This window comes from Rhizobium anhuiense bv. trifolii, from assembly GCF_024346605.1.
Taxonomy (GTDB): domain Bacteria; phylum Pseudomonadota; class Alphaproteobacteria; order Rhizobiales; family Rhizobiaceae; genus Rhizobium; species Rhizobium anhuiense.
The window spans coordinates 2,166,759-2,223,045 of the sequence record NZ_CP098803.1; the positions used below are offsets into that span (position 1 = coordinate 2,166,759).

The window sequence follows — 56,287 nt, forward strand, 5'->3', positions numbered from 1 at the left end:
GACAATCGACATGATCGCCCAGGTATTTGATTTCAAATCACCGAGATCTGCTTCTTCCATTTGAAGAGGATCTCCGTGTCTTCCGTGAACGCCTGCTGGCGCTCTTTCTGCGCAGATCGCCTTTGACCGGTGCGGTAATATCCTTGCAAGCTGCGTGCCAGTTTGTCGCTTTTTGTGTAATGTATTGATTTATTTACATTTCTCGAAATCGGCCGTTTGCTTGTTTTTCGAGCTGTCGACAGTTGTGCTAATCTTTTGTGCGCTTGCCATGTGGGGCGCAGATCCTTGCTGGCGTTTTGGGCAGGCGGGCGTGGATCAGATTTCGTCGCCGGTAACGAAGGGCAGGGCGCTTTTGACGGCAAAGCCTGCGACATAATCAGGCAGCCTCGCCGGGTCGAAGACATGGCCGTCCATGAAACGGTCGCCCTCGTCGCCGCCTTCGATGCGGATATCGGCATCATCGGGTGCGTTGCCGTCGCCGAGCGCTGTCCGATAGAGATCCGGGCGGTAGGCGGACGCGGCAGCCCTTGCCATGTTGAGGCTGGCCTCGGCCTGCCCCCAGCGGATCATCTGGCTGTATATCCACAGCGCCTGGCTTGGCCGAGGATAATTGGCGAATCCGGAATGGAACATGAAATAATCGGCGATGATGCGCCGGTTGCCCTTTGCGTCGAGGCTGAATTCGCCGGCGAGCACGCGGCGGATGATCTCGACGGGGGCAGCGATATAGCGGGGGTCGGCAAGAGCGGCCGCCAGCGCATCGTGATTGTCCGGCTGGTCGCACCAGCGGGCTGCCGCATCGAGCGCCACGATCAGCCTGGAAACGGTTTCCGGATGGGTTTCCGCCCAATCCGGCCGCATGCCGATCACCTTTTCCGGGGCGGACGGCCAGATATCCTGCTTGGCGGCGACGATGCGGCCGACGCCGCGCTCCGAAGCGACCATATTCCACGGCGCGCCGACGCAGAAACCGTCGATCGCACCGGCGGCCAGCGCATCCGAAGTCATCGGCGGCGGCACCACGACGAGCTTGACGTCCTTATCGGGATCGATGCCGCCGGCGGCCAGCCAGTAGCGGAATTCGTAATTATGCGAGGAGAAGGGATAGGTGACCCCGAAGGTCGGCAGCGGTTCGCCGCGCACCTTCATCGCCGCCAGTGTTTTTGCCAGGGCGCGGGCATTGTCGAGCGCGCCTGCCGTTTCCGGCAGTCCCGCGTCATTGCGCATCCTGTCGAAGAGCCGCGTCGACAGGGTGATCGCATTGCCGCCGCGCCCCAGCGAAAACGGTGTGATCGTCGGTGAGGGATTGGAGCCGAGGCCGAGCATGGAGGCGACGGGCATTGGCGACAGCATGTGGGCGATATCGAACTGGCGGAATGCCAGACGGTCACGCACATTCGCCCAGGAGACATCCTTGACGAGATCGAGCGTCAGGCCTTCCTTCTGCGCGAAACCGAATTCCGCCGCTGCAATCAGCACTGACGCATCGACGAGCGGAATGAAACCGGCCCTGAGCACTTTCGGTCCTTCGGCATTCAGGCGCATGGGCGAGGGCAACTCGCCGCCTGATTTGGCGGTCTTCGTCATCATATCCACTCCGGTTTCCTCCGGAAATTCATCAGGTCGGCCATTACATCAACAGCCCCGCGGCGGTGACGACGCTCTGGGCGATTTCCGACATCTTCTTCTTTTCGTTCATCGCCGTCTGCCGCAGCAGCGCGAAGGCCTCTTCCTCAGACAGGCCGCGCATCTTCATCAATATGCCCTTGGCGCGCTCGATGAGCTTGCGTTCTTCCAGCGCTGAGCGGGCATCGGCAAGCTCGCGCCGCAGCCGGCTGAAGGCGTTGAAGCGGCTGACGGCCATGTCGAGGATCGGCTTGACGCGTTCCTTCTTCAGGCCATCGACGATATAGGCCGAGACGCCGGCATCGACGGCGGCCTCGATCGAGGCGGTGTCGGAGCGATCGACGAACATGGCGATCGGACGGCTGACCGTGCGCGTCAGCTGGAAGAGATGCTCCATCATGTCGCGATTGGGATTTTCGATATCGATGATGATCACGTCGGGCATCAGCGTTTCGATGATTCGCGCAATGCCGTTGACCTCATGGACCACGGTGACGTGCGCATGCCCTGCCTCGCGCAGCCCCTCTTCGATGATGGAGGCGCGAATGGCATTTTCGTCGATCACCAGAATTGTCAGATCGCGATGCGTCATTGCTATATTTATGACGCGCTGCAGCAATTTTGGCAAGGTGTCGCCTGAAAACTGTGCAAAAATAGATATGCGCAAAAAATAATCAAATTGCCGCATTTTCGGGCGAGGGCATTCCGTCGGCCAGCAGCGCATGACCGCACTGCATGGCGCGGTGTTCCAGCAGGCCTTCAGCGAAGGAGCCGCCTATTTCAACCAGCTGATCGTCGATGGTGAAGCCAAATTCGTCGAGACGGCGCTTGGCCATGGCGGAAGCTCCTGAAGCCGGAAGCCTTCGACGAATGGCAGAAGGGCGCCCAGGGCGTATGGGACGATTTCGCGCCTGTTGTCGGCGGCATCGACAGGATCAAATCCATCCAGGCCGCCTGAAGCAAGGGGCAAGGCAGTTGTGCCTGCCGCTTTTGACGGGACCGATGGAAAACCATCGGTCTCTTTGTCGCGCGCACATGCCGGAAAAATAATGCCGGAGCAGGCCGGAAATCGAAAGAGCATGCCTTCGGTAATCGTGGTATATGACTTACTTAAAATCCTGGAATGGGAAGTCTTTTACCTTCGGCCGGTGCGATCCTGTTGACCGCAATCTCGCGACCGCTCCCGGCGGACGGATCCCATGGCCTCGATTTGAGAAGAACAACATTGAACACAAGGCTTTGGAGGGCCGACCATGAGCTTACGCATCAACGATATTGCCCCCGATTTTACCGCCGACACCACCCAGGGACCGATCAGCTTCCATGATTGGATCGGCAATGGCTGGGCCGTCCTGTTCTCGCATCCGAAGAATTTCACGCCTGTCTGCACCACCGAGCTCGGCGCCATGGCCGGCCTGGCGGGGGAGTTTTCCAAGCGTGGTGCCAAGATCATCGGCATCTCCGTCGATCCTGTGGAAAGCCATGCCAAGTGGAAGAACGACATCAAGACCGCCACCGGTTTCGACGTCGAATATCCCCTGATCGGTGACAAGGACCTCAAGGTCGCCAAGCTCTATGACATGCTGCCGGCCGGCGCCGGCGAGAGCTCGGAAGGCCGCACGCCTGCCGACAATGCGACGGTGCGTTCGGTTTTCATCATCGGTCCCGACAAGAAGATCAAACTGATCCTGACCTATCCGATGACGACGGGCCGCAATTTCAATGAGATCCTGCGCGCCATCGATTCCATCCAGCTGACGGCCAAGCACCAGGTGGCGACGCCGGCGAACTGGAACCAGGGTGAGGACGTCATCATCACCGCTGCGGTTTCCAACGAAGACGCGATCACGCGTTTCGGTTCCTTCGATACGGTTCTGCCCTATCTCAGGAAGACCAAGCAGCCGACCGCCTGATCGCTGCTTCCCAACTGCTACAAAGCCGCCGCGAAAGCAGTTTCGCGGCGGCTTTTTGTTGATGCGGAAGGCGGTGATGATCGCCGTAGTTGTCAGATTAAGCGGTGGCTTTTCGTGCCCGAACCGCATCGCCGAATGCCTGAAACAACGCACGGTTCACGGGGTTGGTCTGCGGATCGTATTCGGCATGCCATTGCACGCCGAGCGCAAATCCCGGCGCATCCTTGAACCGTATCGCCTCGATCGTCCCGTCCTCTGCAATGCCTTCGGCAACGACCCTGTCGCCAAGCTCGAGAATGCCCTGTCCATGCAGGGAGTTCACCCGGATCGTCTCCCGGCCGAGGATGCGTGCAAACATCCCATCCTGTATAAGTTGAACATCGTGACGATCGCCGAAAACGATGGCGAGGTCGGGATGGATCTCGCCGGTTTCCAGGCGCGGCATTCGGTGGTTCATGCGTCCGGGCAATTCCCGGATTTCGGGATGCAGCGAGCCGCCGGCCGCGACGTTCATTTCCTGGAAACCGCGGCATATGCCGAAAATAGGAACGCCGCGCGCTACACAGGCTTCGATCAATGGCAGCGCCAGCCCGTCACGATCCTCGTCATAAGGTTCATGCTTGGGATCCGGCACCGTGTTGAAACGGCTGGGATGGACATTGGCTCTGGCGCCTGTCAGCAGAATGCCGTCGACGACAGCCAGCAGATCGGCGATATCGGCCAGTTTGGGGTTGCCGGCAAACATCAGCGGCAAGGCTTCGGCGACATCGGCCACGGCCCGCAGATTGTTTTCTCCGACATGCTGAGCCGGAAATCGGCTTTCGACGATGCGGGCATTCCCGATGATGCCGATTACAGGTCTTGTCATTGCCGGTTACACCCCCAAGTCACACCCAAGTCGCAACGCCAGCTGCTGTCCAAGCCCCCTGGCTCCCCGGCAGGTGATTTAAAGCGCCTGGAAACCGGGACCGACCGGTGCTGGCTGCCGGCTCGGTTGTGGCTATGGTTATCTCCAGCCGGGCCGAAGCTCAATCCGGAACGGGAAGGGCGCGCTGGTTGTAGAGGATCTTGCGGATGCGCGACTGTTCCTCTTCGGAGAGCTTGCTGTTGTCGGTGCCAAGGTCGGCGCCGACCGCAAGGCCGCGCTGGACGCCGGGCCGTGCGCCGACCTCCTCGAACCATCGCTTGAAATGCTTGAATTCGTCGATGTCCTGGCCCTGCGCCTGCCAGTTGACGGTCCAGGGATAGCTGATGATGTCGGCGATGGTGAATTCGTCGCCGGCGAGATAACGCCGGTCACGAAGCCGCATGTTGAGAACACCGTAGAGGCGGTTGGCTTCGTCGGTGAAACGCCGCACCGCATAGGACTGATCGCCCTCGCGATCGCCGAGACGGCGGAAGTGACCGGCTTCGCCGAGTTTCGGTCCCTGGTTGGCCATCTGCCAGATCACCCATTGCGTCACGTCGTATTTGCCGCGCAGATCCTGCGGCCAGAATCTTCCGGTCTTTTCGGCGAGGTAGAAGAGGATTGCACCGGATTCGAAGACGCTGAGCGGCCCGCCGCCGTCGGCAGGCGTGTGGTCGACGATAGCAGGCATGCGGTGATTGGGATTGAGCCTGAGATAATCGGGTTTGAACTGGTCGCCCCGGCCGATATTGACCGGCACCAGCCGGTAGGGCGTGCCGGTTTCCTCCAGGAAGATCGAAACCTTCTTGCCGTTCGGCGTCGGCCAGTAGTGGAGATCAATCATCTGCGCGTCCTCGTTCGCTCGGGATTTCCTGGCGATCAGGATGACGCTGCGACCTTGGCAGGTCGAATATATCTGTTCCAAAATTGATGGCGAAATTAGAAACCTGGTGCAGAGATGGAAATGGGGGAAGCTTCCTACCCGTATCGATGGTATTGAGAATTCCGCGTCGCGATGGAAGTTCGAACCCGCCGAGATCCGATGATAGGCCGGAAATGTCAGTCCGACATGGGGAGGAGATCGGCGAAGGCCATGCTTTCGCTTTGCCTTCTGTTTTCCCACGTGGATGCGGTCACGGCTCAGCCGGAAGGAAGCGCGGGACCGCCGGCCTGTCTCTATTCAGGTCCTTCAGCGTCGGGATCGGGTGAAGCGCTCTGCATCCGTAAGGACAGTTTCAATCGTGACCTTTGCGTCGCGATCGAGCATTTCGCCAGCGCCAATCAATTGCCGCCGGATTATTTCGCCCGTCTCATCTGGCGCGAGAGCACCTTTCGCCCCGATGCCGTCAGCTTCAAAGGAGCGCAGGGGATTGCGCAGTTCATGCCCGGTACGGCGAAACTGCGCGGTCTTGAAGACAGCTACCAGGTGTTGGAAGCCCTGCGGAAATCGGCGCAGTATCTCGACGAACTGCGCAATCGCTTCGGCAATCTCGGCCTTGCCGCTGCCGCCTATAATGCCGGCGAAAACGGCCTAGCATCTTACCTTACGTCAGGAAGATTACCCTACGAAACGCGCAGCTATGTCACGGCGATCACTGCCCATACGGTCGAGGAATGGAAGGATAACCCACCGCAAGATGCGGCCGCCCCGCTCGACAAGGACAAGTCCTTCATCGATGGTTGCGTGGCGCTCGCGGAGAGACGGACGTTGAAGGACACGCCCTGGCGTCAGGAGGGCGAATGGGCCCCCTGGGGCGTCCAGCTTGCGGCGAATGCGAATGTCGCGGTGGCCCGACGCATGTTTCTCGATGCCGTGCAGGATCTGCCTGCGCCCCTGAATGCCGAGCAGCCGCTGATCCTGCGCCAGCGCGATCGCAGCTTCGGTTTTCGCCCGCGCTACGCTGCCCGCATCGGTCGGCAGACGCGTATGGAAGCCAATGATCTCTGCAACCAGATCCGCAAACACGGCGGCACCTGCCTTGTTTTCAAGAACCGGTAGCGGGCCTGGCCCAGCCGCCTGGATCATGAAAAGTCTGCTTGCAGGATCGCCTGAGCGCAGCATATTCGACACGGAAATGCCAAAGGAGGAATGACGATGCGGGTTTTGGTAATCGGGGCAACGGGCCATGTCGGAACCTATCTCGTTCCCCGCCTGGTGGAGGCAGGTCATGACGTCGTCACGATCAGCCGCGGCACGGCGAAGCCTTATACGGAAAACCATGCCTGGGCTTCTGTCGATCAGCGTCAGATGGATCGGGCGGCGATGGAGCGGGTGGGTGATTTCGGCCCGGCCGTCCGTGAAGTGAAAGCCGATATCGTCATCGACATGATCTGCTTCACGCTGGAAAGTGCCGAGCAGCTGGTGACGGCGCTGTCGGGGCATGTCGGCCATTTCCTGCATACCGGCACGATCTGGACGCATGGCCATGCCAGCGCCGTGCCGACGCTGGAAGAGGCGCCGAAATCTCCCTTCGGCGATTACGGCACGCAGAAGGCTGATATCGAAACCTACCTGCTACAGCAGGCAAGGCTTCGCGGATTTCCGGCCACCATCATCCATCCCGGTCATATTGTCGGTCCGGGCTGGGCGCCGCTCAATCCAGCCGGCAATTTCAACCTGCAGGTCTTTTCAACCCTTGCCCGCGGAGAGACCCTGGCGCTGCCCAATTTCGGTCTGGAGACCGTTCATCACGTCCATGCCGATGATGTGGCGGCGATGTTCATGGATGCGATCGCCAACTGGAATGCCTCGATCGGCGAAAGTTTCCACGCGGTCTCTCAGCAGGCGCTGACGCTTCGCGGCTACGCCGAATCCATGTCGCGGTGGTTCGGGCATGAGCCGAAGCTCACCTTCGCGCCGTTCGATGCCTGGGCCAAAGGCCAGACGGCCGAGGATGCGGAGGCGACCTGGGAGCATATCGCCCGCAGCCCGAATTGCTCGATCGCCAAAGCCAGGCGCTTGCTTGGGTTTACCCCGAGATATCAGTCGCTGCAGGCGGTGCAGGAATCGGTCGGCTGGCTGGTCGGGCAGGGGCGGATCAAGACCTGACCCACCATTGCCGCGGGCTGCTAACGGATCAGGATAGCCCTGAAATCATTGACATTGGTTCCGGTCGGGCCGGTTTCAAACAGATCGCCGCTGGCCGCAAAGCCTGAATAGCTGTCATTGCCGTCGAGCAGGCGGCGCGGATCGAGCCCGGCGGCGCGCAGGCGCTTCACCGTGCCGCCATCGGCAAAGGCGCCGGCATTATCCTCCGAGCCGTCGATCCCGTCCGTGTCGGCAGCAAGGACATGGATGCCCTCCTGTCCGTCGATCGCAAGCCCCATGGCGAGCGCGAATTCGCCGTTGCGTCCGCCCTTGCCGCCCTTGGCGCGCAGCGTCACCGTCGTCTCGCCGCCGGAAAGGATGACGACCGGCTTCGAAAACGGCCTGTTCCGGCCCAATACTTCGCGGGCGATCGCTGCATGCACCAGCGCCACGTCGCGCGATTCCCCCTCGATCGCATCCGAAAGGATCGCCGGCTCGATCCCCTGCGATTTTGCCAGTGCCGCAGCGGCCTCCAGCGAAACGCCCGCGGAGGCGATGATGTGGTGCGCGTGCCGTGAGAAGACCGGATCGTCCGGGCGAGGGGCATCGGCCTTCGGCGAGTTCAGATGGTCGAGTGCGGCCTGCGGCAGCTGCAATCCATATTGCCGGATGATCTCGAGCGCATCGTGTCGTGTCGAACCATCCGGCACCGTCGGCCCGGAGGCGACATGGGCCGGGTTGTCGCCGGGAATGTCGGAGACAACAAGACTGACGACCTTCGCTCTGGTCGCTGCCGCAAGCCTTCCGCCCTTGATGGTGGAGAGATGCTTGCGCACGACGTTCATCGCCGAAATCGGCGCGCCCGAGGCAAGTAGCATTTCGTTGAGAGCGATCTCGTCTTCGAGGGTCAGCCCTTCCGGCGGAGCGGGCAGCAGCGCCGAGCCGCCGCCGCAGATCAGCGCGATCACCAGATCGTCTTCCGTCAAGCCGTTCACCGTTTCCATCAACCGCTTTGCCCCGGCGAGCCCCGCGGCATCGGGTACCGGATGGGCGGCCTCGATGATTTCGATGCCGAGCGTCTCGCAACCATAGCCGTAGCGGGTGACCACCAGGCCTTCGATCGCTCCGTCCCAGACGCTTTCGAGGGCACGCGCCATTTGCGCCGCGCCCTTGCCGGCGCCAATCACCACGGTCCTTCCCTTCGGCCTGTCAGGCAGATGCGCTTTGATGCCGGTCAGCGGATCGGCGGCGCGAACCGCCGCGTCGAACAGGCTTTTCAGGAAGTCGCGGGGAGCTGATATCCTCATCGGTGGTCTCTGCTGCTTCGGTGTCGATAGGGATGGGACAGTGCTTTAATTCTCGGCCCCGAAGGTCCGCAAGACATTGGCCGCACCACAGCCTATTGCATAATTCAAACTGTTACAGTGCCGCGCGTCAGTCGGCGAGGGCCGCCAGGATACGAACCCAGGATCGTATGCCTTTGTGGAAGCTGGAGAGATCATATTTTTCGTTCGGGCTGTGGACGCGGTTGTCGAAGCGGGCAAAGCCGACCAGGAGGGCATCGCATCCGAGCCGGCGTTTGAAGTCGCCGACGATGGGGATCGAGCCTCCCGTGCCGGCAAGAGCCGCTTCGCATTGCCATTCTGTCGAAAGCGCCTGAAGCGTCCTGGTGAGAAACGGACTGTCGATCGGCATGACGGTGGCCGGCGAAAGTCCATAATCCCTGAAACTGACCGAACAATCCCTGGGGATACGTGCGCGCACATGCCGCTGGAAGGCATCGCGGATCGCTTGGGGATCCTGTCCTTCCACCAGTCGAAACGAAATCTTGGCGCTTGCCTTCGCCGGAATGACCGTCTTGAAGCCTTCGCCCGTATAGCCGCCGCTCATGCCGTTGATCTCGCAGCTCGGCCGCGCCCAGATCTGTTCGAGGACGGAACGGCCTGCCTCGCCGGCCGGATCTCTCAGGCCGATATCGCCGAGAAAGGCCTCCTCGTCGAAGGGCAGTCTTTTCCACAGCGCCTTGATGGCGTCGGGGAGCTCTTTCACGCCGTCATAGAAACCTTCGACCGCAACGCCGCCATCGGTTCGCCGCAGGCTTGAAACGATGTCTGACAACACCTGCAGCGGATTGCGTGCGGCATTGCCGAACATGCCGGAATGCAGGTCCTGATCGGCGCAGGTGATCTCGATTTCCGTGGTGTAGATACCGCGCAGCATCGTGGTGACGGCAGGCGTTTCACGATCCCACATATCCGTGTCGCAGACGAAAACAGCATCGGCCTTCAACTCGTCCGCCGTGGCATCCAGAAAGGGTGCGAGACTCGGACTGCCGGCCTCTTCTTCGCCTTCGAACAGCATGCTCACCTGCACCGGCAGTTTCCCGGTAACGCTTTTCCAGGCGCGGCAGGCTTCGACGAAGGTCATCAATTGTCCTTTATCGTCGGAGGCGCCGCGCGCCACGATCGCGGTATCGCCGTTCGGCAAGGCTTCCATGCGCGGCTCGAACGGATCGCTGGTCCACAGTGCCAGCGGATCGACCGGCTGGACATCGTAATGGCCGTAAAACAGCAGATGCGGTGCGGATGCCGCCTTTTCATGCGCGACCACCATCGGATGGCCGGTCGTTTTGCGCACCGATGCTTCGAAGCCGATGGCAGCCAGATCCCGGCTCAGCCATTCGGCGGCGGCGCGGCATTGATCGCGATAAGCCGGGTCGGTCGAGACGCTCGGAATGCGGATCAGCTCGAAAAGCCGCGCCAGGCTGTCATCGAGGCTCCGGTCCACATGGGCAAGAACGGCGTCGATATCCTGATTGCTGATACTGGCCATGGTTTCTCCTCAGCGGCTCAATCTTCCGGGTCGAGAATGCAGCACTGCTCGGCAAGCGGGATCAGTACGGCGGACGCCCCTGTTTCCAGCGGGTCGGACAAAGCTCCATTGGCGGTAATCTCTCCCGCCGATGTCGCGCATTTATACTGATAGGCCCGGCCGAGATAGGTGCGGGTGCCGAGCACGGCGGCGATGCCATCGCCGTCACGGCTGACGGCAAGGCCGTCTGCGCGGCAGGCCAGCACGAAGTCGTCCTTGATCGGCCCGAATGCATCCTGAGACAGATGCAGCCGTGCGCCGCCCGTCGCTTCGGCGGTCACGATCGCTCCGTTGCGCGCGGTTACCTTCATCCGGATCAGGTTCTCGAAGCCGACGAACCGGGCGACGAAGGCATTGGCCGGCTGGCGGTACAGCACCTCCGGCGCATCGAGCTGCATGATGCGCCCGGCATTCATGATCGCCACCCTGTCGGAGATCGAGAATGCCTCTTCCTGGTCGTGGGTGACGTAAAGCGATGTCGTGCCGTTGGCGCGCTGGAGCTGCCTGATCTCGACGCGCATGTCGATCCTGAGCTTTGCATCGAGATTGGAAAGCGGCTCGTCGAACATCAGCAGCGGCGGCTCGATGACCAGTGCCCGGGCGAGCGCCACGCGCTGTTTCTGGCCGCCGGAGAGAGCCGAAGGCAGGCGGTCGGCGAAGGCGGAAAGGCCGACGCGCTCCAGCATGGCCATCGTTCTCTTCGTCCGTTCCGGCTGGGGAACACGACGCTGCCTCAGGCCGAAGGCGACATTGTCCTGCACGCTCAGGTGAGGAAAAAGCGCGTAGTTCTGAAAGACCAGACCAATGTCGCGCGCATGCGCAGGAAGGCCGGTGAGGTCGCGTTCGCCGAGCTTGATGCTGCCGCTGGTCGGCTGCAGAAAACCGGCCACCAGGCGCAATGTCGTCGTCTTGCCGCAGCCGCTGGAGCCGAGCAGGGAAACCAGCTCCCCGGCCATGACTGAGATCGACAGGTCCTTGAGAACCTCAGTGCTGCCGTAATGGGCGGAGATGGAATCGATGGTGAGGGATACGGTCAAGAGCGTTCTACTTTGTCAGGAAGGTGAGACCGAGCGTGGCCTCGACGACGGCCATGACGCCGACTGTCACGAACATCAGCAGCACCGATACCGAGGCGATCGTCGGATCGAAGAACTGTTCCATATGCGCAAGGATCTGGATCGGCAGCGTCGAGATGCCAGGACCGGTCAGGAAGACTGACACCGACACGTCGTTGATCGAGGTGATGAAGGCGAGGATGAAGGCGGCAATGACCCCGGCGCGGATATTTGGCAGGACCACGGTCAGGAAGGTTTTCAGCGGCGGGCAACCCAGGCTGATCGCCGCCTCCTCGACGGAAAAATCGAAGGCCGCCAGGCTGGCGCCGACGACCCGCACCGAATAGGGCAGGATCAGCAGCGCATGACCGACCAGCAGGCTGATGAAGATCGGAAGCCCGAGGCCGATCGTGACCGACTTCATCAGCGAGAATCCGAAGACGATCTCCGGCACCAGGATCGGCAGGACGAAAATGGTGGAAAGCCAGCGCGGCAATTCCACCCGGTAGCGGTTGATCGCATAGGCGGCCGGGATGCCGATCAGCAGCGATAGCGCCGTGCCGAGAAAGGCGACCTGCAGGCTGGTCAGCGCCGTCGTGCGGAAGGCCTCGATCTCGAAGATATTGACGAACCAGCGCAATGTCAGGCCCTGCGGCGGGAAGGTCAGATAGGTCGTGTCGCTGAAGGCCGCACCGACGATGATGACCAGCGGTGCGAGCAGGAAGAAGAAAACGCAGGCCGCGAAGGCGGCGAGGATCGGGTGAACGCGCCTGTCCATCACACCGCCATCGGATTGAGCCGGCGTGCAACGCGGCTCATGATGAGGACGACGCCGAGCGTCAGCACCACCATGATGGCGGCGATCGTCGATGCACCCACCCAATCGAAGGTGACCATGGCGCGCTGGTAGAGGAAGGTCCCCATCATCATCTGCTTTTCTCCGCCGAGCAGTTGCGGTGTCGCATAGGAGGTGAAGCTGCCGGTGAACACCAGCACGGCGCCGACGATGAGGCCGGGTGTCGCCAGCGGCAGGATCACCTGAAGGAATGTCATCAGCGGTCTGGCGCCGAGCGAAGCGGATGCATCGATCAGATCGCGCGGGATGCCCTCAAGCACGCCGACGAGCGTCAGGATCATCAGGGGAACGAAGAGATAGACCATGGCGACGATCACCGAGCCTTCGGTATAGAGCATCGAAAGCGGCTCACTGAGGATACCGGTCGAGATCAGCATGGTGTTGAGGATGCCGTTCTTCCCGAGAATAATCAGCCATGCGAAGGATCGGACGACGACACCTGTCAGCAGTGGAAAAACCGCTGCGATGATCATGATACTCTTCGCGCGGCCGGGCATTTGGGCGATCACATAGGCGGTGATGAAACCCACGGTGAGGGAGATCGCCGTGGTGATCAGAGCGATCTCCAGCGTTCGGTAAAGAACCGCCCGGCGAAAGCCGCTGCTGAAGAATGTCACATAGGGCGCAAACACGCCCTTCGGTTCCGCAAACGTCGCCGCGATGGTGATGGCGACGGGAACGATGAGAAGCGCAACGACGGCAATCGTCGCCGGCATCGTCAATCCCCATCTGGCAAAATGCTTCATCTCAAAACTCGTGGCATGTCCTGATATCGGGAGCGCCGCATCTCGGACTCGGATGTGCGGCGCTTCCAGGTCTGACCGAGGCCCGGCAATAAACCGGCCTCGGGCCGGGATACCGGCAGCTTACTGAGCGAAGACTTCGTTCCAGCGGTCGATCCAGTCAGCCTTGGCGGCATTCATCTTGGCATAGTCGATGCGGGTGAGGCTCGCGACCATATCCGCGCCATAGGTCCAGATCTTCGCCTGATCCGGAGTCAGGCTGACCTTGGTCGAGATCGGCGCATCGACGCCTTGTTCGGCTTCAGCCTGCTGGACGTCCTTGGACAGGATGAAGTTGATGAACTGATGCGCCAGTTCGACATTTTCCGAACCCTTCGGGATGTTCACCGTATTCAGCGTGGCGATGTCGCCGTCCTTGAGCTTGGCCCATGTCATCGTCGGAACGGCCGCCTGCATCGATGCCAGGGTAAAGTCCTGGGCCAGCGCAACGCGCACTTCGCCTGTCGATATCAGGTTTACCAGCTCCGAGCCGGTGTTGTAGTTCTTGACGACATTGGGCTTCAGCGCCTCGATTTCCGAGAAGGCCTTGTCGGTGTCCTCATAGGCATCCGCGCCGCCATGCTTGCCGGCTTCCAGAACGACCAGCGGGCCGGCGGTGGTGGTGATGCCGGGCAGGGAGACGGAGCTTTTCAGATCGTCGCGCCACAGGTCGCCCCAGGCGGTGATCGGCGGGTTGACCTTGGCGGAATCATAGACGATGCCGACGCGCCCGATCGTATAGGCGGGGCCGTATTTGCCCTGAGGCGCCTTGCCCAGTTCGTAGATATCCGCAAGATTGGGGATCTTCGAGGGATCGATCTCCTGGAACAATCCCTGTTCGATGCCGAGCTGCGAGAAGCTGTCGGTGAGGTAGATGACATCGACGCCCTTGCCATCGCGCAGTTTCAGCTTGTTGAGCCGGTCGGCGTTGTTGCCGGTCTCGAACACGATCTCGCAGCCGCAGATCTTCTTGAAGGGCGTGATGATGTTGGCGTTCATCTTCTCGCCGTTATAGCCCCACCAGGAGATGGTCAGCGTCTTCGATTGCGCATGGGCCGCAGCGGTGCCGCCGGCGGCGGCAAGCAGCGCAAGAGACAGGATTCGGGCGAAACGTCTGGCCTTCATGAGCAATATCCTTCTGTGAAAACGGCGTTGATAATCGGGATCATGCCCCTTGGATTTGAGGGATACTATTTTTTGATCGATCGGCTCGCAAGCTCAATACTTGGGCAAATGCGTACTTGCTTGGGGAATTTTCCAAGATCGAACCATCAGTAGCTCTCGGTTGATGACGTCTTGTTGTTGATCGCAAAGCGTGTTGCGCCAGCGCTTTACACATTCGCGCGTGGTCTTTACGGTCCGCGGCGGTTCCAGCGTCTCACGGGCATTTCATTCATGGTTACCTCGCGCACCGCACTTCCTGATGACTTGCTGATCAACGCGTCCGACGAGGTTCGGACGCGCCAGGATCTTGTGCTGACGGCGCTCGGACGCCGGCCCGCCGACAGGCTGCTGCGCGTCGGCAGATTGCTCGATGTCCACACCAGGACATGGCTCGACGATCAGGAGATCGTCATCAAGGGCCGCCGTATCGCCTATGTCGGCCCTGCCGGCAGTTATGTTGGCGAGGTGAACGAGCGCTTTTCCGAGCCGGATCTTGCGGCCGTGCCGGGCTTCGGCGAGGCACACAAACATATCGAAAGCTCCCATCTGACGCCCGAATGGGAGGCGGCGCTGGTAATGCCGCATGGCGTGACCTGGACGTGTGAGGCGAGCCACGAATTTTCCAACGTCAACGGCGCCCGCAACCTGGAATTCTGGCTGGAAGCGCGCCGGCGCGGATCGCCGATGAAAATCTTTCCCCTGCCTGGCTCCGCCGTGCCGCCGACCGCCTACGAGTGGGGTGGCGGCTGGTTCGGTTACGACGAACAGAAGGCCTTCCTGTCCGAAAGCCTGATGGTCGCCGGGCTCGACGAAGTCATGGACTGGCCGTCCATATCCGATCCCGGCAATCCTTCCTACAACCGGCTGTGGGGCATGATCGGCGCCACCTTCGAACAACGCGGCGTCATCGAAGGCCACGGTGCCGGACTGCGCGACATGGCCTCGATCAACGCCTTTGCCGCGGCGGGTCTCGCCTCCGATCACGAAGGCTGGTTCCTCGATGAGATCTGGCAGAAACTCCTCCACGGTCTTTTCATCGAGCTCAGGCCACATTCCCTGCCGGAGGTCATCCGCGGCCTGATCGACAAGGGGCTGACGGACTGGTCGCAGATCGCCCTGGTGACCGACGACCGCAGCGCCTCGGACACGCTGAAAATCGGTGCGACCGACCACAATGTCCGCCTCGCCATCGAAAACGGCCTTGCGCCGGAGATCGCCATCCAATGCGTCACCCTCAATCCGGCGCGCCATATGCGGCTGACGCCGTGGGTCGGATCGATCGCACCGGGCCGCTTCGCCGATATCGTTCTTCTCAGCGACGTCGGCAGCCTGTCGATCGAAAAGGTGTGGGCGGACGGGCGTCCTGTGTCCGAGGGTGCGACCTTCATTGGCGTGCGCCCGGAAATCGACTGGCCGCAATGGGCGACGCGCACCGTGACCATAGACAGGACGGTCACGGCAGACGATTTCCGCATCGAGGCGCCGCCGAACCGGGCCACGGTCAACACAGCACTTTTGCGGCCGTTTCACTGGCACGACGATTTCATCACCATGGAATTGCCGGTAGAAGATGGCCTCGTGCAGCGGGATCCCGCGCGCAATGTTACCAAATTCTCGATTGTCGACCGGTTTTCCGGGGAGGCCAAGATCTCCAGGATGTTCTGGCTGGGCACCGGACCGCGCACGCCGGAGACGGCGCTCGCCTCCACGCTCGGGCACGACAAGCACAATATCTGGACGGTCGGTTCGTCGGACGAGGCGATGGCGCTGGCCGTCAATGCCCTGAACGAGCAGCAGGGCGGCTGGGCGCTGGTATCCGGCGGCAAGATTCTCGCCCGCGTCCGCTACGAGGTCGGCGGCCTGATGACGGCCCGTTCGGCCGAAGCGCTCGATGCGGAGATGCAGGCTCTTTATGCGGCCGGTGCCGGGATCGACTGGATGTACGAGCCGACCTTTTCGCCTCGATGGTGGCCGGGCTTTCCCGAACGCCTGTCGTTTGCAACGCTTACCTGCTCACCCTGGCGCTGGGTCCTGGTCGCGCCGTCGGAGCTGGCGCCGGAGGGGTTCGTGAACGTGCTCACAGGCAAGACCCATCCGATTGTCTGGTGACATTGCGGAGCGCCAAAAATCCACCTGATTGATCTTCTGACTGCAGCAATAGAAAGCATTAACCATAGTCCCTTAGATAACGAACAGGATCAAGGGAACCTGTGTTCGATGGCTGATGAAATGACCCACCGCCCCGCCGCCTCCAGTGAAGGCAGGGTGATTGCTTTCCCCTCCGGAACCGGAACTGCCAATATCGAGCGTTGCGCCCGCGAACTCGGCCGACGGCATGGCGCGGATGCGCTGGAATTCTGGAAGGCCGAATGCCGCAGGCTTGCCGATCAGCTTCTGGCGGCCGGGATACCGGAGAGCGACGTCCGTCAGCGGGTGATGTGGTTTCAGGAGGATGTCCAGAACGAACTCGTCCTCAGCCATCAAAAGCGGGCCGTTGCCTCTTCGTAAACTGCCTCTGGCGGCAGCGCCAGCAACCGGTCGGCCATCTCCTGCTTGAGCCAGGCGAGGCGCTCCTCTTCCGCGGGCGTCCGGTCGGTCTTGCGGCCGAGCGTGATGAACTCCTCGCGGACATGGCCGTCACGCAATTGCAGGGTGACGGTTCGTCCGCGATAGCTGAGTTCGAAGACGTAGCGAGCGAGGATGTCGCCGCGCTCCGTCCGGTCGAGCGAGGGGTCGACGCTATAGCGTCCTTCCGTCAGCGCACGCGTCACCATTTCGAAGGCGTCACGCCCGCCGGGACCGCGAAAGGCCGTGCGGATCGAGATTTCGCGGCGCTCCGGTGGTCCATCGACGCTGAGCAGCGGAAACGCGCGCTCCATCACCTTGAAGGCATGGGCGACACCGCCGGGAAAACCGTAGCCATGATAGTGCATGATATCGGCAAAGCCGTAGGCAAGCGGCTTGCCGTCTTCGAGAACTTCGATCTTCGCTTCGTTCATCTCGATCTTCCTTTGTCCAATTCCCGGCGCATCCAGGGAAGAAAACCATCCAGGAAACGCGTCGTCGCCGGCATGAAATGCGATCCGTGGTGGAAGCAGGGGTCGAGGCTGGTGATCACCATGCGCCCCGCCGTCGTGACCTCGTCCACATAGAGGATCGGCTTGCCTTCCTCATTCACCGCAAGAACCTCGACGCCCTCGGGTGGATCGAACCAGCCGTGAAGATGCCAGGTCAGGTCGTCCTGCCCGAGATGTTCGAACAGTGAATGGTGCGGGGAGGCGATCCTGACGCCGAGATCGGCGCCCTCGGTCAGCCACCACCACCAGTTCGTCGGCTGAGGTGTGAAATGGATAGCAGGCAGGAACGCCTGCCAGGCCGTCTCGCCGGTCGCGACGATCGTGCCGCCCTGATCGAGATAGTCGCGCAGCTGGGCCGCATGCGGCGCCAACCGGTCCGCCGGTGTGCGGCAGGGAATGAACAGCACCTGGTGTTTGCCGAGTTCGACCGAGGGCAGGTCCTCCGGCCGCACCAGGCTGTCGAAATAATGCCGGTAACGCGGCGCTTCCAGCGTCTCGATATGGTAGTAGGCGCCAGGATGGATCGCGAGCACGCTCATCGGTTCAGTTCCCCCGCCAGCCAGGCGATGGCGCGGCCGGCCAGCTGCTTCTGGATGTCGGGATCGTCTCCGCAACCCCAGAATTCGTTGCCGGCATGCGACAATACCTCTCCGCCCGCCGGCCGCGCCCAGATCCAGTCGATGGGCACCGCAGCCGGTCCCAATGTATTGATCGCGACGGCGCCTGATGGCATCGGATTGTGTCCCCGGCCGTAGAACCCGGCGACGCCGCGGTTCGTTTCCAGCATCCTCTGATCGATGCCGGCAAAGACCGGATGATCGAAGCGCCTGATTTGGGCGAAGTCTGACCGCTTCGGCTGCGGCATGGGAATATAGACGCCGAGTTCCGGCAGGATCGGCCGGAGCATATGGCCGTTGAAGATCCACCGGCCGCCGCGATCGAGGAAGGACGCCACCGCCGAGGCATATTTGAGAAAGCCGATCTGATCGAGATGGATGGTGGTGATCAGGCCGCTTGCGGCGGCAAAATGCGCCTCCGCAAGCTCCGTCTCGCGTACCGTCATCAGCTTGCCCTGCGCGGTTGCCTCCGCGAAAGCCGGCGCGCTCAGGGTGAAGGGGTCCTGATAGTGCGACTGGATGAGAAGAATGGTCATGCGGCGCGAATTCCTGCAAAGGCGGGCAGGACCGCCTGATGTCTTTCGCCTGCCGGACCGACAAGCTCGACAACCCGCATCGGCACCCCGTAGAGCCGTTCCAGATGGTCCGGCGTGATCGTCTCCGCGACCGGGCCGAACAGCGATTGACCATCAGGCATCATCAGCAGTGCGTCGTCGGCGGCCGCGAGCGCATGGTTCGGATCATGTGTGGTGAAGGCGATCGCCTTGTCGCGCGGCTCGCGAAGGCTCTTGAGCAGGTCGAGCAGCCGCTCCTGGTTGCGAAGGTCGAGTGCCGCTGCCGGCTCATCGAGGACGATCGCCTGCGAGCCGGTGGCGAGCGCCCGTGCCAGAAGCACGAGCTGCCGTTCGCCGCCGGAAAGCCGGTCGAAGAAATGATCGGCAAAGCGGGCAGCGCCCGCCCGCTCGAGCGCGGCATGGGCAATCTCGAAATCATCAGGTCCCGGCTGTCCGAAGAGGCCGAGATGCGCTGCCCGTCCCATGACGGTGACATCGATGGCGCGGTAGCGCTGGTTGCTGCTTCCGGTCTGCGGGACATAACCGACAATGGCGGGCGCGACGCGGCTGCCTTCGTCCAGCCGTTGAAAACCGAGCAGTGCTTTCAGCGTCGTCGTCTTGCCGCGCCCGTTGGGGCCGAGAATGGCGAGCGACCGCCCGACGGCAACCGAGAAGCTGAGACGGTCGAGAATGATGCGCGTCCCGAACCTGACGACCGCATCCGTCAAGCCGATCATGATCCCGTCCTTTCCCGATAGTGATGACGCAGCAGCGTTGCGAAGATCGGCGCGCCGACGAGGGCGGTAATGACGCCGAGCGGGATCTCCGCCGCCGTCGCCGCGCGGGCGAGCGTATCGATGCAGACCATGAACCCTGCGCCGAGCACGGCGGCCGCCGGCAGTAGCGCGCGGTGATCATGACCGACCAGCAGGCGGGCGGCGTGGGGAATGACGATGCCGATCCAGCCGATGATGCCGGAGACCGCGACCTGGCTGCCGACGATGACGGCGATGAGGCAGAAGACCAGCCATCTCTCGCGTGTCGTATTGGCGCCGAGGCTGCGGGCCTCGGCCTCGTCGAGCGACAGGATGTTGAGCCGGAAACGGAGCATCCACAGGAAGCAGCTTCCGAGGATGAGGCCCGGTGCCGCCACCAACGTGCGTTCCCAGGTGGCGGTCGCAAACGATCCCATCAGCCAGTAGACGATGGCGGGAAGGGATGTGTTGGGATCGGCGATGAATTGCAGCAGCGAGACGACCGCCGAGAACATCGAACTGATGACCAGTCCCGACAGGATCACGGTCACCGTTTCCGACCGGCCGTTGATGCGCGAGAGCAGTCCCACCAGGATGACGGCCGCCATGCCGCAGAAAAACACCATGGCGATCAGCGGAAATCCCCAGATACCGAGCATGATCGCCAGGGCGCCGCCAAAGGCTGCACCCTGGGATATGCCCAATATGTCGGGCGAGACCAGGGGATTTCGAAACACACCCTGAAGGCCGGCGCCCGAGATGGCGAGCCCGGCGCCGGCAAGTGCTGCCAGCACCACGCGCGGCGCCCGCACCAGCAAGACGATGCGTTCGTCGATCCCGGCAAGCTCCCGCGACGGATCGCTGATCCCCTGCCAGATCAGCTCCAGCGCACGTCCTGGCGGCACCGAGAACCGTCCGACGCAGAGGCTGACGGTGAAGGCAATCACCAGCAGCGCCAGCAGCAAGGCGAAAATCAGCGTCTGCCTGGCGAGGTGGATTCGGCGGGCAGCGGGCACCGCCTCGTCCTGCGTCATCGTCGTCATGACATTACCTAGCCTCGAACTGCGCGTAGTCGGCGGAGGCGCCCTGATCCTTCAGCCAAAGGATATTGTCGATATCGCCGTCGGTCAGGTCGTAGTTGTAAAGCGTCTTGTAGGCCGTCTTCATTTCCGCCCGCAGATCGTATTTGAAGATATCGGGATGGAGCAGGTTGGCGGTCCACATCCAGGACAACGGTGATTCCTGGTTCGGCGGATCCCAGCGATAGCCGCCGAGCGGCATCCTATAGACTCGCTTGGATTTGGCGGCATTGGTCAGGGACAGGATCGGATCCTTATAGACCCAGTCGACGTTCAGCTTGGCCTCAAAAGCATTGAGGAAGATGACGTCGGGGTTCCATTGCGCGATCTGTTCCTTGTTCACCGAGACCGTGCCGTTGAGTTCGGCAGAGGCGTTTTTCCCGCCCGCAAGCGCGATGGACCAGGCATTGTAATTGCCCTTGGTGCCCGATGCGCTGATATCGGAGAGCGCGCGGCCGAGATAGAGAACGTTCGGCCTCTTGTCATCGGGAATAACGGTCGCCTTGGCTTCGATATCCTTCTGGACGCGGTCGCGCCATTCCACCAGTTCGCCGATCCGCTCGGGCTTGCCGATCGCCTTCGAAGCCATGGTCATATAGTCGCGGGTCAGCTCTTCCGTGCCGTAGAGGATCAGCATCGTGGTGAGGCCGGCATTGGTGATCGGTGCGACGATATCGGCGCCGCGATCGCCCCACTGGATCACGAGGTCGGGATTGGCGGCGGTCAGCGCCTCGACATTCGGTACGAAATTCGGCGCCGTCACGTCGGAGGGAATATCCTTGGCTTCGGGGAAGATCTTTCCGAGAATCCCTTCGACCACGGCACTCTTCGCCGTCGGGTTCATGCCGACGAGCTTCCTGGTGCTGCCATCCAGCGCAATGACGGTGGACGCCATCGGGATGACGATCGAGACGACTCGCTCGGCCGCTTTTGCCAGCCGTACCTCGCGGTTTCCCTGATCCTTGAAGACGATCTCTTCGGCAAAAGCTGCCGGTGCAAAAAGCACGGCGGCAAGGGCTGCCGCCATGCGGCGGCGGCAAGCAGTTGCGATAACAAGCGAAAGCGGAACCATGGTGTCTCCCCGTACAGGCATATGCGATGAGCGCCATTCCTATTCCGCGTATTTAATCTTGTCTACAAATCTCCACTTTAATTAGCGACATGTCGTGGAACCCTCATCGATACCTAGCGCAGCAGCCCGGCGGACCGGAGGGCATCTTCAATGACCTTCTGAATACCGCCACGGTCGCTGCCCGCGCCAAATGGATCCGGGGTATTTTCCGGTTGAGTAGCTGAGGGCCTCGCGTCGCGCCGTTTCTCAAACGAGGGAACGAGACCCCAGGACCTGGCAATTTCGACAGTCGAGGAAATTCCGACGTCAAGCATGAAGGGGCCGCTTGCCCCGTAGCCGGTGCCGACATCGAGTGGCGTGCCGTGACCCATGCCGGCAATCGTATAGAGTTCGATCACCTCGCTACCGTGCGGATCGGTCCAGACCTGACGCTGATGTTGTCCGATATCTTCGATGCGCGCCGGCGATGCGCCGACGCCGTGGACATGTCTCCATTGCTCGATGATCGCATTCGCGTTGGATGCGGCGACGGTTCTGTCTGCGGTCCCCTGCCAGAGTGACAATGTCGGCCACGGGCCTTTGTGTTTTGAAGCGTTTCTCAACCGCAGTTCAAGCTCTTTGCCAGTCGGGCCACCTTGACCGCGCATCCGGTCGAACGCTTCGGGAATGGTCGCGGCACTTGCGTATGGCAGGCCTGCGATGATCGCGCCGCCGGCAAAAAACTCGGGATAGGTCGCGAGCATGGCGGCGGCCATGGCGCCGCCGGCCGACAGCCCCGTCACAAACACACGTCTGCCGTCAATACCATGTTCCGCAACGACCTTTGCGATCATCTGGCGAATGGAAGAGACCTCGCCATAATCCCGGCGAATATCCTCCGGGTTGAACCAGTTGAAGCAGAGGTTTGGATTGTTTGCCCTTTGCTGCTCGGGAAACAACAGCGCGAAGCCATAGTCCTCGGCCAATCGCGACCACCCGGATCCGCTATCATAGCCGGCGGCGGTCTGGGTGCAGCCGTGCAGGACAACGACCAGGGCCATGTTTTTCCCGCGCTTCGACGGCAAATAGGTGTAGCCCCCCAAGGCACCCGGGTTTGTGCCAAACGCGTCCAAGGCGACGAGATCGGAGTTGCCCTGCGTGGGTTGAGTGCGAAGTGTTCCTCGCAGCGCAGCAAGGCGTGCAAGGGTGTCTGACATAGATCTCATGAAACTCTCCGCCAATCAGCAGCCGGGATGGCGGTGATGCCTGACTAAACGCTTCAGCCTACGAAAGGTTGCTGCACTGCACAATGTTTATTTTTGGAACGGCAGCCTTTCCAAGGGCGGGCGCGCTCTCCTGAGGAGCGCACCCGCTAAGTTATTCAGATATCTTATTTTCTTTTAGCAAAACGAGGGAACATACCCGCTTGCACCGGGTTATCAGCGGCAATCTTCCCCATGAAGATATGAACGCGAGGAAACCAATGAAAAAGATTCTACTGACAACGGCTGCCTTCCTGATGGCGGCCTCCGTTTCGCTCGCACAGAGCCAGACACCGACGACAAGCCAGGAAACGCCGGCTGTGGCGACGCCTGATACCAACAACCCGGGCGCGCCTGTCCAAGGCAAGAACAGTTTCACCGAAGACCAGGCCAAGTCGCGGCTTGAGGATGCGGGCTACAGCGCCGTCACCGGTCTCAAGCTTGACGATCAGGGCGTGTGGCGTGCGTCCGCGACCAAGGATGCCAAGCAGGTGCAGGTGGCACTCGATTACCAGGGCAACATCGTCGTCAAGTGACGGCCGACCCTTTCCTCAACATCGAAGGATAACATTATGAAGACTGTAACAGGACTGTTCGACAACTACGAAGATGCGAAGTCGGCCGTTGGTGAGCTCGAAGCCGCCGGCATTGCATCGAAGGAAATCAGCATCGTTTCGAATACCGGCGATGGCCGCACCGTCGAGGGGCAGGGCAGTAACGCTGCCGAAGGCGCCGGCACCGGCGCCGGGATCGGCGCTCTCGCAGGCGGTGCTGGCGGTCTGCTCACGGGTCTTGGCATGATCGCCATTCCGGGTGTCGGCCCTGTCGTTGCCGCGGGATGGCTGGTCGCAACGCTGGCCGGAGCAACTGCCGGCGCAGTCGTCGGAGGGGCCGCAGGCGGCGTGGTTGGCGCGCTCGTCAAATCGGGTGTGCCCGAAGAAGACGCCCACGTCTACGCCGAAGGCGTCCGTCGCGGCGGCTCGCTGGTCACAGCCCGTGTCGAGGATGATAAGGCCATGGCGGCCAGAGCGATTCTCGACCGCTCCGAAAGTGTCGACATTGCCGAGCGGCGCGCATCCTATACCAAAAACGGCTGGGAGCGCTTCGACGATACGCTTGACCCCTATACACCGGCCGAAGTGGATGCCGAACGTGGCCGGTATTCGACCGGCCCGCGTATCTGATCTTCTGCGAATAGTTTTGGAAAGCCGGCCTTCACCAGGGCCGGCTTTTTCATGGCGGCGGTTCAACTTGTGAAGGCTGCCAATTCGATGGCAGCTTGCTGGCACAGCAAAGACGGCCGCCCAACTTGATCGGCCTCGGCGGCGCGAGGAACTTCGGCCTGGATATGGAGTTGATGTTGTCGATTGACAGCACTGATGCTGCGATTGAACGAGGCCTTTCAGATGTCGAACAAACCCAACTTCTTCTCTTCCTTTGCAACTGCCGTCGCCGACCTCTCGGGAAAGCCGTTCACCTTTGTCGCGGCTCTGGCGCTTGTGTTCGTCTGGGCGGTGTCAGGCCCGTTTTTCGGCTATTCTGAAACCTGGCAGCTTGTCATCAATACCACCACGACCATCATCACATTCCTGATGGTGTTTGTGTTGCAGAACAGCCAGAACCGTGACGGAAAGGCTTTGCAGGCCAAGCTTGACGAACTCATCCTGACGAGCCAGGCCGCCAACAAATTTGTCGGTATCGAAAAGCTGGAGGAGGGCGAACTCAGGGAAATGAGCAAGACCCTTGCCGAAAAGGCAGAATGCGTCGAGGAAAAAGCGGATGAGAAATCTGCCGCAGAGGCAGCGTCCGCCTAATTCGCGCTCTCTGAGATTTGGCCGTGATGTTGCTGGCGCATTCCCTCGATTGCGTCGGCGTCGTTCTTCTCAGCCGCAATCCAGTGGTTTCCTGCCTTGCTTGAGCGGATCAACTCATCGAGCTTGGCATGGAGTGCCATCATGTCCCGATTCTGGGAGTGCTGCACCAGCAGCAAAATGAAAAATATAGTGAGTGTCCCGAGCATGTTGGTCAGCAGAAACCACTGCCGTGGGAAGGAAATGCTGAGACCCACTGCCGCCCATAGAGCTATGAACGCGATCAGCATGACCGGGACCACACGATGCCCTGCCCATGAGACGGCCAAGTCAGAGATCTGTCGAAAGCGCCAGTGCATACGGCTCTCCACAGCGCGTAAAAGGAAAATAGAGCAGATCGGGACAGCTTCCATCGCCCGGGCTGATAAATAGACGCTGCAAACGACCTAAAACCCGCGTTTCCACGGGTTTTACGTTACGAACATGACGACGAGACGGTCAATTCAATTTGACCGATGGCTCCCGACCCCAGACCCGCAGTTTGCCAAGCGCCTTGATAAAGGCGCTGACATCCTTCGCCGCTCCGAGTGCAATCACGCCCTCATCCAGAGAATCGGCAATGCCGGCTTTTTGCATCAGCGGCAGCGCTGTCTCCACATAGCCGATGAACTTGCAGTGCACGAAGGCATCCGCCACGAAATCGCGGGCCGTTGCCTCCTTCAGCAGATCGCCGGTTCCCTCGGCCGAGGGGAGGAGGGCGACGGCGTCGTAAAGCACCGAAGGTCCGCCGTCGATCATCTGATGCGCCTCGATCCAATTGCCGTCCGAGAGCGTCACGCCGCCGATCTTCGGCGCGATCACTTCGAATGTTGCCTTCTGCTCGGTGATCTCGGCAAGCAGCGCCTTGAAGACAGCGGCATCGCTGCCGTCGCTGACAAGAATGCCGAGCTTGCGTCCTTCGAACCGACCCGGGCCGCGCTCGATAATGCTGAGCGCCGGCGACGGCTCGAGATCCTGCCGGGTCGGCATGGCCGCGTCGGCAGGCTTCGGCATCGACTTGAATCCGAGGGCGTGGCCGACCTTGCTGGCCAGAGTCTCATCGATGTTCATCAGATGCGAGACCATGCGCTCGCGAATGACCGGCGTTTCGACCTTGCTCAGTTCGAAGATCAGCGCCGCGGCAATATGGCGTTGCTCCGGCGGGGTCTGGCTGATGTAGAACTGCCGGGCCTGGCTGTAATGATCGGCAAAGCTTTCCGGCCGCAGCCGAACCTTGGGACCCTGTTCCTCGGCGGGGAAGTGGCGATAGCCCTGCACCGGCGATTCCCGTGGCCCCTGATTCCAGGAGTTCGGCTGGTAATTGACGCGCCCGACAGGATTGCGCATCGCCATATGGCCATCCTGCTGAAAATTGTGGAAGGGACACTTCGGCGCGTTGATCGGCAGATGTGTGAAATTCGGACCACCCAGACGTTTCAGCTGCGTGTCGAGATAGGAGAAGTTCCGTCCCTGCAGAAGCGGATCGTTGCTGAAGTCGATGCCGGGAGGAACATTCTGCGTCATGAAGGCGACCTGTTCGGTCTCCGCAAAAAAGTTCTCCGGCATTCGGTCGAGAACGAGACGGCCGATCGCTTTGACCGGAAGGATCTCCTCCGGAATGATCTTCGTTGGATCGAGGATGTCGAAGTCGAACGTGTCGGCGAAGTCCTGATCGAAGAGCTGCACGCAGAGTTCCCATTCCGGGAAGGCTCCCGACTGGATCGACTGCCAGAGGTCGCGGCGATGGAAATCCGGATCGGCACCATTGATCTTGACTGCTTCGTTCCAGGCGACGGACTGCAGACCGAGTTTCGGTTTCCAATGAAATTTGACGAAGGTCGACTCATCCGCTGCATTGACGAAGCGGAAGGTATGCACGCCGAAACCCTCCATGAAGCGGAAGGATCGTGGAATGGCGCGGTCCGACATCACCCACATGATCATGTGCATGCTTTCGGGCGTCAGCGTGATGAAATCCCAGAAATTGTCATGCGCCGACTGCGCCTGCGGAAATTCCTTGTCGGGCTCCGGCTTTACCGAATGGATGATGTCGGGAAACTTGATTGCATCCTGAATAAAGAAGACCGGGATATTATTGCCGACCAGATCCCAATTTCCCTGCTGGGTGTAGATCTTCACAGCAAAACCGCGCACGTCGCGCGCCAGATCAAACGAACCCTTGCTGCCGGCGACGGTCGAAAACCGCACGAAAGCCGGTGTTTTTTCGCCGGGCCGCTGGAAAAGATCGGCCCGGGTATAGGCGGCCAGGGATGCGTATGTTTCGAAGTAGCCATGGGCGCCGTAACCGCGGGCATGGACGACCCGTTCGGGGATGCGCTCGTGGTCGAAATGAAAGATCTTCTCGCGGAAGTGGAAGTCATCGATGAGGGCAGGGCCGCGGGAGCCGACGCGAAGCGTATTCTGATCGTCGGACACGGGGCCGCCTTGAGCGGTGGTCAGCACAGGCTTGCCGTCTTCGGCAAACTGATGAAGCTCGCCGCCTGCGCCGCGGTGCAGCTTCTGATCATGGATCGTTGCATTGTCCGAGGGCGAGGTTTTGGACGTGTTCTTGGCCATCTCTATTCTCCGGAAAGGGTGTGACCTAACCGAAGCTCCACAATGGCCACATGTTCCGCTTTATGCGAAATAAACCGCCACTGAGGAGAGAAGCCGCTTCACTGCGGCCGAGAACCAGCCACACGAGGCAGGGATAGCCCCAGATAAAATTGGGACGCGGAGCCTTTCGACCTCGCGTCCCCGTTTCGTCTGCCCCTAGGTTCGGGAGGTAACGATAAGATCTTCCTCTTCGTCGCGTTGCGATCCGCCGAAAGCTGCAGCGGCCGCGGCGATGAAAGCCCCGATCAGAAGTGACAACGAGCCGAGCAAGGCCGTCGTGGAGGCCGCCTTGCGTGCCTCATCGGCGGCTTTCTGGGCGGCGACCTTGGCGTCTTCAATGCGCTTCAGGACGGTGTCGACGCGGGTGCGTGCATCGGCTTCGGAAAGGCCGGTGCGCGCAGCGACGATCGTGGCAAGATAGGCCTTGTCGTCATCCGGGATCTGGCCGGCGGCGGCACCGTTGAGGAGAATGCGGGAGACCTCAGCCGTTGCCGCAGTATCATCGGATGTCGCGCCTGCTCGGGCCTGTTCAGGACGCAGCAATGCGTCGGTAAAATAGGCGGTGGAGAGATCGACAGGCGATGAAGTCGACGATGCTGCTGCAGTACCGGCGGCAGTGGCGGCCGAACTCACGGCTTGTGCGCCCGCACCGGCAAGCGAAGTCAGCGACGAGGCGAGAAATCCGGCGACGAAGATCGTCGCCAGCGCCCAGCTTATGAAGCCATGCGCCGTGTCACGGAAGAACACCTCGTCAGTGTGGACGGCCGCCCACTTGGTTCGCAGCCGCCCGGTGATATAGCCGCCGAGCCCGGAGGAGAGCCATTGCACGACAACGAGCCAGATCGCTGCCGTGACCCCCACGGTGCCGAGCGAACTGCTTTGGCCCGACCAGGGCGACACCATCGTCAACCCGACCCCGGATCCAAGCAGCAACAGAATGAGGGTCACTCCGATGGCCGCAGCGGCGCCGCCGAAGATAGGCCCCCATGCCATGGCGGATTTGGAGGATTCGACCGGAGTAGCAATCTCTCCGGCACCTGTCATTGAAACCGACATGATCTGTTCCTATCGCATAAACAGAGCAAGAAGGATGATGATCGGCAGTGGAACACCAAGCAGCCAAAGCAAAATACCGCGACCCATGAAAGACCTCCTGTCAGAACCTGACGTTACGTGGTTGATGCCACTCAACTTTGAACCACGGTCTTTGTTCCCGGCCGGCTTGGTCATCGACGATGCTGATAGGAAGCGACAAGAATCTTCCGCATTCGGAACTAACGCAAGCCGGGCAGCGCCCCTATATCTTCAGGCGAAAGGTGATCTGGAAGGGAGAGCAGCGGCTTTCATCGCTCGGTCACGGCCTAAACGGGAGAAGCATCGATGAACAGATATCGGGCATTTGTCGCAGCCGGCGCAATCAGTCTTGCCGTCATGGCCTCGGCCTGCTCGACGCCGCCGAATTCATATGGCACGGCATCAGGATATCAGCCGGGCGATTCAATGAACCGGGCCTGTGCGGATGGCTTCCGTCCCGGTGACGGCCGTTCGTGTAGCTATTAGAGATAGCCGCCTCTTTGTCGCTTGCGAGAGAGGTGCTGCGTAAGCGGTCATTCCGTTTAGTGACAGCCGCAACGGCAGCGCCGATCGCAGCGTCATCGAACAGTATCGGGCCGAATGCGCCGCCTATTCCGATTCCTATCGCCATGGCGATCGGAGAGCTCGACCGATTTGACGCCGACTGGATTGCGGACGATGAACGGCACGAGAGCTTGTGGCAGATCCCGAGGCTGGCCGCGCCGGATTGTCCTTCGACGGCCCATCCATCCCATTACCGTTTTTTCCGGAGATCACCTGGCAAAGCGTCAATGAGTTGATGCACTTTTCCGGTCGCGAACGCGATGTCCTCGCGCGGCAGATGGACTGTTATCTCAATCTCTTCCCACCTGCCGCCATGGTCTTTTGCGAACCTGACGGCGGCTTCCAAAGATGTGAATTGCACGGCCGGTGCGTTGGCGGTCCAGAACTGCACGCTGCAGTCCGCCGCACTGTAATCTAAAAATGCTTTTTCGGGATCTAACGCCATGGCGTTTGCTTTACACCGCCGGCGGTTGGTTGGCCAGCGAATGCCTACCCGTCGTAAAAAGCGCGTTGTCCGCCGAGGGGGAAGAAAACGCCTGCTTTCGGATTCATCAACGAAACAGAAGATTGCTTGAAAAAATGGCTCCCCGGGCCGGATTCGAACCGGCGACCTGTCGATTAACAGTCGAATGCTCTACCGCTGAGCTACCAGGGATCACTGCTTGGCGCGGTGTGAGTGGGCTAATACAAACGCTTTCCCGATTTGCCAAGCGGTTTTTTCAAAAAAATGAAATGAACTTGTATTTGGGTTGCCTGCGCCCATCTCTGGGGAATGACAAAAGGGAATGATCGCAGAGAGACGAGGGGCGGCGAAAAGCGCGAGGCGCGGGCAAGGCGCTTCGGCATCGATCATGCCAGCGGCAGGCTTGTGCTCGGCTCCTTCAGCATCGGCTTGCCGCGCTCGCGCATCGCGCGGATGGGGCTCGGCGTAGCTCTCATCTTGTGCGGGTTCCTGGGCTTCCTGCCCATCCTCGGCTTCTGGATGCTGCCGCTTGGCTTCATCGTGCTCTCGCACGATCTGCCGTTTGCGCGCCGGCTTCGGCGTCGGCTGGCGGTCTGGTGGCACAGGCGGGGGAAACCAGCTGGCTGACGGCCGCCCCCGTGGAACGGTGGAGCGCTTTTCGCATTTGTGGTTTATGAAGTGTAAGTGCGCCACAATGGCCCAGGTGACGAAATGAAGCTATTTTTTGTGGTTGTCCTGTCCGCGGCGAGCATGCTCTCCGGCGCTCCCGCCGAGGCCCAGAGTGTCGACAGCGGCGGTTTCGACGCCCGCGGCATCTGCCGCCGGCCCGAAGGCTGCGTGGTCGATCATGGCCAGGGTGGCTATAGCGGACCTCGCAACTATCGCAACTTCAACGGTCGCAACGAGCGCAATGGCGACAATGACCGCGACCGGAACAATCGTCGTTATCGTTCTCAGAACAGAAGCGACAATTTCGCCCCCACAGCCAACCGCCTTGCCGCCGGCCCTGTGATGGAACTGGGCGTGCCGCCTATGCAAATTCGGGTCTAGTTGGATCTGAGTTCGCTTTCCTCGAAAACTCCGCCATGGTCCGGGTCGAGGCTGGTCGCCATCAACAGGCTGCAGGCGGCAAGGAGGAGGACGAGCTTCATGGTGTAAGACGCCACGGAAACCGGTTGCCGACGGCCCTGTGATACGCGAGACGGCGCTATATAATATTTATAATAGAAGTGCGGATCATCCGTTTCCAGCAGGTTCCGATAGACGTGCGGTGGGATATTCGCGTGTTTCACCGGCGTAGAACCGGGAAACTTTACATGGAGATCCCTGGTTTCGGCATCGTATGCGGCATGCATATGCTTAGATTTGAGGGCAGCCCAATCCATCGCAGCTCCTTACCCTCCCGAGGATAATTGAGGCCTGGACGGCGATCGAAGTCAAGCTGCCAATTTGTTTCAAATGCAATCATTGGCAGGAAATGGGGCATCGCGACGGTCATGGAAATTCCAGCCTGCACCCGTGCCGTTCCGGGATCGGAAAATGCCCTTTTCGGTAGAGGTGGAATGGCGTTTTTCCGAAATGCCCTCTTGCGATTTCCTTACGATCATTCTAAACGCTCGCCACGGCTCAGATAACGAGCGCGTGAGGCCTCGTGGCGGAGTGGTGACGCAGAGGACTGCAAATCCTTGTACCCCGGTTCAATTCCGGGCGAGGCCTCCAACATCTTCCCACATGACAAACCCGTCTGAAATGCGCCCAAACGATGGGCGCTGCATGGGCGCTTCAGGCGCAAATGCTACCAGACCCGCTGGCCAGGCGAAAAATCGAACTGTGACGGATTGATTCCGGTGAGGCGGTAGAGCGCCTTCAGGCCGCCTTTGCGGATTTCCGCCTGATATTGCAGATCGCTCAATTCAGACCGGTCATCGATTTCAGGGCCGTCGCCGAGCAGCCGTCGCATGCCCTGCGGCGAAATGCGGGTGAAACTGCGAATGTCGCCGCTGCTGTATTTGATCAGCAACAGCCGGGCATCAGCGTTGTAGTGAAGCGCTTCTATACCGCGCGATTGGATCAGGAAGGTTTGCATGCGCGCACCCATAGCGGAAGGTGAGGGCGCTGCAACAAAATGGTTGACGTAACGTTAATGTGCGTGCGGTCGCAAAGGGTTGGAACTGTTGGAAAAATGCGCGCACCTGCGGTCGCGCCGCTATTTCAAGTGGAATGGAGCGCATGTCAAAACTGCGTCCGCCAGCGTGAGGTTGCCGCAGACGCGATGCGGGGGAGATCGCCGAGCGTAGTTCGGCGCGCTATCGCCTCCAGGTCGTTTCGCCGTCCAGCAGCCCGCAGCAGAATATGCCGACAAGCGCTGCGAGGATGAAGAAATCGAACAGCGTGAAATATTCGAAAATCGCAGACATGGCCTGCTCCTCCCATTTCCTCCGTTGCAGATCATATCATGAAGGGGCAGAAGCTTCCACGCTGGAGTTGCAGCGTCCACTCCGTCTCCTGTGGCGCGGAAGAGGCGTCTGCCGGATTCTTTTCGCCGGCGGCTGCCAAGCCTTGAAAGCATCCGTGGCGGGGATTAAGAGACGAAGGACAGGAACCGCTTTTCAAAGAGCGAGAGGACATGATGGATTTCGAAGCAGCGCGCGTAAAGATGGTCGACACTCAGGTTCGCACCACGGACGTTACCTCCCATTCCGTGCTGATGGCGCTTCTCACGGTGCCGCGTGAGGCTTTCGTGCCGGAGAAGGCGAAGCTGTTGGCCTATATCGACAACGATGTCGAAATATCAGCCGCCGCACCGGGAAAGCCGGCCCGATTCCTGATGGAGGCGTCTCCGCTCGCCAAGCTGCTGCAACTCGCCGCGATCACCAAGGATGATTTCGTCCTCGAAGTCGGTTGCGGCACAGGTTACACCTCGGCGCTGCTGTCAATGGTTGCCGGCTCCGTCATCGCGCTCGAATGCGACGAGACGCTGGCCGCCGAGGCGAAGGCCAAGCTTGCCGACTATGCCAAAGTCGAGGTCGTCACCGGCCCGCTCGAAAAAGGTTACGCTGCCGGCGCTCCCTATGATCTGATTTTCGTCAACGGCGCCGTCGAGGAAGTTCCAGCAGCCCTTCTCGGTCAACTGCGCGATGGTGGCCGCCTGATCACGGTCGAGGGTTACGGCAATGCCGCCCGCGCCAAGGTCTTCGTCGCCGAACGCGGCGCGGTTTCGGAAAACGTCTTCTTCAATGCCTCGGTCAAGCCGCTGCCGGGTTTCGCCAAGGCGCGCGAATTCGTTTTCTGACATCGTTCTTGTCGACGAAATTCAACGACGGGCGCCATCGGCGCCCGTTTTTTATGAGCGCCGCTGGAAAGCCTTCACAAACATAATTTATCCTGACGCCGCCACAAAATCACGGCAGGCTTTGCGGGTGGCAAACATTGGGTAACAAAACTGTGCATGGCCGCATTCATTTGATTCGCGATGATTTTTTTCCCGCCTGGGGTATTCTAAGGTCGTGGTGATTCGGATGAATGCTCCACACCATCCGGTCGTTGTTTTGGAATAACGGGGATAGATATGGCTCAGCCAAGTGTAGCGCGTGAACCGTCCATGGAAGAAATTCTGGCCTCCATCCGCCAGATTATCGAAAGCAATGAGCCCGGCGCCGGCAAGGCGATTTCCCCATCCCTGCCGCCGGTCTACGGCGCCGACGAGGATGAGAACAGCTCCGAAATCCATTTGACGGTCGACGACACCTATGCCGGTGTGGAATTCCCCGAACCGGTCATGCGCTCTTCCGATCCGCGTTTTGTCGCCGCCAATTCGGCCGGCACCCCCGAAGCGGAAGTGCCGGCCCGCGCGCTGTCGCTTGCCGATGTCGCCGCCCGCGTGCGCGCCGCCTCCGAGCGCAGCGCCGTGCAGGCCGGTCAGGCACTGCGCGAAATTCCGAGCGGCTTCCGTCAGCCCGAACCGCAACCGGCCGCAATACCGGAGCCGCCGCGCGCCGTGGCGCCACAACCCCAACCGCAACCCTCACAGCCCTTTTTCCCGGCTGCCGCAGCGCCTGCTCAGCATGCTCCGATCCAGCAGCCGGCCGAGCCGGTGCTGACGGAAGCGCCTGGGGTGGCCGTCGCCGAGCCGGCGCCTGCCGTCGAAACAGCGCCGCCGGCTATGGAGCCTGCTCAGTCGTCGGTCGAGCGTTTCCTGCCGAGCGTTATGGACGAGGTCCAGCCGGCGCTGCTTTCGGAAGATGCCGGCCTGCAGATCAGCCGTTCCTTCGAGGAGCTCGCCGCCGCGATCGACGGTGCTGAACGCCGCTCGCTGGACGAAATCGCCGAGGACATGCTGCGCCCGATGCTGCGCGAATGGCTTGATGACAATTTGCCGACACTGGTCGAGCGGTTGGTGCGCGAAGAAATTGAGCGCGTGGCACGCGGCCCGCGCCGCTGATCGGATTGCTTTTTCCTGAAAAGCCGCTCCGGTCTCCGGGGCGGCTTTTTTATTGACTTGCCCGTGGCCATCCTATTTACAACCTCCATCCTCGAACCTCGAAATTGGTCAGAAAATGCTCGACAAGACCTATGATTCCGCCGCCGTCGAACCAAAAATCGCCGCGAAATGGGATGAGGCGGACGCTTTCCGCGCCGGCGCGAACGCCAAGCCCGGGGCCGAGACCTTCACCATCGTGATCCCACCGCCGAATGTCACCGGTTCGCTGCATATGGGCCATGCGCTGAACAATACGCTGCAGGATATCCTGGTCCGTTTCGAGCGCATGCGCGGCAAGGACGTGCTCTGGCAGCCGGGCATGGACCATGCCGGCATCGCCACGCAGATGGTCGTCGAGCGCAAGCTGATGGAACAGCAGCTGCCGGGCCGCCGCGACATGGGCCGCGACGCCTTCATCGACAAGGTCTGGGAATGGAAGGCCGAATCGGGCGGACTGATCTTCAACCAGCTGAAACGTCTGGGTGCATCCTGCGACTGGTCGCGCGAACGTTTCACCATGGACGAGGGCCTGTCGAAGGCCGTTCTCGAGGTTTTCGTCACGCTCTACAAGGAAGGGCTGATCTACAAGGACAAGCGTCTGGTCAACTGGGATCCGAAGCTCCTGACGGCGATCTCCGACCTTGAAGTCGAACAGCACGAGATCAAGGGCAATCTCTGGCATCTTCGTTATCCGCTGGAGCCGGGCGTTACCTACCAGTACCCGATCGCTTTCGACGAGGAAGGCAAGCCGACCGAATGGGAAACGCGCGACTATATGGTCGTTGCGACCACGCGACCGGAGACGATGCTGGGTGATACCGGTGTTGCCGTCAATCCGGAGGACGAGCGTTACAAGTCGATCATCGGCAAGCACGTCATCTTGCCGATCGTCGGCCGCCGCATTCCGGTCGTTGCTGACGGCTACGCCGATCCGACCGCCGGTACCGGTGCCGTCAAGATCACGCCTGCGCATGACTTCAACGACTTCGACGTCGGCAAACGGGCTGGCCTGCGCGCGATCAACATCCTGAATATCGACGGCACGATCACCATCAAGGACAATGAGGATTTTCTCGAAGGCCTCGACAATCCGGCGGCGCTGCATGGCGCCTGGGATCGCCTGGAAGGGCAGGACCGTTTCTATGCGCGCAAGGTCATCGTCGAGATTTTCGAAGAGGCCGACCTTCTCGACAAGATCGAGCCACACAAGCACATGGTCCCGCATGGCGACCGCGGCGGCGTGCCGATCGAGCCGCGGCTGACCGAACAATGGTATGTCGATGCCAAGACGCTCGCCGAGCCGGCGATCGCCTCGGTCCGCGAAGGCCGCACCAGGATGGTGCCGAAGAGCTGGGACAAGACCTATTACGAATGGATGGAAAACATCCAGCCCTGGTGCGTCTCCCGTCAGCTCTGGTGGGGTCACCAGATTCCCGCTTGGTATGGCCCGGACGGCCAGGTCTTCGTCGAAAAGACCGAGGAAGAGGCGCTGCAGGCGGCGATCCAGCATTACCTCTCGCATGAGGGGCCGATGAAGGCCTATGTCGAGGACCTGCTCGAAAACTTCAAGCCGGGCGAGATCCTGACGCGGGACGAGGACGTGCTCGACACATGGTTCTCCTCCGCGCTCTGGCCCTTCTCGACGCTCGGCTGGCCGGACGAGACGCCGGAGCTGGCACGTTATTACCCGACCAACGTTCTCGTCACCGGTTTCGACATCATCTTCTTCTGGGTCGCCCGCATGATGATGATGGGCCTGCACTTCATGAAGGACGAGGACGGGCAGCCCGTCGAGCCCTTCCAGACCGTCTATGTCCACGCGCTGGTGCGCGACAAGAACGGGCAGAAGATGTCGAAGTCGAAGGGCAACGTCATCGATCCCCTGGAACTGATCGACGAATACGGCGCCGACGCGCTGCGCTTCACCTTGGCGATCATGGCCGCGCAGGGCCGCGACGTGAAACTCGATCCGGCCCGCATCGCCGGCTACCGTAATTTCGGCACCAAGCTCTGGAACGCCACGCGTTTTGCCGAGATGAACGGGGCGAAGAGCGATCCGCATTTCGTGCCGGAGGCGGCCGAGCTCACCATCAACCGCTGGATCCTGACGGAACTTGCCCGTACGGAACGTGACGTTACGGAAGCACTCGAAGCCTTCCGCTTCAACGATGCCGCCGGTGCGCTCTATCGCTTCGTCTGGAACGAGGTCTGCGACTGGTATCTCGAACTCTTGAAGCCGGTCTTCAACGGCGAGGACGAGGGCGCCAAGGCTGAAGCCCAGGCCTGCAGCGCCTATATTCTCGAAGAGATCTACAAGCTGCTGCATCCCTTCATGCCCTTCATGACCGAAGAGCTTTGGGCCCATACCGCAGGCGATGGCAAAGAGCGCGACACACTGGTCTGCCACGCCGAATGGCCTGCGCCCTCCTATGCCGACGACGGCGCCGCCGACGAGATCAACTGGCTGATCGACCTCGTCTCCGGCATCCGCTCGGTGCGCGCTGAAATGAACGTGCCGCCGTCGGCGACAGCCCCGCTCGTCGTCGTCAAGGCCAACAGCCTGACGCGTGAAAGGCTGTTCCGCCACGACGCGGCCATCAAGCGGCTTGCGCGCGTCGAGGCGATATCGCTGGCGGAGGACGCGCCGAAGGGTGCCGCACAGATCGTTGTCGCCGAGGCCACCATCTGCCTGCCGCTCGGCAAGCTGATCGACCTTTCCGCCGAAAAGGCTCGGCTCGAAAAGGCGATTGCCAAGATGGAAGGCGAGATCTCCCGGATCGACGGCAAGCTCTCCAACGAGAAGTTCGTCGCCAATGCCAATCCCGAAGTGGTCGAGGCCGAACGCGAGCGCCTTGAGGAACTGAAGGGTCAGATCGGCAGCCTGACGACCGCTCTTTCCAGGGTGAGCGAAGCCGGGTAAATTTCCCCGACCCATTTTGGTAAGTTATTTCAAAGACGCGCCCTTTGCGGGGTGCGTCTTTTTTACTGCTGCCTCATGCGATTCGGTCCCGAACCAGCAGATTTTAGGCGTCTCAGCCTGTGGATTGTTGTCGTACAAGGGGCCTGCCGGCGAAAAGTGCCACTGTTGTCGGATTGATACAGCTTCTGCAATGTTTGGAATGAAAACCCAAAAGTACCGCTGAAATGCCGCCAAGTTCGAAAAAAATTTTATTAACCAGATTTTTTGACGTGTCCGTCAATTTCTTTACGTAAATTAGCCACTGCAATGGCCGGGAGCGCCGCTGAGGGGCGCGTTGCCATATCACGCGAACACTTACTAGAGTGGGGTCACATCAATTGCTGGAGTGGGGGAGACACAATGGCATCTCGTAGGTTTTCCAAGGGCATAACATCGCTCGTTCTTTTTTCGTCGCTTGCATCGCCATCCTTTGCCGGCGGTCTGGAGCGCGGCGGATACAATATCGACCTTCTCTTCGACAATTCGCGGTTTGCCGTGCAGTCCGGTGCGACCTATGTCATGCCGCAGCGTAAGCTGAAGAACGTCAAGGACACCGATCCCACCGATGGCCTCGGCACCAACGGCATCGGCGGCGGTTCGACCACGGCGGATGATACCGAGGATTACTGGGTCCCCTATCTCGGCGTGAAGGTTGGTCTCGGCGACTCGATCGACTGCATGGGCGATTTTTCGACACCCTTCGGCGCACACACCAATCCCGGCGCTGACTGGCTTGGCGTCAACGACAATATCGAAACCAAGATCAGCACCCGCAATTACGGCGCCACCTGCTCCTATCGTTTCGATATGGGTCCCGGCCAGCTTCGCCTGATCGGCGGCGGATTCTATCAGACGGTCGAAGGTTTCAAGACGCGCCTCGTGGCGCCGATCACCACAATGCCGGCCGCGCTGATCTATGACGGCACCGGTCGTCTGGATCTTGCCGACCAGGCTATGGGATGGCGGGCGGGCATCGCCTACGAAATCGAGGAATATGCCTTCCGCGCCAGCCTGGTCTACAACAGCAAGGTCAAGTATGACGATCTCACCGGCACGGTCGACCTGACCGAGGTGCCGAAGGCCGCCAATCCCAAAAATCCCTACCTCGGTGTCGTGACGCCGGTCTATGGGGAGGCCGAGGCGCCGGATTCCGTTGAGCTCAAGCTTCAGAGCGGCATTGCGCCCGATTGGCTCGCCTTCGGGTCGGTCAAGTGGACGAACTGGAGCGTGCTGCAGTCGATCGCCTTCTGCCCGAAGGCCACCAAGGGCGTCGTCGCCTGCTCCGCCAGCAGCCAGCTCACCTCGCTCGATCTCTTCTACCGCGACGGCTGGACGGTCAGCGGCGGCGTCGGCCACAAGTTCAACGACCAATGGTCCGGTGCCCTCAGCCTGACCTGGGATCGCGGCACGAGCCAGGGCTACGGCGCCCAGACCGATACATGGACGCTCGGCGCAGGTGTCGCCTATACGCCGGTCGAGAATGTCGAGTGGCGTCTGGCCGGCGCGCTCGGCATCATGACGGGCGGGGATTCCGGTACCTACGTCTATAATGGCCGGACCTATGGCAACGACGTCTCCTATTCCTTCGGCGACGATCTGGTCGCGGCTCTTTCCACCAGCGTAAAGGTCAAGTTCTGATCCTGCGATCCAAGTAAAAGTGTTAAAGCCCGGCAGTTTGCCGGGCTTTTCTTTGGGCGGTCGGCAAGACAAATCGACGTTCCAATTTGTGACGATTCAGCAACACTTTTTTACGACGATTGGCGTAAGGTGGCGGCGGGGCGAATTTGTCCATTTCCCGCCACAAAGAGGGCGCAGCGCTATTTGCAGGCGAGGAGATGGCAGGCTTACGGTGCGTGTAAATAGTAGCATGGGTCGATTTTTTTCCGGTAACACCAGATCGCACGGCGCGATTGGCGACAGTCGTTTGATTGCAGTCGTTTCGCTTTCCGAACAAGGCTGTTCCGGCCGCCAATCCGGCCTTGCGATGACGTCGCCGATCCATCCATTGTCGTTGTTTTCGACCCGTTCGGATGAGCAGCCTAGCTTTGCCGGAGACGTCGATACCGCTTTCGTCACATTTGCTGTTTACGAATGCGATGAGGCGGGAAGGCGGATGCCGCACCTGCCGAAAGAATGCCACGGAGATTGCAGTCGGGGCCATGCCGGGAGCCGGGTGGTTCTGAATGATGGGCTGAGAATAGCGCCTTTGAGAAAAGGCCACTGGGCTGGATGCGACGCGGGTAAGGGAGCCATTGAGCTCGCCGCGGGATCGCTCGCCTCGAAGGAATACATCCGCGGGATGCAGGGCGCGAGCGCCGTTGCCGCCTGCCTGAGATGAACGAAAGAAATCGGTTGAAATGGTGACGTCCGAGTTCAAACTGTTCAAATTCATGCTGATGGGCATGTCGATAGCCGTCGCGCTGGCGCTGTCCGGTCCGTGCCGCGCATTCGATATCAAAGGCGGCGTCAGCAAGGAATCCGGACCCTTCGACCTCTTCAAGTTCGGCTTCAAGGCCTACAAGAACGGCCAGAAGGAAGAGGCGGTGGAAGCCTATAGATACGCCGCCGAAAAGGGGCACACCGGCTCGCGCTGGGCGCTTGCCAACATGTATGCCGATGGCGACGGCGTCACCCAGGATGATTTCGAAGCCTTCAAGATCTATAGCGAGATCGCCCAGCAGGGCGTCGAGCCCGGTTCGGAAGATACCGGCTTCTTCGTCAACGCGCTGCTCTCGCTCGCCAACTATTACAAGCACGGCATTGCCGGCAGCCCGGTCAGGATCGACCTCAGCCAGGCACGCCAACTTTATTTCCAGGTGGCCTCCACCTTTGGCGTCCCCGAAGCGCAGTTCCAACTGGCGCAGATGATGCTCGCCGGCGAGGGCGGCAATGCCAGCCCGCAGCAGGCGAAGAAATGGTTGAACCAGGCCCGCAAGAGCGGCCATCCCGGCGCCATGGCGGTCTTCGGCAATATCCTGTTCGACGAAGGCCAGACGGCCCGTGGTCTGGCGCTGATGACGGCGGCACTCGACCGCTGCAAGCCCAAGGACTGTGGCTGGATGGAAGCGTTGCAGGAGCAGGCCTTCTCTGTTGCGAACGAGGCCGACCGCCGCACGGCGGTATCCCTCTCGCACAGCATCGCGACCGGTTCCGACGACTAGAGGAGTGCCGTGCATCCTTTCGGACCCACGGCACGGTAAGGCGGAAAAGCCTCAGCCTGCAAAATCGAAATAGGCGATAACAGGCACGTGGTCGGACGGCTTTTCCCAAGCCCGCACATGTTTCTCGATCGCGGCCGACGTCATCCGGTCGGCGGCTTCCGGCGACAGCATCAGATGGTCGATGCGGATGCCGTTGTTCTTCGGCCAGGCGCCGGCCTGATAATCCCAGAAGGAATAGAACTGCGTCGCATCCGTCGTCGCGCGCACCGCATCCGTCAGCCCGAGATTTTCGAGCCGGCGGAACGCCGCCCGCGTCTGCGGCAGAAACAGCGCATCGTTTTCCCAGACCTTGGGATCGAAGCAGTCGTGCGGTTCCGGGATGACATTGTAATCGCCGGCAAGGACCAGCATCTCCTCATAGGCCAGCCGTTCGGCGGCGAACGCCCGCAGGCGCTCCATCCAGGCGAGCTTGTAGGGATATTTCTCCGTGTCGACGGGATTGCCGTTCGGCAGGTAGAGGCAGCAGACACGCAGGATGCGCGTGTCGGGGAGCGTGAACACGGCTTCGAGGAAACGCGCCTGTTCGTCCAGCGGGTCGCCGGGTAGGCCGCGGTTCACTTCGAAAGGGGAACTCTTGGAGAGGATCGCCACGCCGTTGAAGCCCTTCTGGCCGTGCGTCTCGACGTGATAGCCGAGCGCCTCGATCTCCAGCCGCGGAAACCCTTCGTCGACGGTTTTGATTTCCTGCAGGCAGACGATATCGGGATCGGAATCCTTGAGCCATTGCGTGAGATTGTCGATGCGCGCCTTAACGCCGTTGATGTTCCAGGTCGCGATCTTCATGGCTCTGTCCCGTTAGCTTCGTGCGCTTCTTTTATCGCGGTATTTCACCAGGGGACAAGACGATAAACCGGCCGGAAATAGTTCTTCGGCCGGTTCGTTGGGGAGAAGGCCGTGCGTTCAGAAGTCAGATCGAGAAGCTGGTGCCACAGCCGCAGCTTGCCACCGCGTTCGGGTTCTTGATCTGGAAGGATTGGCCAAGCAGATTGTCGACGAAGTCGATCTCCGAGCCTGCCATATAGACGAGCGACAGGCTGTCGATCAGCACCTTGGCGTCGTTCTTTTCGACGACGATGTCGTCGTCGCCGGCGTTATCGGCAAGATCGAACTTGTAGGAAAAGCCCGAACAGCCGCCGCCTTCGACGGAAACGCGCAACGCGCTCTTGCCGGCTTCGGCGCCGACGATCGCAGCGATACGCTTTGCCGCGGCATCTGAAAGGGTTACACTCGTATCCGTCATGTTTCCTCCTGCCGGGGTCAAGATCCGGAGAGAATGGGTTTTGGCACTGAAATGTTCAAATGCCTGATATCAAAGAAACTTACCATAATCCTAGCGAAAAGGCGATGATACGCCGATGCGGTTGAGAAAGCGCCTCTTTGCCGTTTTATCGGGCTATAGGTATGAAGGGCGAAGAGCGGCGTCAATGGGCAGATGCGGCAACATGCAGGATGACGGTGAAGAATGACGATCGATACGCGTGCTTTGGGTTTCGGCAGCAGTGAGAGGGCGGTCTATGCGGCCGACCCCTGGACGAGCCGCGGACGACTCTATCAGGAAGACGGAAGCCCGACGCGCTCCGATTTCCAGCGCGACCGCGACCGCATCGTCCACACCACCGCCTTTCGCCGGCTGAAGCACAAGACGCAGGTCTTCATCGCCCAGGATGGCGATCATTACCGCACCCGGCTGACCCATACGATCGAGGTGGCGCAGATCGCCCGCGCGCTCGCCCGCGCCCTGAAGCTCGACGAGGATCTGGCCGAAGGCGTCGCCCTCGTCCACGATTTCGGTCACACGCCCTTCGGTCACACCGGCGAGGACGCGCTGCACGAGGTGCTGCTGCCCTATGGCGGCTTCGACCACAATGCACAATCGCTGCGCATCGTGACCAAGCTGGAGAGGCGTTATGCCGAATTTGACGGCATCAACCTGACATGGGAAAGCCTCGAAGGTCTCGTCAAGCACAATGGTCCGCTTCTGACGCCGGATGGCGTCGGCACGCGCGGCCCCGTTCCCCAGCCGATCCTCGATTATTGCGAGCTGCACGATCTCGAGCTTGCAAGCTATGCCAGCCTCGAGGCCCAGGTCGCGGCGATCGCCGACGACATCGCCTATAATACCCACGATATCGATGACGGCCTGCGTTCCGGTTACCTGACTTTCGAGATGTTAGAGGAAATCCCGTTTCTCGCCGGGCTGATGGCCGAGGTGAGGGAGCGATATCCGCATCTGGAGCCGAGCCGCTTCACCCATGAGATTATGCGCCGCCAGATCACCCGCATGGTCGAAGACGTGATCGGTGTCGCGCAGGCGCGCCTTTCCCTCCTTCGCCCCGAGAGCGCCGGCGACATCCGCGGCGCCGGCCAGGTGATCGCCACCTTTTCCGAGGCGATGGCCGAGACCGACCGGCAGATCAAGGCGATGCTTTTCAAGCGCATCTACCGCAATGCCGATATCATGCGCATCCGCGCCGGCGCGGCAAAGATCGTTACCGATCTGTTTGGCGCCTACATGGCCAATCCCAAGGAGATGCAGAGCCATTACTGGGTCGATCATATCGCCGGCCTGTCCGATGCGCCGAAGGCCCGCCATGTCGGCGATTATCTGGCCGGCATGACCGACACCTATGCGATCAGCGCCCACAGGCGGTTGTTTGACCACACTCCGGATTTGCGATAGGCAGCGGTCGCCCACGCCGAGGGTCGATTTGAGCCTTTGGCACAGCCTATGCATGGAAGAGTGCGATGAACCTTTTTACCGACTTCGAAGCCAGGATCAAAACCGCCCTTGAACAGATCGATCTGGTCAGGGAAAAGCGATCTGAGCTCGATTTCGGCCGCATCACCGTCGAGCCGCCGCGTGACGCGAGCCATGGCGATGTCGCGACCAATGCCGCGATGGTGCTGGCAAAACCGCTCGGAACCAATCCGCGCGCGCTGGCCGATGTCATCATCGCCAAGCTGAAAGAGGATGCCGACGTCGCCGATGTCTCGGTTGCCGGCCCCGGTTTCATCAACATCCGTCTCGCCGTCGGCTACTGGCAGCGGCTGCTCGCCTCGATCATCGGCGCCGGCACCGATTACGGCCGCTCGACGCTGGGTGAGGGCAGGAAGGTCAACGTCGAATATGTCTCGGCCAATCCGACCGGCCCGATGCATGTCGGCCATTGCCGTGGCGCCGTCGTCGGCGACGCGCTTGCCAACCTGCTGGCTTTTGCCGGTTACGGCGTCGAGAAGGAATACTACATCAACGATGCCGGCTCGCAGATCGATGTGCTCGCCCGCTCCGTTTTCCTGCGTTATCGCGAAGCGCTCGGCGAAAAAATCGGCGAAATCCCTTCGGGTCTCTATCCCGGCGACTATCTCGTGCCCGTTGGCCAGTCGCTTGCCGCCGATTACGGCGTGCGGCTGCACAACATGCCGGAAGAGCAATGGATGCCGATCGTCAAGGACCGCACCATCGATGCGATGATGGTGATGATCCGCGCCGATCTCGCGGCGCTGAACGTCCATCACGACGTCTTCTTCTCCGAGCGCACCCTGCATGCCAATGGGGCCGCGGCGATCCGCACGGCGATCAACGACCTGACCTTCAAGGGTTATGTCTACAAGGGCACGCTGCCGCCGCCGAAGGGCCAGCTTCCCGAGGATTGGGAGGATCGCGAGCAAACATTGTTCCGCTCGACCGAAGTGGGTGACGATATCGACCGGCCGCTGATCAAGTCGGACGGCGCCTACACCTATTTCGCCGCCGACGTCGCCTACTTCAAGAACAAGTTCGACCGTGGTTTCGACGAGATGATCTATGTGCTCGGCGCCGATCATGGCGGCTACGTCAAGCGCCTGGAAGCGGTTGCACGCGGCGTTTCGGATGGTAAGGCGAAGCTGACGGTGCTGCTTTGCCAGCTCGTCAAGCTCTATCGAAACGGCGAGCCGGTGAAGATGTCGAAACGCTCCGGCGATTTCGTCACGCTTCGGGACGTCGTCGAGGAAGTCGGTCGTGATTCGGTCCGTTTCATGATGCTCTACCGCAAGAATTCCGAGCCGCTCGACTTCGATTTCGCCAAAGTGACCGAACAATCGAAAGATAATCCTGTTTTTTACGTGCAGTATGCGCATGCCCGCTGCATGTCGGTCTTCCGGCAGGCGAGGGAGGCTTTTCCCGACCTCGAAGTTTCGCCCGAGGATCTCGCGAAAACCGTTGCTGGCATTGGTGATCCGGCCGAATTGCAGCTTGTCGCCAAGCTCGCCGAATTCCCGCGGATCGTCGAGGCGGCCGCCCAGTCGCAGGAGCCGCATCGCATCGCTTTTTACCTCTACGACGTCGCAAGTTCGTTCCACGCGCACTGGAACAAAGGTAAAGATCAGCCGGAATTACGATTTGTTAATGATAAAAACCGAGAATCAAGTATTGCCAGACTTGGGCTGGTGTACGCCGTCGCGTCGGTTTTGAAGTCGGGACTTGCCATTACAGGCACTGCCGCACCGGACGAAATGCGATAACGTCACCATTTCCCCACAATGCGCTGGCATTTGAGCGTTGGCGTTTGCGAGTGGGATAGGCATGGCTGATAAACAACTTGCGTATGATACGCGCGGAAAAGACGATCTGTTTGCCGACGACGATCCGTTGGCCGAACTTGCCCGTATCGTCGGCTTCGAGCCGCGTGTTGCAGCGAATACGATGACCGAGGCGGCTCGGCGCGAGCCGGCCCTCGATCTCGAGGAAGAGCTTGGGCGCGAGTTCGACCGTTACGATTCGCCACGTCCGCTCGCAGAGCTCGACCGGCCCGCCGAGCCGATCTCTGACGACCTGCCTGAAGATTACGTCGAGCCCGTTCTCGATGTTTCTCCCGCTGACGAACGTGCGGAGGCTGCTGAGCCGGTGTCCGTCGCTCCCGATGACGCTGACGAAGACGTGACTTTGGCCGTGGAGAATCAGGACACGCCCGCCGCCGACTGGGCGGAGCAGCTTTCCCCCGAGCCCGCTCCCGAAGCGTCGGTGCAGTCGGTCTTCGGCGGTGCGCGCGACCTCATCGAGGAGCTTGAGCTGTCGATCGGTGCAGCACCGGTCTCTTCGCTGCCGCAACCCGCCAAGGCGCCGCAATGGTCGGCTGCCAGCATCAGGCTGCCGCTCGCCAATTTCCATGCCGCGAAGCGCGAGGAGCCGGTTGTTGCGCCGGCGCCTGTGGCCGAAACGGTCGCAGCACCGGTCGCTGAAGCGCCGTCCGTCGATCTTCCTGTGGTCGAGCCGCAATCTGTAATCGAACCGCCGGCGCCTGTCGCCGCTGTCGAGCCCTCCGAGGAATTCGAATCCGCTTCGCCGTCGCTTGGCTTCCCCGCCGAACTCGATCGCCATGATGAGGTCGTCGCGTCGGAAGAGGCTGCCGAGGCCGAGGAATTCGTCGAAATCGAAGACGAGCTGGAGGATTTCGGCTCCGACGCTGGTTTCGATCTCATTGCCGCGGCTGTCGAAGGCGAGGTCCAGGCCGATGCGGCGCTGACCGAGGTCGTGCCGGAAGTTCCACACACTGCCGGCACGTTCGATCTCGACGATCTGCTGGCCGACGTCTCGCGTTATCCGGTGCCGCAACGCGCCAATCCGGCGCCCGTTTCGCCGCAGCCCGCATCGATCGAGGCGGCACCCGTTCCTGCCGTCCCGGTGGCCGCAGCACCTGTTCAGCCCGAGGTGATCGCGCCCGCGCCGGTCGCCGCAGCATTCGTTCAGCCTGCGCCGATCGAGCCGGCTACGGTCTATGCTGCCGAAGCCGCACGGCCTGTCGCGCCGCAACTTGCCGAAGTCGTTGCGCCGCAGCCTGCTGCAACGGCATATTCGCAGACGCCGCGGCCCGTACAGGAAGCCGACGATCCCTTCGCCGGCCATGATTTCGAGCTGGATCTTGCCGGCATCGAACTGGAACTCGCCGATCTCGATTTCTCCGAGCAGATCGAGCCTGCGCCCCAGCCGATAACCCCTGCGCCGCAGCAGGTCGCCGCCGTCTCTCCGCGGCCGGCTCCCGTTTTTGCGCCTGAGCCGCCAGCTCCTGCTCCCCAGCAGGCTGCCGCCGCCTCGGTGCGGCCCGCTCCGGCCGCCGTTCCTGAGCCGCAGGCGCCAGCTCCGGCGCCGGCTTTCAACTGGGCGGCGCCTGTCGCCGAAGCCACCGAAGACTTGCCATTCGATCCGGCGATGATCTCCGATCCGGAGGATCGTCCCGAGACCGTCGACGATATGCATGTGCCGGCGCTGCCGCCGGTCGAGCAGCCTGCGCCGGTCGCGAAAACTGCGGATTTCGATTTCGATCTCGACGCAGAGATCGCCAGCTTCTTTGAGCCGGCCAAACCGCGGGAAACCCCGGCGCCGGTCCGGGATACGGCTGCTGCCGCGGCAAAGCCGGTCAAGCCCACCATCGCCGATGGCCTCGATGATTTCGAACGGGCGCTGGAGGAGGATTTCCGCCGCAGCGTGCGCGAACCGGTCGAGCGCCGTGAAACCTCCGAAGTCCGTATCGAATCGGCAAGCCAGGCCGCTGATTTCAGCCGCGCCCGGTCGATGCGCCGGCTGCTGGCCGGGGCTGTCGTTCTCGTCGTTTTTGCCGGCGTCGGTTATGGCGTCTATTCCTCCGTCTGGAACGGCGAGGGGCTCGGCATTGTTGCAACCGGCGAGCCGCGCGTGATCACCGCCGACAAGGAGCCGGTCAAGGTCGTTCCGGAAAATCCGGGCGGCAAGACGGTGCCGAACCAGGACAAGGCTGTCTACGACCGCGTCGCGGGTTCTGCCGAGGAGCCGAAGCAGAAGGCGCTCGTTTCTTCCGACGAAGCGCCCGTCGATGTCGTCCAGCGTACGCTGACACCGGAAGCGCTGCCTGAGGACGACGAGAACGCCAATGCCGGTGATCAGGTCACGCCGACCGCGGTCGGTGAGACGCAGGATCCGCGTCTGCTGCCGAACCAGGACAATGCCGACAACGCTTCTGCAACCGATGCCGACAAGGCGCCGTCCGTTTCGCCGCGCAAGGTCCGCACGATGATCGTCAAGCCTGACGGCACCTTGGTCGCCCGCGAGGAGCCGGCGCCCGCCGACCAGCCGACACAGGCGGCGCAATCTGCCCAGCCGACGCCGTCGGCTCTGCCGCCGTTGACGGCCCAGACGACGCCATCGACCCCGACCGCGCCTCCGGTCGCCGGAACGGCCGCAAGTTTCCCGGCAAGCGCCGAGGTTGCTTCCGCCGATGCTCGTTCTGCAGCACCTGCTGAAACCGCGCCGGCTGAGCCGCCGCTTGCAGGCAGCGCCGACGCGCAGGCCGCAAATCCCGCCCCGGTCGAGCCGCCGGTGCGCCCGGTCAAGACCTCGGCGATTGCCGATACCGCTCCGATCCCGACCGCCCGTCCGGTCGACCAGCCCGTCAACGTCGTCGGCACCGTGACCGAGAAGGGCAATGTCCGGCCGCCTGCACAGCAGACGACGGCTGAGGTCGCGGCCGCAGCACCGGTTGCCGCAAAGCCGCAGCAGGCTGCGTCCGCCGGCGGCTACGGCATCCAGATCGCCTCGCTGCCGTCGGAAGACGAGGCGAACAAATCCTATGCCAACCTGTCGAAGAAATTCGCCGGCGTGCTTGGCGGCCGTAGCCATGAGATCCGCAGGGCCGATATCGCCGGCAAGGGCACGTTCTACCGTGTTCGCATTCCGGCCGGTTCCAAGGACGAGGCGGCTGCGCTCTGCGAACAGTATCGCGCCGCGGGCGGAAGCTGCCTGATCTCCAAGTAAGAATCAGGCTCATTGATATCGGAAGCGGCGGACCGGATTGGTCCGCCGCTCTTTTTTGTGCATCGCGCTGGACCTTGCTCGCATTTGGCAGGGCGCCGTCTATGATTCTCACATGACCGAATCAAAAGCGATGATCCTTGGCTGCAGCGGCCTTGCCCTCACATCCGAAGAAAAGGCCTTTTACCGGGGCGAACGGCCCTGGGGCTTCATCCTCTTCGGGCGCAACATCTCCGAAGCCCGGCAGATCACCGATCTCGTCGCCGATCTGCGCGAAAGCGTCGGCTGGCATGCGCCGGTGCTGATCGACCAGGAAGGCGGCCGCGTCCAGCGCATCCGCCCGCCCATTCTGGCGCGTTATCCTTCCGGCCAGGCGCTCGGCGATCTTTATCGCCGCGACCCGGCGCTTGGCCTGCGGGCCGCATGGCTGATGTCGCGGCTGCATGCCTTCGACCTTTCGAGCCTCGGCATCGATGTCGATTGCCTGCCGGTGCTCGACGTGCCGGTGGAGGGCAGCAGCAACGTCATCGGCGACCGCGCCTATGGCGGCGATCCCGACACCGTCATCGCCATGGGCCGGGCGGCTGCCGAAGGCCTGAAGGCCGGCGGCCTGTTGCCTGTGATGAAGCATATGCCCGGCCACGGCCGCGGTTTCGCGGATTCACATCTGGAACTGCCTGTCGTCACCGTCTCGCGTGATGAGCTGGAGACCCACGATTTCCCGCCCTTTATCGCGATGAAGGACGAGTTGATGGCGATGACCTGTCACCTCGTCTTCACTGCCATCGACCCGGACAATCCGGCGACGACCTCGCGCAAGGTGATCGACGGCATCATCCGTCAGCATATCGGCTTTACCGGTCTGCTGCTCTCCGACGACAGCTCGATGAACGCTCTTTCCGGTACGATCGGTGAGCGCGCGGCGAATATCATTGCAGGCGGATGCGATATCGTGCTGCATTGCAATGGCGATATGGACGAGATGCGGGATGTCGTGGCAAATGTTCCGCCGCTCGCCGGCATCTCGCTTGCCCGCGCAAAAGCGGTGGAAGCAGGCTTCGCGGCGCCGGATAGGTCCGACGAAGCGGAATTGAGGGTGGAATTCGAGGCGATGTTTGCGACGGTCTGATCGTAAGGGAGCAGCTAGGTGAGCACGGTCAAGGGCACGGAACGTCCGCAGGCGGCAACGCCGATGGACAAGCTGTGGCAGGATAACGGTGCCGAGCGCGCCAGCCACGAGCCAGCGCTGGTGATTGACGTCGCCGGCTTCGAAGGCCCGCTCGACCTCTTGCTCTATCTCGCCCGCAACCAGAAGGTCGACCTGTCGCGCATCTCGGTGCTGGCGCTTGCCGAGCAATATCTGCTCTTCATCGAAAGCGCCCGGCGGATCCGCATCGAGTTGGCCGCCGATTATCTCGTCATGGCCGCCTGGCTTGCCTATCTCAAGTCACGGTTGCTCATTCCCCAGCAGGTCAAGGATGACGGTCCTTCGGGCGAGGAACTGGCGGCAACGCTCGCCTTCCGCCTGAAACGCCTGGAAGCCATGCGCCGGGCGGCGGAGGGCCTCGTCAATCGCAACCGTCTCGGCCGCGATATCTTCGTGCGTGGCGCCCCCGAGCATATTCCCGACCGTCAGCAATCCGCTTATGCGGCAAGCCTCTACGATCTCCTGACCGCCTATGCGGCGCTGCGGCAGCGCAATGCCGTCACCCAGGTGACGATCGAGCGGCGCAGTGTCTGGTCGCTGACCGATGCCCGCGAGCTGTTGACCCAGATGATCGGCGAGATCGGTGACTGGACGGCGATGGAGCATTACCTGCTGCGTTATCTCGCAGCACCCGAGGAACGCGTCACGGCAATCGCCAGCGCCTTTGCCGCCTCGCTGGAGCTGGTGCGTGAGGGCAAGCTCGAAATCCGTCAGGATGGCGCCTTTCAGCCGATATACATGCGCCGCGGTCCGAAACATGCCACGCTGCAGGTGGTGGAGCAGGAGCAGCCGGCTTGATCGATCCGAAGAGCGAAGAGGATTTCGAAGGCGATTTCGACGACAGGAGCCGCGAACTGCAGGCCGAGATCGAGGCCGAGCGCATCGCCGAGGCGCTGGTCTTCGCCTCGTCGCAGCCGGTCTCCGAAGGCTTCCTCGCCGAGCGCCTGCCTGAGAAGACCGACGTGCGCGCCATCATGCTGCGCCTGAAGGAGCAGTATGCGCCGCGGGGCGTCAATCTGGTCCAGGTCGAGGGCGCCTGGGCCTTCCGCACTGCCGCCGACCTGTCATTCATCATCCGCCGTGATGACAATGAGGTGAAGAAGCTTTCGCGCGCAGCATTGGAAGTGCTGGCGATCATTGCCTATCACCAGCCGGTGACGCGCGCCGAGATCGAGGATATCCGTGGCGTCCAGACCTCGCGCGGCACGCTCGACGTGTTGATGGAGGCCGGCTGGGTGCGGTTCCGCGGCCGCCGGCGCACGCCGGGCCGGCCGGTGACATTGGGCACGACACGCGATTTCCTCGACCATTTCGGTCTCGAAGAGCTGCGTGACTTGCCGGGTCTCGAAGAGTTGAAGGGAGCGGGCTTGCTGTCGGGCCGCATTCCGGCGAATTTCAATATTCCCTCGCCGTTGATGAACGACGAACTGACCGAGGACGAAGACCCGATCACCCAGATGGACCTCGAGGAATTGGGGTTGTTGGCGCCGCGCGGCACCTCTGAAGATTGAGGGGTTTGCGTCTTGCTTTTGCCATGCATGGCGAAAACAATAGAACCAGCACTTTTCGGCGGGTCAATGGCTTGTCACAAAGGGCGATACCGTGACATTAAGCGCAGTTCAAAGGGCTTGATGTTGGAAACGGTGTCGGAAATCCTTACATCGTGGGAACATAGAAACAGGGAGTTAGCGTAATGGGTTCTTTTAGCATGTGGCACTGGCTGATCGTTCTGGTCATCGTGCTGTTGTTGTTCGGTCGCGGCAAGATTCCGGAACTGATGGGCGACGTTGCCAAGGGCATCAAGAGCTTCAAGAAGGGCATGACGGACGAGGACGCGCCGGATACGGCAAAGACCGTCGATCACAAGGCCGACGAAACGAAGTAACCAAGTCCGGGAAAAAGCGCAGCCCCCGCGCTTCCCGTCCAGGAGCCTTGCATGTTCGATATTGGCTGGACCGAGCTTTTGGTCATTGCGGTCGTACTGATCGTGGTGGTCGGTCCGAAGGATTTGCCGCCGATGCTGCGCGCTTTCGGCAAGATGACGCAGCGCGCCCGTAAGGTCGCGGGTGAATTTCGTGCGCAGTTCGACGAAGCGTTGCGCGAAGCCGAGCTTGACGATGTCCGCCAGACGATCAGCGACGCCCAGAAGCTCAACCCGGTCAACAGCCTGCGCGAGGCGATGAACCCGCTTCGCCAGATGGGCAACGAGATCAAGGCCGACCTGCAGAAGTCGACCGTGGTCACGGAAAACAAGACCGAGGTGCCGGCTGCTGCTGTCTCGGCTCCGACGCCGTCGATGAGCCTGCCGGAAACGCCGCCGCTGGTGCCGGCGCCTGCGCAGCCTGAACCCGTCGCAGCAGCGATCGTCCAGGCCGATACGGTTGCCGCCAAGCCGAAACCCGTGCGCAAGCCGCGCCTCAAGGCTACCGACAAGGTCGATGCTGCGGCGGCCGTTGCCGTGCCCGTGGAAAAACCGAAGCGCACGACGGCAGTCAAAAAGACTGCAACGCCGAAGAAGCCGGCGCAGACGAAGAAGGACGAGGCATGAGCGGTGATATCGAAGACAAGCCGCAGCCGTTGATCGAGCACCTGATGGAGCTGCGCACGCGGCTGATGTGGTCGATCGGCGCGTTTTTCGTCGCCTTCATCATATGCTTCTTTTTTGCCAAGCACCTCTTCAACTATCTGGTCATTCCTTACAAGACGGCCGTGGAATGGGCGCATCTCGACGTCGAGAAGGCCCAGCTGATCTACACCGCGCCGCAGGAATTCTTCTTCACCCAGGTCAAGGTGGCGATGTTCGGCGGTCTCGTGGTCGCTTTCCCGATCATTGCCGCCCAGGTCTACAAGTTCGTGGCGCCGGGCCTCTACAAGAACGAGCGTCAGGCCTTCCTGCCGTTCCTGATCGCCTCGCCGGTCCTGTTCCTGATGGGCGCGGCACTCGTCTATTTCTTCTTCACGCCGATGGTCATGTGGTTCTTCCTGTCGATGCAGCAGGCGCCGGGTCATGACGAGGTGGCGATTTCGCTGATGCCGAAGGTCTCGGAATATCTGAGCCTCATCATGACGCTGGTCTTCTCCTTCGGCCTCGTCTTCCAGCTTCCCGTCGTCACCACGCTGCTTGCCCGTGTTGGCCTGCTGACGTCGCAATGGCTTGCCGAAAAGCGCAAGTTCGCCATCGTCCTCGCCTTCGTCGTTGCTGCCGTGCTGACGCCGCCGGACCCGATGTCTCAGATCGGCCTTGCGATACCGACGATCCTTCTCTACGAGATTTCCATCTATGCGGCGCGACTCGTGGAGCGCCAGCGTGCCCGGCAGGCGGTCGAAAAGGACACCGGATCCGCGGACGTTGCCAAGACGGACAGCGTCTGAGCGGCGATCCCAATCCCCTTTGTGAACGCTGCTTAACATCCGGTCGAGGCCCGTCAGGCTTTGGCCGGGTCATTTCTGTTGCAACGACCTGGAACGACGATGCTCGATATCAAATGGATCCGTGAGAATCCCGAAGCGCTCGATGCCGCCCTTGCCAAGCGCGGTGCGGAGCCTCTGGCCCAAAGTCTCGTCGCCCTCGATGAAAAGCGCCGCTCCGCCGTGCAGAAGGCGCAGGATTTGCTGTCCCGCCGCAACATCGCCTCCAAGGAGATCGGCGCGGCGATGGCCCAGAAGAACGGCGAGCTTGCCGAGAAGTTGAAGGCCGAGGTCGCCGAACTGAAGACCCTGCTGCCGGCGGTCGAGGAAGAAGACCGGCAGCTGACGGCCGAACTCAACGACGCGCTCTCGCGCATCCCGAACATTCCCTTCGACGACGTCCCGGTCGGCAAGGACGAGCATGACAATGTCGTCACCCGCACCGTCGGCGAAAAGCCGCGTTGGAACCATGCGCCGAAGGAGCACTTCGAAATCGGCGAGGCGCTCGGCTATATGGATTTCGAGCGCGCCGCCAAGCTCTCCGGCTCGCGCTTCACGGTTCTGACCGGGCCGCTCGCCAAGCTCGAGCGCGCGCTCGGCCAGTTCATGATCGATCTCCACACCAGCGAGCACGGCTATACCGAAGTCAGCTCGCCCCTGATGGTGCGCGACGAGGCCGTCTATGGCACTGCCCAACTGCCGAAATTCGCCGAGGATCTCTTCAGGACGACGGACGGCCGCTGGCTGATCCCGACGGCCGAAGTGACGCTCACCAATCTGGTGCGCGAAGAAATCCTCGATCAGGACAAGCTGCCGCTCCGCTTCACCGCATTGACGCCGTCTTTCCGCTCGGAAGCGGGATCCGCCGGCCGCGATACGCGTGGCATGCTGCGCCAGCACCAGTTCTGGAAATGCGAACTCGTCTCGATCACCGACGCCGAGAGCGCCGTTGCCGAGCACGAACGGATGACCGCCTGCGCCGAGGAGGTGCTGAAACGCCTCGGCCTGCATTTCCGCACCATGACGCTTTGCACCGGCGACATGGGCTTCGGTTCGCGCAAGACTTACGACCTCGAAGTCTGGCTGCCGGGACAGAATGCCTTCCGCGAAATTTCCTCCTGCTCGGTCTGCGGTGATTTTCAGGGCCGGCGGATGAATGCGCGCTACCGCGGCAAGGATGACAAGAACAACAGGTTCGTCCACACGCTGAACGGTTCCGGCACCGCCGTCGGTCGCTGCCTGATCGCTGTCCTTGAAAATTATCTGAACGAGGACGGCTCCGTCACGATTCCGGACGTTTTGCTCCCCTATATGGGCGGATTGACCAAGATCGAACGGGCGGCCTGAGGCGATGCGCATCCTGCTTACGAATGACGACGGCATTCACGCCGAAGGGCTCGCCGCCCTGGAGCGGATCGCGCGCACGCTGTCCGACGATGTCTGGATCGTTGCGCCCGAAACCGACCAGAGCGGCCTGGCCCATTCGCTGAGCCTGTCTGAACCGTTGCGGCTGCGCAAGATTTCCGACAAGCATTTCGCGCTGCGCGGCACGCCGACCGATTGCGTCATCATGGGCATCCGGCAGGTGATGGACATCAAGCCGGATCTCGTGCTGTCAGGCGTCAATTCAGGTTCGAACGTTGCCGACGACGTCACCTATTCCGGCACGATCGCCGGCGCCATCGAGGGCACGATGCAGGGCGTGCGCTCCTTCGCGCTGAGCCAGGCCTATCTCTATGAGGACGGCGCGCGCATCGTGCCGTGGGAGGTCTGCGAAACGCATGCCCCAGCGCTCCTGGAAAAGCTGATGGTGCTGGACCTGCCGGAGGGCACGTTCCTCAATCTCAATTTCCCGAACTGCCGTCCCGACGAGGTCGATGGCGCGGAGGTGACCATGCAGGGCAAGCTCGCCTTCAACCTGCAGGTCGACGCGCGCTCCGATGGCCGGGGCTTTCCCTACTACTGGCTGAAGTTCGGCGAACGCGCCGGCGCCTTCATCGAAGGCACCGATATTCACGCCTTGAAGCATAATAAGATCTCGGTAACGCCTTTGAAACTTGATCTGACCGATTATTCCGTGACGGACCGCGTGGCGCGGGCCTTGGGATACGGAGCACAAGTTTGACGGCTAAACTGGCGGAGAAGGAGGGCTTTGCGGCGCTCGTCCTCAGATTGCGTGCCGAAGGCATCTCCGACCTCGATCTGCTGACGGCGGTCGAGCAGACGCAGCGGTCACTGTTCGTGCCGCCGCAATTCGCCGACGACGCCTATTCGAGCCGGACGATACCGATCGAATGCGGCTCCTTCCTCGAAGGCATCGATTTTGCCGTCCGCATCCTGCATCACCTGAAGCTCAAACCAGGACAGCGCGTTCTGGAGATCGGCACCGGCAGCGGCTTTACCGCCGCCGTCATGGGCCGCATGGCCGAGCGTGTTCTGTCCATCGACCGCTACAAGACGCTGACCACGGCAGCGCAGCGACGCATGGAATCGCTTGGTCTGCGCAGCGTCATCGTTCGCCATGCCGACGGAAGCGCCGGCATGCAGGGAGAGGGAACTTTCGACCGCATCCTGGTGACGGCCGCCTTCAATGCCATGCCGCGCTTTTATACCGACCAGCTCGTTTCCGGCGGTTCGATGATCGCGCCACTGATGATTTCAGAAAACGAGTGCCGCATGGTGCGGCTGACGAAAACCGGCAGCCGTTTCGAACGCGAGGAACTGTTCGAAGCTCCCTATCTGCCGATCGTTCCGCGGCTTGCCTCGCTGCTGTAGGGCCTGGCTGCCGCAGGCATAAATGTTTTTCGGCCGGATCGGCCTGAAATCTGAATATGCATCACAATCAGAAAAGCGCTCGAAGTTTTGGGCATCATGCTCTGCGCACTGCGATTTTTTACCCCTAAGCCTATGGTTATCAACTTCTCAAAAATATCGCACTGATTCCAGCATCTTAACCGCGTGGTAATACTAACGCGTTTTAATAGACTCACAAATGGTTGCGTTCTCAGTGGGTCGAGTCATGCGTTTCAGTCTTTCGCCAAAGTTCGGGAAGTCGGCCGGTAATCTTCTGGTTGTTGGCCTGCTGGCAAGTGCCGCAACGGGCTGCAGTTCCGATGTGACACGGTTTGGCGGCTTGTTTTCCTCCTCAGGGCAGGATCAGATCACCACAAGTTCCATTCCGCGCAGGAATATGAACGGTTCTCAGGGTGATCCGGTGCCGCGTGCCGATCTCGGCGGTTCGGCCGTTGCGAGCCAGCAGGGCTATGGCGGCGGCAATGACGCGCTGAATCAGCCTTATCCCGCCCGCCCAAGTTACGATCCGATCCGCGCGTCGAGCTCGAGCGCGCGTCTGGCTTCCGCGCCGGTCTCGGTACAGCGGACAGAACTTGCCGCACCGTCGGCTGTGGCGCCATCCCGCCAGCGGGAAAAGGAAGTTGCGCTCGCCCAGCCTTTCCCGGCTACGCCGCAGGCTGAAAAGCCGCGGTTGGTGGCGCCGGCGGCACCCAAGGTGACGCCCGATTCTTTGACGACAGGCACGACGCCGAGGGTTTCCGGCTGGTCCGCAACCAATGCCCCTTCGGTGGCGCTGCGTCCGGGTGAAAACATTGCCACGCTCTCCAGGCGCTTCGGTGTTCCGGAAAAGGAAATCCTTCGCGTCAACAATCTGAAGACCGCATCTGCCGCCCAACCCGGCCAGGCGATCCTGATCCCGACCTTCAACGGCGGCAATGCCGCCAAGGCGGCATCGCAGACGGCCGATCTCTCCAAGCCCGGCAAGCTGCCGGAGCCGGTCAAGGCGCCGGAGCAGAATGTCGCTGTCGTTCCAGGCGCCAATTCCGCCCGCGACAAGACCATGGCGAACGCCGATGTCACCGGCAAGCTTCCGGTCGGCGCCGGCAAGGATCCGAAAGCGCCCGCCGGCACCTATGTCGTCAAGCAAGGCGATTCGCTGGCAAAGATCGCCAAGGCGACCGGTACCAATGTCGACGATCTCAAGGTCGCCAATAGTCTTTCGGCTAGCTCGCTGCGCGTCGGTCAAGCCCTGAAGATCCCGAACGGCACCGCCGACAACATCAAGACCGCCTC

The 56,287-nt window shown here is 61.3% G+C and carries 54 protein-coding genes, 2 tRNA genes and 2 pseudogenes (1 of these 58 running past the window's edge); 31 read left to right on the plus strand and 27 right to left on the minus strand.

Translation table 11 applies throughout. The features are described from left to right. Positions 1-315 precede the first annotated feature (315 nt). Both NE851_RS19335 and NE851_RS19340 read right to left on the minus strand, forming a co-directional pair. On the minus strand, positions 316-1,596 hold the full coding sequence (locus tag NE851_RS19335) for a CmpA/NrtA family ABC transporter substrate-binding protein (protein ID WP_174824492.1): 1,281 nt from the start codon (positions 1,594-1,596) through the stop codon (positions 316-318). Positions 1,597-1,630: 34 nt separating this feature from the next. Continuing rightward, entirely contained in the window at positions 1,631-2,218 is a 588-nt protein-coding gene (locus NE851_RS19340; protein WP_047614717.1) for an ANTAR domain-containing response regulator, read from the minus strand. Positions 2,219-2,366: 148 nt separating this feature from the next. On the opposite strand from NE851_RS19340, the pseudogene NE851_RS19345 reads away from it, so the two are divergent. After that, positions 2,367-2,584: pseudogene (locus NE851_RS19345) on the plus strand (TRAP transporter substrate-binding protein); the annotation flags it as partial. Between the two features lie 295 nt (positions 2,585-2,879). Next, positions 2,880-3,539 (plus strand): peroxiredoxin, encoded by a 660-nt coding sequence (locus NE851_RS19350; RefSeq protein WP_017964008.1) that lies wholly within the window; start codon positions 2,880-2,882, stop codon positions 3,537-3,539. Between the two features lie 97 nt (positions 3,540-3,636). On the opposite strand, the gene NE851_RS19355 is transcribed toward NE851_RS19350, so the two are convergent. Then, positions 3,637-4,407: a gamma-glutamyl-gamma-aminobutyrate hydrolase family protein gene (locus NE851_RS19355; protein WP_047614721.1), complete on the minus strand. Its 771-nt coding sequence runs from the start codon at positions 4,405-4,407 to the stop codon at positions 3,637-3,639. Positions 4,408-4,567: 160 nt separating this feature from the next. Continuing rightward, complete coding sequence (locus tag NE851_RS19360) at positions 4,568-5,290, minus strand: glutathione binding-like protein (protein ID WP_047615359.1); 723 nt, start codon at positions 5,288-5,290, stop codon at positions 4,568-4,570. Positions 5,291-5,461: 171 nt separating this feature from the next. Between NE851_RS19360 and NE851_RS19365 the strand changes: the two genes are divergently transcribed. After that, a complete protein-coding gene (locus NE851_RS19365; protein WP_174824493.1) occupies positions 5,462-6,445 on the plus strand; it encodes a lytic transglycosylase domain-containing protein in 984 nt (327 codons plus the stop codon). Positions 6,446-6,541: 96 nt separating this feature from the next. Then, entirely contained in the window at positions 6,542-7,495 is a 954-nt protein-coding gene (locus NE851_RS19370) for an NAD-dependent epimerase/dehydratase family protein (protein WP_047615362.1), read from the plus strand. Positions 7,496-7,515: 20 nt separating this feature from the next. Here NE851_RS19370 and NE851_RS19375 read toward each other — a convergent pair whose 3' ends face one another. The 6 genes from NE851_RS19375 to NE851_RS19400 all read right to left on the minus strand — a co-directional run bounded on the left by NE851_RS19375 (position 7,516) and on the right by NE851_RS19400 (position 14,163). After that, positions 7,516-8,781 carry a glycerate kinase type-2 family protein gene (locus NE851_RS19375; RefSeq protein ID WP_097543826.1) on the minus strand — a complete coding sequence of 422 codons (1,266 nt, stop codon included), beginning with the start codon at positions 8,779-8,781 and terminating at the stop codon, positions 7,516-7,518. 127 nt (positions 8,782-8,908) lie between these two features. Continuing rightward, positions 8,909-10,306, minus strand: coding sequence for a dipeptidase (locus NE851_RS19380; RefSeq protein WP_097543827.1), 1,398 nt, complete (start codon positions 10,304-10,306; stop codon positions 8,909-8,911). 17 nt (positions 10,307-10,323) lie between these two features. After that, positions 10,324-11,382, minus strand: coding sequence for an ABC transporter ATP-binding protein (locus NE851_RS19385; protein WP_047614727.1), 1,059 nt, complete (start codon positions 11,380-11,382; stop codon positions 10,324-10,326). 7 nt (positions 11,383-11,389) lie between these two features. Further along, positions 11,390-12,181: an ABC transporter permease gene (locus tag NE851_RS19390; RefSeq protein WP_047614729.1), complete on the minus strand. Its 792-nt coding sequence runs from the start codon at positions 12,179-12,181 to the stop codon at positions 11,390-11,392. Continuing rightward, positions 12,178-13,002, minus strand: coding sequence for an ABC transporter permease (locus tag NE851_RS19395; protein ID WP_047614731.1), 825 nt, complete (start codon positions 13,000-13,002; stop codon positions 12,178-12,180). Before NE851_RS19395 ends, NE851_RS19390 begins: the two co-directional genes overlap by 4 nt. 120 nt (positions 13,003-13,122) lie before the next feature. After that, positions 13,123-14,163, minus strand: coding sequence for an ABC transporter substrate-binding protein (locus NE851_RS19400; RefSeq protein WP_047614733.1), 1,041 nt, complete (start codon positions 14,161-14,163; stop codon positions 13,123-13,125). A 72-nt stretch (positions 14,164-14,235) separates the two neighbouring features. Between NE851_RS19400 and NE851_RS19405 the strand changes: the two are divergent. After that, a pseudogene (locus NE851_RS19405) lies at positions 14,236-16,311 on the plus strand (adenine deaminase). Positions 16,312-16,419: 108 nt separating this feature from the next. Then, entirely contained in the window at positions 16,420-16,710 is a 291-nt protein-coding gene (locus NE851_RS19410) for a DUF6074 family protein (RefSeq protein WP_080759889.1), read from the plus strand. On the opposite strand, the gene NE851_RS19415 is transcribed toward NE851_RS19410, so the two are convergent. From NE851_RS19415 to NE851_RS19445, 7 genes are all read right to left on the minus strand, one after another. Then, positions 16,683-17,201, minus strand: coding sequence for a hypothetical protein (locus tag NE851_RS19415; protein WP_097543828.1), 519 nt, complete (start codon positions 17,199-17,201; stop codon positions 16,683-16,685). The genes NE851_RS19410 and NE851_RS19415 overlap by 28 nt on opposite strands. After that, a complete protein-coding gene (locus tag NE851_RS19420) occupies positions 17,198-17,818 on the minus strand; it encodes a hypothetical protein (RefSeq protein WP_097543829.1) in 621 nt (206 codons plus the stop codon). The genes NE851_RS19415 and NE851_RS19420 overlap by 4 nt, the downstream gene beginning before the upstream one ends. Then, a complete protein-coding gene (locus NE851_RS19425; protein ID WP_097543830.1) occupies positions 17,815-18,432 on the minus strand; it encodes a hypothetical protein in 618 nt (205 codons plus the stop codon). Before NE851_RS19425 ends, NE851_RS19420 begins: the two co-directional genes overlap by 4 nt. Next, the gene (locus tag NE851_RS19430) at positions 18,429-19,187 is read right to left on the minus strand and encodes an ABC transporter ATP-binding protein (protein ID WP_063475434.1); all 759 of its coding nucleotides are present in this window, start codon (positions 19,185-19,187) and stop codon (positions 18,429-18,431) included. The genes NE851_RS19425 and NE851_RS19430 overlap by 4 nt, the downstream gene beginning before the upstream one ends. Then, a complete protein-coding gene (locus tag NE851_RS19435; protein WP_052213365.1) occupies positions 19,184-20,248 on the minus strand; it encodes a FecCD family ABC transporter permease in 1,065 nt (354 codons plus the stop codon). The genes NE851_RS19430 and NE851_RS19435 overlap by 4 nt, the downstream gene beginning before the upstream one ends. Before the next feature lie 4 nt (positions 20,249-20,252). Then, positions 20,253-21,356 (minus strand): ABC transporter substrate-binding protein, encoded by a 1,104-nt coding sequence (locus NE851_RS19440; protein WP_174824494.1) that lies wholly within the window; start codon positions 21,354-21,356, stop codon positions 20,253-20,255. Between the two features lie 113 nt (positions 21,357-21,469). Further along, positions 21,470-22,561 carry an extracellular catalytic domain type 1 short-chain-length polyhydroxyalkanoate depolymerase gene (locus NE851_RS19445; RefSeq protein WP_097543832.1) on the minus strand — a complete coding sequence of 364 codons (1,092 nt, stop codon included), beginning with the start codon at positions 22,559-22,561 and terminating at the stop codon, positions 21,470-21,472. A gap of 257 nt (positions 22,562-22,818) precedes the next feature. Between NE851_RS19445 and NE851_RS19450 the strand changes: the two genes are divergently transcribed. The 3 genes from NE851_RS19450 (at position 22,819) to NE851_RS19460 (ending at position 24,411) form a co-directional block, all read left to right on the plus strand. Then, the gene (locus NE851_RS19450; RefSeq protein ID WP_047614749.1) at positions 22,819-23,133 is read left to right on the plus strand and encodes a PepSY domain-containing protein; all 315 of its coding nucleotides are present in this window, start codon (positions 22,819-22,821) and stop codon (positions 23,131-23,133) included. 36 nt (positions 23,134-23,169) lie between these two features. After that, the gene (locus NE851_RS19455) at positions 23,170-23,781 is read left to right on the plus strand and encodes a general stress protein (protein ID WP_097543833.1); all 612 of its coding nucleotides are present in this window, start codon (positions 23,170-23,172) and stop codon (positions 23,779-23,781) included. A 222-nt stretch (positions 23,782-24,003) separates the two neighbouring features. After that, positions 24,004-24,411 carry a low affinity iron permease family protein gene (locus NE851_RS19460; RefSeq protein ID WP_047615366.1) on the plus strand — a complete coding sequence of 136 codons (408 nt, stop codon included), beginning with the start codon at positions 24,004-24,006 and terminating at the stop codon, positions 24,409-24,411. Here NE851_RS19460 and NE851_RS19465 read toward each other — a convergent pair. The 3 genes from NE851_RS19465 to NE851_RS19475 form a co-directional block, all read right to left on the minus strand. Further along, entirely contained in the window at positions 24,408-24,767 is a 360-nt protein-coding gene (locus tag NE851_RS19465; protein WP_047614753.1) for a low affinity iron permease family protein, read from the minus strand. The genes NE851_RS19460 and NE851_RS19465 overlap by 4 nt on opposite strands. 139 nt (positions 24,768-24,906) lie before the next feature. Further along, positions 24,907-27,024, minus strand: coding sequence for a catalase (gene katE, locus NE851_RS19470; protein WP_097543834.1), 2,118 nt, complete (start codon positions 27,022-27,024; stop codon positions 24,907-24,909). A gap of 195 nt (positions 27,025-27,219) precedes the next feature. After that, positions 27,220-28,119 (minus strand): hypothetical protein, encoded by a 900-nt coding sequence (locus NE851_RS19475; protein ID WP_097543835.1) that lies wholly within the window; start codon positions 28,117-28,119, stop codon positions 27,220-27,222. Positions 28,120-28,443: 324 nt separating this feature from the next. Here NE851_RS19475 and NE851_RS19480 point away from each other — a divergent pair, with 324 nt between their 5' ends. Continuing rightward, positions 28,444-28,623: a hypothetical protein gene (locus tag NE851_RS19480; RefSeq protein WP_254962257.1), complete on the plus strand. Its 180-nt coding sequence runs from the start codon at positions 28,444-28,446 to the stop codon at positions 28,621-28,623. Positions 28,624-28,891: 268 nt separating this feature from the next. On the opposite strand, the gene NE851_RS19485 is transcribed toward NE851_RS19480, so the two are convergent. Together NE851_RS19485 and NE851_RS19490 are read right to left on the minus strand one after the other, a co-directional pair. Next, positions 28,892-29,146, minus strand: coding sequence for a hypothetical protein (locus NE851_RS19485; protein WP_017991185.1), 255 nt, complete (start codon positions 29,144-29,146; stop codon positions 28,892-28,894). 135 nt (positions 29,147-29,281) lie between these two features. After that, positions 29,282-29,356 (minus strand) — tRNA-Asn (locus tag NE851_RS19490). 117 nt (positions 29,357-29,473) lie between these two features. Here NE851_RS19490 and NE851_RS19495 point away from each other — a divergent pair. Beyond that, positions 29,474-29,791, plus strand: a complete 318-nt coding sequence (locus NE851_RS19495) for a hypothetical protein (protein WP_047614760.1) — start codon at positions 29,474-29,476, stop codon at positions 29,789-29,791. 84 nt (positions 29,792-29,875) lie between these two features. Beyond that, positions 29,876-30,214: a hypothetical protein gene (locus NE851_RS19500; RefSeq protein ID WP_047614762.1), complete on the plus strand. Its 339-nt coding sequence runs from the start codon at positions 29,876-29,878 to the stop codon at positions 30,212-30,214. On the opposite strand, the gene NE851_RS19505 is transcribed toward NE851_RS19500, so the two are convergent. After that, on the minus strand, positions 30,211-30,549 hold the full coding sequence (locus tag NE851_RS19505) for a KTSC domain-containing protein (protein ID WP_097543836.1): 339 nt from the start codon (positions 30,547-30,549) through the stop codon (positions 30,211-30,213). The genes NE851_RS19500 and NE851_RS19505 overlap by 4 nt on opposite strands. Positions 30,550-30,809: 260 nt before the next feature. Here NE851_RS19505 and NE851_RS19510 point away from each other — a divergent pair. After that, a tRNA-Cys gene (locus tag NE851_RS19510) sits at positions 30,810-30,883 on the plus strand. 76 nt (positions 30,884-30,959) lie between these two features. Here the strand turns inward: NE851_RS19510 and NE851_RS19515 are convergent. Then, the gene (locus tag NE851_RS19515; protein ID WP_097543837.1) at positions 30,960-31,262 is read right to left on the minus strand and encodes a hypothetical protein; all 303 of its coding nucleotides are present in this window, start codon (positions 31,260-31,262) and stop codon (positions 30,960-30,962) included. 528 nt (positions 31,263-31,790) lie between these two features. Between NE851_RS19515 and NE851_RS19520 the strand changes: the two genes are divergently transcribed. The 4 genes from NE851_RS19520 (at position 31,791) to NE851_RS19535 (ending at position 38,241) form a co-directional block, all read left to right on the plus strand. After that, complete coding sequence (locus NE851_RS19520; protein WP_174824495.1) at positions 31,791-32,456, plus strand: protein-L-isoaspartate O-methyltransferase family protein; 666 nt, start codon at positions 31,791-31,793, stop codon at positions 32,454-32,456. 276 nt (positions 32,457-32,732) lie between these two features. After that, positions 32,733-33,605 (plus strand): DUF2497 domain-containing protein, encoded by an 873-nt coding sequence (locus NE851_RS19525; RefSeq protein WP_063475453.1) that lies wholly within the window; start codon positions 32,733-32,735, stop codon positions 33,603-33,605. Between the two features lie 115 nt (positions 33,606-33,720). Next, on the plus strand, positions 33,721-36,564 hold the full coding sequence (locus NE851_RS19530) for a valine--tRNA ligase (protein WP_254962269.1): 2,844 nt from the start codon (positions 33,721-33,723) through the stop codon (positions 36,562-36,564). 399 nt (positions 36,565-36,963) lie between these two features. Next, complete coding sequence (locus NE851_RS19535; RefSeq protein WP_047614769.1) at positions 36,964-38,241, plus strand: OmpP1/FadL family transporter; 1,278 nt, start codon at positions 36,964-36,966, stop codon at positions 38,239-38,241. A gap of 22 nt (positions 38,242-38,263) precedes the next feature. Here the strand turns inward: NE851_RS19535 and NE851_RS19540 are convergent, their stop codons facing one another. Then, positions 38,264-39,007: a hypothetical protein gene (locus NE851_RS19540; RefSeq protein WP_164735957.1), complete on the minus strand. Its 744-nt coding sequence runs from the start codon at positions 39,005-39,007 to the stop codon at positions 38,264-38,266. On the opposite strand from NE851_RS19540, the gene exoR reads away from it, so the two are divergent. Then, positions 38,961-39,764: an exopolysaccharide production regulator ExoR gene (gene exoR / locus NE851_RS19545; protein WP_047614771.1), complete on the plus strand. Its 804-nt coding sequence runs from the start codon at positions 38,961-38,963 to the stop codon at positions 39,762-39,764. The genes NE851_RS19540 and exoR overlap by 47 nt on opposite strands. A 51-nt stretch (positions 39,765-39,815) precedes the next feature. Here the strand turns inward: exoR and xth are convergent, their stop codons facing one another. Together xth and erpA are read right to left on the minus strand one after the other, a co-directional pair. Continuing rightward, the gene (xth, locus tag NE851_RS19550; RefSeq protein ID WP_047614772.1) at positions 39,816-40,607 is read right to left on the minus strand and encodes an exodeoxyribonuclease III; all 792 of its coding nucleotides are present in this window, start codon (positions 40,605-40,607) and stop codon (positions 39,816-39,818) included. Between the two features lie 124 nt (positions 40,608-40,731). Continuing rightward, complete coding sequence (gene erpA, locus NE851_RS19555; protein WP_063475454.1) at positions 40,732-41,064, minus strand: iron-sulfur cluster insertion protein ErpA; 333 nt, start codon at positions 41,062-41,064, stop codon at positions 40,732-40,734. Between the two features lie 222 nt (positions 41,065-41,286). Here erpA and NE851_RS19560 point away from each other — a divergent pair, with 222 nt between their 5' ends. From NE851_RS19560 to NE851_RS19620, 13 genes are all read left to right on the plus strand, one after another. Next, positions 41,287-42,504, plus strand: a complete 1,218-nt coding sequence (locus tag NE851_RS19560; RefSeq protein ID WP_047614775.1) for a deoxyguanosinetriphosphate triphosphohydrolase — start codon at positions 41,287-41,289, stop codon at positions 42,502-42,504. A 65-nt stretch (positions 42,505-42,569) separates the two neighbouring features. After that, positions 42,570-44,327: an arginine--tRNA ligase gene (gene argS, locus NE851_RS19565; protein ID WP_097543839.1), complete on the plus strand. Its 1,758-nt coding sequence runs from the start codon at positions 42,570-42,572 to the stop codon at positions 44,325-44,327. A gap of 61 nt (positions 44,328-44,388) precedes the next feature. Next, entirely contained in the window at positions 44,389-47,589 is a 3,201-nt protein-coding gene (locus NE851_RS19570; protein WP_097623107.1) for an SPOR domain-containing protein, read from the plus strand. A gap of 112 nt (positions 47,590-47,701) precedes the next feature. Continuing rightward, positions 47,702-48,715, plus strand: a complete 1,014-nt coding sequence (gene nagZ / locus NE851_RS19575) for a beta-N-acetylhexosaminidase (RefSeq protein WP_047615369.1) — start codon at positions 47,702-47,704, stop codon at positions 48,713-48,715. A gap of 18 nt (positions 48,716-48,733) precedes the next feature. Continuing rightward, on the plus strand, positions 48,734-49,591 hold the full coding sequence (locus NE851_RS19580; protein WP_047614779.1) for a segregation and condensation protein A: 858 nt from the start codon (positions 48,734-48,736) through the stop codon (positions 49,589-49,591). Next, entirely contained in the window at positions 49,588-50,304 is a 717-nt protein-coding gene (scpB, locus tag NE851_RS19585; protein WP_063475457.1) for an SMC-Scp complex subunit ScpB, read from the plus strand. The genes NE851_RS19580 and scpB overlap by 4 nt, the downstream gene beginning before the upstream one ends. A 182-nt stretch (positions 50,305-50,486) precedes the next feature. Further along, the gene (locus tag NE851_RS19590; RefSeq protein WP_003538990.1) at positions 50,487-50,678 is read left to right on the plus strand and encodes a twin-arginine translocase TatA/TatE family subunit; all 192 of its coding nucleotides are present in this window, start codon (positions 50,487-50,489) and stop codon (positions 50,676-50,678) included. A gap of 51 nt (positions 50,679-50,729) precedes the next feature. Beyond that, a complete protein-coding gene (gene tatB / locus NE851_RS19595; RefSeq protein ID WP_097543841.1) occupies positions 50,730-51,341 on the plus strand; it encodes a Sec-independent protein translocase protein TatB in 612 nt (203 codons plus the stop codon). Continuing rightward, positions 51,338-52,165, plus strand: coding sequence for a twin-arginine translocase subunit TatC (gene tatC, locus NE851_RS19600; protein ID WP_097543842.1), 828 nt, complete (start codon positions 51,338-51,340; stop codon positions 52,163-52,165). Before tatB ends, tatC begins: the two co-directional genes overlap by 4 nt. 99 nt (positions 52,166-52,264) lie before the next feature. After that, positions 52,265-53,548: a serine--tRNA ligase gene (gene serS, locus NE851_RS19605; protein WP_097543843.1), complete on the plus strand. Its 1,284-nt coding sequence runs from the start codon at positions 52,265-52,267 to the stop codon at positions 53,546-53,548. 4 nt (positions 53,549-53,552) lie between these two features. Further along, positions 53,553-54,326 (plus strand): 5'/3'-nucleotidase SurE, encoded by a 774-nt coding sequence (gene surE, locus NE851_RS19610; protein ID WP_017964058.1) that lies wholly within the window; start codon positions 53,553-53,555, stop codon positions 54,324-54,326. Beyond that, entirely contained in the window at positions 54,323-54,976 is a 654-nt protein-coding gene (locus tag NE851_RS19615; protein ID WP_047614790.1) for a protein-L-isoaspartate(D-aspartate) O-methyltransferase, read from the plus strand. Before surE ends, NE851_RS19615 begins: the two co-directional genes overlap by 4 nt. A 244-nt stretch (positions 54,977-55,220) precedes the next feature. After that, positions 55,221-56,287: the 5' portion of a peptidoglycan DD-metalloendopeptidase family protein gene (locus tag NE851_RS19620; RefSeq protein WP_097623108.1), read on the plus strand. The gene runs 538 nt beyond the window's last position; the window shows 1,067 of its 1,605 coding nt (coding positions 1-1,067); it begins with the start codon at positions 55,221-55,223; its stop codon lies off the right edge, out of view.

Coding starts and splice junctions, on each gene's coding strand:
- katE (WP_097543834.1), bottom strand. CDS start 27,024: ATGGCCAAGAACACGTCCAAAACCTCGCCCTCGGACAATGCAACGATC.
- NE851_RS19415 (WP_097543828.1), bottom strand. CDS start 17,201: ATGAACGAAGCGAAGATCGAAGTTCTCGAAGACGGCAAGCCGCTTGCC.
- NE851_RS19500 (WP_047614762.1), top strand. CDS start 29,876: ATGAAGCTATTTTTTGTGGTTGTCCTGTCCGCGGCGAGCATGCTCTCC.
- NE851_RS19370 (WP_047615362.1), top strand. CDS start 6,542: ATGCGGGTTTTGGTAATCGGGGCAACGGGCCATGTCGGAACCTATCTC.
- NE851_RS19380 (WP_097543827.1), bottom strand. CDS start 10,306: ATGGCCAGTATCAGCAATCAGGATATCGACGCCGTTCTTGCCCATGTG.
- NE851_RS19535 (WP_047614769.1), top strand. CDS start 36,964: ATGGCATCTCGTAGGTTTTCCAAGGGCATAACATCGCTCGTTCTTTTT.
- NE851_RS19525 (WP_063475453.1), top strand. CDS start 32,733: ATGGCTCAGCCAAGTGTAGCGCGTGAACCGTCCATGGAAGAAATTCTG.
- NE851_RS19515 (WP_097543837.1), bottom strand. CDS start 31,262: ATGGGTGCGCGCATGCAAACCTTCCTGATCCAATCGCGCGGTATAGAA.
- NE851_RS19340 (WP_047614717.1), bottom strand. CDS start 2,218: ATGACGCATCGCGATCTGACAATTCTGGTGATCGACGAAAATGCCATT.
- NE851_RS19400 (WP_047614733.1), bottom strand. CDS start 14,163: ATGAAGGCCAGACGTTTCGCCCGAATCCTGTCTCTTGCGCTGCTTGCC.
- NE851_RS19495 (WP_047614760.1), top strand. CDS start 29,474: ATGACAAAAGGGAATGATCGCAGAGAGACGAGGGGCGGCGAAAAGCGC.
- NE851_RS19450 (WP_047614749.1), top strand. CDS start 22,819: ATGAAAAAGATTCTACTGACAACGGCTGCCTTCCTGATGGCGGCCTCC.
- NE851_RS19465 (WP_047614753.1), bottom strand. CDS start 24,767: ATGCACTGGCGCTTTCGACAGATCTCTGACTTGGCCGTCTCATGGGCA.
- NE851_RS19435 (WP_052213365.1), bottom strand. CDS start 20,248: ATGACGACGATGACGCAGGACGAGGCGGTGCCCGCTGCCCGCCGAATC.
- NE851_RS19570 (WP_097623107.1), top strand. CDS start 44,389: ATGGCTGATAAACAACTTGCGTATGATACGCGCGGAAAAGACGATCTG.
- serS (WP_097543843.1), top strand. CDS start 52,265: ATGCTCGATATCAAATGGATCCGTGAGAATCCCGAAGCGCTCGATGCC.
- tatC (WP_097543842.1), top strand. CDS start 51,338: ATGAGCGGTGATATCGAAGACAAGCCGCAGCCGTTGATCGAGCACCTG.
- NE851_RS19430 (WP_063475434.1), bottom strand. CDS start 19,187: ATGATCGGCTTGACGGATGCGGTCGTCAGGTTCGGGACGCGCATCATT.
- xth (WP_047614772.1), bottom strand. CDS start 40,607: ATGAAGATCGCGACCTGGAACATCAACGGCGTTAAGGCGCGCATCGAC.
- NE851_RS19530 (WP_254962269.1), top strand. CDS start 33,721: ATGCTCGACAAGACCTATGATTCCGCCGCCGTCGAACCAAAAATCGCC.
- NE851_RS19425 (WP_097543830.1), bottom strand. CDS start 18,432: ATGACCATTCTTCTCATCCAGTCGCACTATCAGGACCCCTTCACCCTG.
- NE851_RS19505 (WP_097543836.1), bottom strand. CDS start 30,549: ATGGATTGGGCTGCCCTCAAATCTAAGCATATGCATGCCGCATACGAT.
- NE851_RS19460 (WP_047615366.1), top strand. CDS start 24,004: ATGTCGAACAAACCCAACTTCTTCTCTTCCTTTGCAACTGCCGTCGCC.
- NE851_RS19375 (WP_097543826.1), bottom strand. CDS start 8,781: ATGAGGATATCAGCTCCCCGCGACTTCCTGAAAAGCCTGTTCGACGCG.
- argS (WP_097543839.1), top strand. CDS start 42,570: ATGAACCTTTTTACCGACTTCGAAGCCAGGATCAAAACCGCCCTTGAA.
- exoR (WP_047614771.1), top strand. CDS start 38,961: ATGGTGACGTCCGAGTTCAAACTGTTCAAATTCATGCTGATGGGCATG.
- erpA (WP_063475454.1), bottom strand. CDS start 41,064: ATGACGGATACGAGTGTAACCCTTTCAGATGCCGCGGCAAAGCGTATC.
- NE851_RS19520 (WP_174824495.1), top strand. CDS start 31,791: ATGATGGATTTCGAAGCAGCGCGCGTAAAGATGGTCGACACTCAGGTT.
- tatB (WP_097543841.1), top strand. CDS start 50,730: ATGTTCGATATTGGCTGGACCGAGCTTTTGGTCATTGCGGTCGTACTG.
- nagZ (WP_047615369.1), top strand. CDS start 47,702: ATGACCGAATCAAAAGCGATGATCCTTGGCTGCAGCGGCCTTGCCCTC.
- NE851_RS19420 (WP_097543829.1), bottom strand. CDS start 17,818: ATGAGCGTGCTCGCGATCCATCCTGGCGCCTACTACCATATCGAGACG.
- NE851_RS19590 (WP_003538990.1), top strand. CDS start 50,487: ATGGGTTCTTTTAGCATGTGGCACTGGCTGATCGTTCTGGTCATCGTG.
- NE851_RS19440 (WP_174824494.1), bottom strand. CDS start 21,356: ATGGTTCCGCTTTCGCTTGTTATCGCAACTGCTTGCCGCCGCCGCATG.
- NE851_RS19445 (WP_097543832.1), bottom strand. CDS start 22,561: ATGAGATCTATGTCAGACACCCTTGCACGCCTTGCTGCGCTGCGAGGA.
- NE851_RS19485 (WP_017991185.1), bottom strand. CDS start 29,146: ATGGCGTTAGATCCCGAAAAAGCATTTTTAGATTACAGTGCGGCGGAC.
- NE851_RS19475 (WP_097543835.1), bottom strand. CDS start 28,119: ATGTCGGTTTCAATGACAGGTGCCGGAGAGATTGCTACTCCGGTCGAA.
- NE851_RS19540 (WP_164735957.1), bottom strand. CDS start 39,007: ATGCCCATCAGCATGAATTTGAACAGTTTGAACTCGGACGTCACCATT.
- NE851_RS19455 (WP_097543833.1), top strand. CDS start 23,170: ATGAAGACTGTAACAGGACTGTTCGACAACTACGAAGATGCGAAGTCG.
- NE851_RS19350 (WP_017964008.1), top strand. CDS start 2,880: ATGAGCTTACGCATCAACGATATTGCCCCCGATTTTACCGCCGACACC.
- NE851_RS19355 (WP_047614721.1), bottom strand. CDS start 4,407: ATGACAAGACCTGTAATCGGCATCATCGGGAATGCCCGCATCGTCGAA.
- NE851_RS19360 (WP_047615359.1), bottom strand. CDS start 5,290: ATGATTGATCTCCACTACTGGCCGACGCCGAACGGCAAGAAGGTTTCG.
- NE851_RS19365 (WP_174824493.1), top strand. CDS start 5,462: ATGGAAGTTCGAACCCGCCGAGATCCGATGATAGGCCGGAAATGTCAG.
- NE851_RS19560 (WP_047614775.1), top strand. CDS start 41,287: ATGACGATCGATACGCGTGCTTTGGGTTTCGGCAGCAGTGAGAGGGCG.
- surE (WP_017964058.1), top strand. CDS start 53,553: ATGCGCATCCTGCTTACGAATGACGACGGCATTCACGCCGAAGGGCTC.
- NE851_RS19395 (WP_047614731.1), bottom strand. CDS start 13,002: ATGAAGCATTTTGCCAGATGGGGATTGACGATGCCGGCGACGATTGCC.
- NE851_RS19480 (WP_254962257.1), top strand. CDS start 28,444: ATGAACAGATATCGGGCATTTGTCGCAGCCGGCGCAATCAGTCTTGCC.
- NE851_RS19410 (WP_080759889.1), top strand. CDS start 16,420: ATGGCTGATGAAATGACCCACCGCCCCGCCGCCTCCAGTGAAGGCAGG.